Annotated in this window: 52 protein-coding genes (2 of these 52 cut by a window edge); 28 read left to right on the top strand and 24 right to left on the bottom strand. The window is 41.5% G+C overall.

Annotated elements, in window-relative coordinates; translation table 11 throughout:
• A protein-coding gene (locus LPTSP_RS07315) for an acyltransferase family protein (RefSeq protein WP_108928145.1) crosses the window boundary here: on the bottom strand, positions 1-43 show its 5' portion. Its footprint begins 1,154 nt before the window's first position; the window shows 43 of its 1,197 coding nt (coding positions 1-43); the start codon lies at positions 41-43; its stop codon lies beyond the left edge, outside the window.
• 3 nt (positions 44-46) lie between these two features.
• Entirely contained in the window at positions 47-679 is a 633-nt protein-coding gene (locus LPTSP_RS07310) for a Crp/Fnr family transcriptional regulator (RefSeq protein WP_108928144.1), read from the bottom strand.
• A 32-nt stretch (positions 680-711) separates the two neighbouring features.
• Between LPTSP_RS07310 and LPTSP_RS07305 the strand changes: the two genes are divergently transcribed.
• The 7 genes from LPTSP_RS07305 (at position 712) to LPTSP_RS07275 (ending at position 9,538) form a co-directional block, all read left to right on the top strand.
• The gene (locus tag LPTSP_RS07305) at positions 712-1,932 is read left to right on the top strand and encodes an SMP-30/gluconolactonase/LRE family protein (protein ID WP_108928143.1); all 1,221 of its coding nucleotides are present in this window, start codon (positions 712-714) and stop codon (positions 1,930-1,932) included.
• 21 nt (positions 1,933-1,953) lie between these two features.
• Positions 1,954-3,129 (top strand): acyl-CoA dehydrogenase family protein, encoded by a 1,176-nt coding sequence (locus LPTSP_RS07300; RefSeq protein ID WP_108928142.1) that lies wholly within the window; start codon positions 1,954-1,956, stop codon positions 3,127-3,129.
• A 2-nt stretch (positions 3,130-3,131) separates the two neighbouring features.
• Positions 3,132-4,175 carry a phosphotransferase family protein gene (locus LPTSP_RS07295; protein ID WP_108928141.1) on the top strand — a complete coding sequence of 348 codons (1,044 nt, stop codon included), beginning with the start codon at positions 3,132-3,134 and terminating at the stop codon, positions 4,173-4,175.
• 10 nt (positions 4,176-4,185) lie between these two features.
• Positions 4,186-4,581: a DUF6285 domain-containing protein gene (locus tag LPTSP_RS07290; RefSeq protein WP_108928140.1), complete on the top strand. Its 396-nt coding sequence runs from the start codon at positions 4,186-4,188 to the stop codon at positions 4,579-4,581.
• Between the two features lie 2 nt (positions 4,582-4,583).
• The gene (locus LPTSP_RS07285) at positions 4,584-5,312 is read left to right on the top strand and encodes a histidine phosphatase family protein (RefSeq protein ID WP_108928139.1); all 729 of its coding nucleotides are present in this window, start codon (positions 4,584-4,586) and stop codon (positions 5,310-5,312) included.
• Between the two features lie 149 nt (positions 5,313-5,461).
• A complete protein-coding gene (locus LPTSP_RS07280) occupies positions 5,462-7,573 on the top strand; it encodes an ATP-binding protein (protein ID WP_108928138.1) in 2,112 nt (703 codons plus the stop codon).
• Positions 7,574-7,642: 69 nt separating this feature from the next.
• Complete coding sequence (locus LPTSP_RS07275) at positions 7,643-9,538, top strand: sensor histidine kinase (protein ID WP_108928137.1); 1,896 nt, start codon at positions 7,643-7,645, stop codon at positions 9,536-9,538.
• A gap of 36 nt (positions 9,539-9,574) precedes the next feature.
• Here the strand turns inward: LPTSP_RS07275 and LPTSP_RS07270 are convergent, their stop codons facing one another.
• From LPTSP_RS07270 to LPTSP_RS07260, 3 genes are all read right to left on the bottom strand, one after another.
• Positions 9,575-10,192: a glutathione S-transferase family protein gene (locus LPTSP_RS07270; protein ID WP_108928136.1), complete on the bottom strand. Its 618-nt coding sequence runs from the start codon at positions 10,190-10,192 to the stop codon at positions 9,575-9,577.
• 118 nt (positions 10,193-10,310) lie between these two features.
• Positions 10,311-10,742 (bottom strand): MAPEG family protein, encoded by a 432-nt coding sequence (locus tag LPTSP_RS07265; RefSeq protein ID WP_108928135.1) that lies wholly within the window; start codon positions 10,740-10,742, stop codon positions 10,311-10,313.
• A gap of 76 nt (positions 10,743-10,818) precedes the next feature.
• Complete coding sequence (locus LPTSP_RS07260; protein WP_108928134.1) at positions 10,819-11,397, bottom strand: PaaI family thioesterase; 579 nt, start codon at positions 11,395-11,397, stop codon at positions 10,819-10,821.
• 195 nt (positions 11,398-11,592) lie between these two features.
• On the opposite strand from LPTSP_RS07260, the gene LPTSP_RS07255 reads away from it, so the two are divergent.
• On the top strand, positions 11,593-12,627 hold the full coding sequence (locus tag LPTSP_RS07255) for a zinc-binding dehydrogenase (protein WP_108928133.1): 1,035 nt from the start codon (positions 11,593-11,595) through the stop codon (positions 12,625-12,627).
• 66 nt (positions 12,628-12,693) lie between these two features.
• Positions 12,694-13,428, top strand: coding sequence for a hypothetical protein (locus LPTSP_RS07250; protein WP_108928132.1), 735 nt, complete (start codon positions 12,694-12,696; stop codon positions 13,426-13,428).
• On the opposite strand, the gene LPTSP_RS07245 is transcribed toward LPTSP_RS07250, so the two are convergent.
• Positions 13,425-15,137: a methyl-accepting chemotaxis protein gene (locus LPTSP_RS07245; protein WP_108928131.1), complete on the bottom strand. Its 1,713-nt coding sequence runs from the start codon at positions 15,135-15,137 to the stop codon at positions 13,425-13,427. The genes LPTSP_RS07250 and LPTSP_RS07245 overlap by 4 nt on opposite strands.
• Positions 15,138-15,466: 329 nt before the next feature.
• On the opposite strand from LPTSP_RS07245, the gene LPTSP_RS07240 reads away from it, so the two are divergent.
• Positions 15,467-16,966 carry a hypothetical protein gene (locus LPTSP_RS07240; protein WP_108928130.1) on the top strand — a complete coding sequence of 500 codons (1,500 nt, stop codon included), beginning with the start codon at positions 15,467-15,469 and terminating at the stop codon, positions 16,964-16,966.
• Positions 16,967-17,085: 119 nt separating this feature from the next.
• Here LPTSP_RS07240 and tmpT read toward each other — a convergent pair whose 3' ends face one another.
• The gene (tmpT, locus tag LPTSP_RS07235; RefSeq protein WP_108928129.1) at positions 17,086-17,715 is read right to left on the bottom strand and encodes a thiopurine S-methyltransferase; all 630 of its coding nucleotides are present in this window, start codon (positions 17,713-17,715) and stop codon (positions 17,086-17,088) included.
• Positions 17,716-18,169: 454 nt separating this feature from the next.
• Between tmpT and LPTSP_RS07230 the strand changes: the two genes are divergently transcribed.
• Positions 18,170-18,721, top strand: a complete 552-nt coding sequence (locus tag LPTSP_RS07230) for an O-acetyl-ADP-ribose deacetylase (RefSeq protein WP_245915493.1) — start codon at positions 18,170-18,172, stop codon at positions 18,719-18,721.
• 4 nt (positions 18,722-18,725) lie between these two features.
• Here the strand turns inward: LPTSP_RS07230 and LPTSP_RS07225 are convergent, their stop codons facing one another.
• Together LPTSP_RS07225 and LPTSP_RS07220 are read right to left on the bottom strand one after the other, a co-directional pair.
• Positions 18,726-20,243, bottom strand: coding sequence for a pectin acetylesterase-family hydrolase (locus LPTSP_RS07225; protein ID WP_108928127.1), 1,518 nt, complete (start codon positions 20,241-20,243; stop codon positions 18,726-18,728).
• 63 nt (positions 20,244-20,306) lie between these two features.
• Positions 20,307-21,737, bottom strand: a complete 1,431-nt coding sequence (locus tag LPTSP_RS07220; RefSeq protein ID WP_108928126.1) for a pectin acetylesterase-family hydrolase — start codon at positions 21,735-21,737, stop codon at positions 20,307-20,309.
• A gap of 178 nt (positions 21,738-21,915) precedes the next feature.
• Between LPTSP_RS07220 and lon the strand changes: the two genes are divergently transcribed.
• From lon to LPTSP_RS07195, 5 genes are all read left to right on the top strand, one after another.
• Entirely contained in the window at positions 21,916-24,375 is a 2,460-nt protein-coding gene (lon, locus tag LPTSP_RS07215; RefSeq protein WP_108928125.1) for an endopeptidase La, read from the top strand.
• 95 nt (positions 24,376-24,470) lie between these two features.
• Entirely contained in the window at positions 24,471-25,592 is a 1,122-nt protein-coding gene (locus tag LPTSP_RS07210; RefSeq protein ID WP_108928124.1) for a DegT/DnrJ/EryC1/StrS aminotransferase family protein, read from the top strand.
• A 166-nt stretch (positions 25,593-25,758) separates the two neighbouring features.
• Positions 25,759-26,151 carry a TIGR04452 family lipoprotein gene (locus LPTSP_RS07205; protein WP_108928123.1) on the top strand — a complete coding sequence of 131 codons (393 nt, stop codon included), beginning with the start codon at positions 25,759-25,761 and terminating at the stop codon, positions 26,149-26,151.
• Positions 26,152-26,412: 261 nt separating this feature from the next.
• A complete protein-coding gene (locus tag LPTSP_RS07200; protein WP_108928122.1) occupies positions 26,413-26,808 on the top strand; it encodes a TIGR04452 family lipoprotein in 396 nt (131 codons plus the stop codon).
• Between the two features lie 205 nt (positions 26,809-27,013).
• Positions 27,014-27,481 (top strand): Dps family protein, encoded by a 468-nt coding sequence (locus LPTSP_RS07195; protein ID WP_108928205.1) that lies wholly within the window; start codon positions 27,014-27,016, stop codon positions 27,479-27,481.
• 106 nt (positions 27,482-27,587) lie between these two features.
• Here LPTSP_RS07195 and LPTSP_RS07190 read toward each other — a convergent pair whose 3' ends face one another.
• Positions 27,588-29,891 (bottom strand): hypothetical protein, encoded by a 2,304-nt coding sequence (locus LPTSP_RS07190; protein ID WP_108928204.1) that lies wholly within the window; start codon positions 29,889-29,891, stop codon positions 27,588-27,590.
• A 280-nt stretch (positions 29,892-30,171) separates the two neighbouring features.
• Here LPTSP_RS07190 and LPTSP_RS07185 point away from each other — a divergent pair, with 280 nt between their 5' ends.
• Positions 30,172-31,434 (top strand): helix-turn-helix domain-containing protein, encoded by a 1,263-nt coding sequence (locus LPTSP_RS07185; protein ID WP_245915491.1) that lies wholly within the window; start codon positions 30,172-30,174, stop codon positions 31,432-31,434.
• Here LPTSP_RS07185 and LPTSP_RS07180 read toward each other — a convergent pair.
• Positions 31,415-32,749 carry a peptidoglycan recognition protein family protein gene (locus LPTSP_RS07180; RefSeq protein ID WP_108928120.1) on the bottom strand — a complete coding sequence of 445 codons (1,335 nt, stop codon included), beginning with the start codon at positions 32,747-32,749 and terminating at the stop codon, positions 31,415-31,417. The two genes, LPTSP_RS07185 and LPTSP_RS07180, sit on opposite strands and share 20 nt — an antisense overlap.
• Positions 32,743-33,321 carry a hypothetical protein gene (locus LPTSP_RS07175; RefSeq protein WP_108928119.1) on the bottom strand — a complete coding sequence of 193 codons (579 nt, stop codon included), beginning with the start codon at positions 33,319-33,321 and terminating at the stop codon, positions 32,743-32,745. The genes LPTSP_RS07180 and LPTSP_RS07175 overlap by 7 nt, the downstream gene beginning before the upstream one ends.
• A gap of 73 nt (positions 33,322-33,394) precedes the next feature.
• Between LPTSP_RS07175 and LPTSP_RS19085 the strand changes: the two genes are divergently transcribed.
• On the top strand, positions 33,395-33,565 hold the full coding sequence (locus tag LPTSP_RS19085; protein WP_157186931.1) for a hypothetical protein: 171 nt from the start codon (positions 33,395-33,397) through the stop codon (positions 33,563-33,565).
• Here LPTSP_RS19085 and LPTSP_RS07170 read toward each other — a convergent pair.
• Positions 33,562-34,365: a tetratricopeptide repeat protein gene (locus tag LPTSP_RS07170; RefSeq protein ID WP_108928118.1), complete on the bottom strand. Its 804-nt coding sequence runs from the start codon at positions 34,363-34,365 to the stop codon at positions 33,562-33,564. The genes LPTSP_RS19085 and LPTSP_RS07170 overlap by 4 nt on opposite strands.
• 47 nt (positions 34,366-34,412) lie before the next feature.
• Between LPTSP_RS07170 and ribH the strand changes: the two genes are divergently transcribed.
• From ribH to LPTSP_RS07145, 5 genes are all read left to right on the top strand, one after another.
• Positions 34,413-34,874: a 6,7-dimethyl-8-ribityllumazine synthase gene (gene ribH, locus LPTSP_RS07165; RefSeq protein ID WP_108928117.1), complete on the top strand. Its 462-nt coding sequence runs from the start codon at positions 34,413-34,415 to the stop codon at positions 34,872-34,874.
• 3 nt (positions 34,875-34,877) lie between these two features.
• The gene (nusB, locus tag LPTSP_RS07160) at positions 34,878-35,342 is read left to right on the top strand and encodes a transcription antitermination factor NusB (protein ID WP_108928116.1); all 465 of its coding nucleotides are present in this window, start codon (positions 34,878-34,880) and stop codon (positions 35,340-35,342) included.
• Positions 35,290-37,362: a tetratricopeptide repeat protein gene (locus LPTSP_RS07155; RefSeq protein WP_167396419.1), complete on the top strand. Its 2,073-nt coding sequence runs from the start codon at positions 35,290-35,292 to the stop codon at positions 37,360-37,362. Before nusB ends, LPTSP_RS07155 begins: the two co-directional genes overlap by 53 nt.
• Positions 37,363-37,400: 38 nt before the next feature.
• On the top strand, positions 37,401-38,699 hold the full coding sequence (locus tag LPTSP_RS07150) for a HEAT repeat domain-containing protein (RefSeq protein WP_174704443.1): 1,299 nt from the start codon (positions 37,401-37,403) through the stop codon (positions 38,697-38,699).
• A 68-nt stretch (positions 38,700-38,767) separates the two neighbouring features.
• On the top strand, positions 38,768-39,406 hold the full coding sequence (locus LPTSP_RS07145; protein ID WP_108928114.1) for a hypothetical protein: 639 nt from the start codon (positions 38,768-38,770) through the stop codon (positions 39,404-39,406).
• 163 nt (positions 39,407-39,569) lie between these two features.
• Here the strand turns inward: LPTSP_RS07145 and LPTSP_RS07140 are convergent, their stop codons facing one another.
• A complete protein-coding gene (locus LPTSP_RS07140; protein WP_108928113.1) occupies positions 39,570-40,211 on the bottom strand; it encodes a hypothetical protein in 642 nt (213 codons plus the stop codon).
• Entirely contained in the window at positions 40,183-40,827 is a 645-nt protein-coding gene (locus LPTSP_RS07135; protein ID WP_108928112.1) for a J domain-containing protein, read from the bottom strand. The genes LPTSP_RS07140 and LPTSP_RS07135 overlap by 29 nt, the downstream gene beginning before the upstream one ends.
• Positions 40,828-40,940: 113 nt before the next feature.
• Between LPTSP_RS07135 and miaB the strand changes: the two genes are divergently transcribed.
• From miaB to LPTSP_RS07120, 3 genes are all read left to right on the top strand, one after another.
• A complete protein-coding gene (gene miaB, locus LPTSP_RS07130) occupies positions 40,941-42,290 on the top strand; it encodes a tRNA (N6-isopentenyl adenosine(37)-C2)-methylthiotransferase MiaB (protein ID WP_108928111.1) in 1,350 nt (449 codons plus the stop codon).
• Positions 42,287-44,065 carry an LptF/LptG family permease gene (locus LPTSP_RS07125; RefSeq protein ID WP_108928110.1) on the top strand — a complete coding sequence of 593 codons (1,779 nt, stop codon included), beginning with the start codon at positions 42,287-42,289 and terminating at the stop codon, positions 44,063-44,065. Before miaB ends, LPTSP_RS07125 begins: the two co-directional genes overlap by 4 nt.
• A 74-nt stretch (positions 44,066-44,139) precedes the next feature.
• Positions 44,140-44,976 carry a hypothetical protein gene (locus tag LPTSP_RS07120; protein WP_108928109.1) on the top strand — a complete coding sequence of 279 codons (837 nt, stop codon included), beginning with the start codon at positions 44,140-44,142 and terminating at the stop codon, positions 44,974-44,976.
• Positions 44,977-45,161: 185 nt separating this feature from the next.
• On the opposite strand, the gene LPTSP_RS07115 is transcribed toward LPTSP_RS07120, so the two are convergent.
• Positions 45,162-45,968, bottom strand: coding sequence for an FcpA-related putative periplasmic flagellar protein (locus tag LPTSP_RS07115; protein ID WP_108928108.1), 807 nt, complete (start codon positions 45,966-45,968; stop codon positions 45,162-45,164).
• A gap of 94 nt (positions 45,969-46,062) precedes the next feature.
• On the opposite strand from LPTSP_RS07115, the gene LPTSP_RS07110 reads away from it, so the two are divergent.
• Positions 46,063-46,509, top strand: a complete 447-nt coding sequence (locus LPTSP_RS07110) for a methylglyoxal synthase (protein WP_108928107.1) — start codon at positions 46,063-46,065, stop codon at positions 46,507-46,509.
• Positions 46,510-46,516: 7 nt separating this feature from the next.
• Here LPTSP_RS07110 and LPTSP_RS07105 read toward each other — a convergent pair whose 3' ends face one another.
• The 7 genes from LPTSP_RS07105 to LPTSP_RS07070 form a co-directional block, all read right to left on the bottom strand.
• On the bottom strand, positions 46,517-46,906 hold the full coding sequence (locus LPTSP_RS07105; RefSeq protein WP_108928106.1) for a hypothetical protein: 390 nt from the start codon (positions 46,904-46,906) through the stop codon (positions 46,517-46,519).
• A 9-nt stretch (positions 46,907-46,915) separates the two neighbouring features.
• On the bottom strand, positions 46,916-49,324 hold the full coding sequence (locus LPTSP_RS07100; RefSeq protein ID WP_108928105.1) for a TonB-dependent receptor: 2,409 nt from the start codon (positions 49,322-49,324) through the stop codon (positions 46,916-46,918).
• Positions 49,325-50,100: 776 nt separating this feature from the next.
• Positions 50,101-50,592, bottom strand: a complete 492-nt coding sequence (locus LPTSP_RS07090) for an SRPBCC family protein (RefSeq protein ID WP_108928103.1) — start codon at positions 50,590-50,592, stop codon at positions 50,101-50,103.
• A gap of 35 nt (positions 50,593-50,627) precedes the next feature.
• Positions 50,628-52,649: a tetratricopeptide repeat protein gene (locus LPTSP_RS07085; RefSeq protein ID WP_108928102.1), complete on the bottom strand. Its 2,022-nt coding sequence runs from the start codon at positions 52,647-52,649 to the stop codon at positions 50,628-50,630.
• Positions 52,646-54,685: a tetratricopeptide repeat protein gene (locus LPTSP_RS07080; RefSeq protein WP_108928101.1), complete on the bottom strand. Its 2,040-nt coding sequence runs from the start codon at positions 54,683-54,685 to the stop codon at positions 52,646-52,648. Before LPTSP_RS07080 ends, LPTSP_RS07085 begins: the two co-directional genes overlap by 4 nt.
• A gap of 301 nt (positions 54,686-54,986) precedes the next feature.
• Positions 54,987-55,217 (bottom strand): hypothetical protein, encoded by a 231-nt coding sequence (locus LPTSP_RS07075; RefSeq protein ID WP_108928100.1) that lies wholly within the window; start codon positions 55,215-55,217, stop codon positions 54,987-54,989.
• Positions 55,218-55,299: 82 nt separating this feature from the next.
• Positions 55,300-56,226, bottom strand: a complete 927-nt coding sequence (locus tag LPTSP_RS07070) for a histone deacetylase family protein (RefSeq protein ID WP_108928099.1) — start codon at positions 56,224-56,226, stop codon at positions 55,300-55,302.
• A 92-nt stretch (positions 56,227-56,318) separates the two neighbouring features.
• On the opposite strand from LPTSP_RS07070, the gene LPTSP_RS07065 reads away from it, so the two are divergent.
• The gene (locus LPTSP_RS07065; RefSeq protein WP_108928098.1) at positions 56,319-57,455 is read left to right on the top strand and encodes a putative glycoside hydrolase; all 1,137 of its coding nucleotides are present in this window, start codon (positions 56,319-56,321) and stop codon (positions 57,453-57,455) included.
• Here the strand turns inward: LPTSP_RS07065 and LPTSP_RS07060 are convergent.
• Positions 57,452-57,671, bottom strand: partial view of a tetratricopeptide repeat protein gene (locus tag LPTSP_RS07060; RefSeq protein WP_108928097.1) — the 3' portion only. 1,061 nt of this gene lie beyond the right edge of the window; the window shows 220 of its 1,281 coding nt (coding positions 1,062-1,281); the start codon falls outside the window, past its right edge — the gene reads right to left on this strand; its stop codon occupies positions 57,452-57,454. The genes LPTSP_RS07065 and LPTSP_RS07060 overlap by 4 nt on opposite strands.

Genomic DNA, 57,671 nt, shown 5'->3' with positions numbered 1-57,671 from the left:
AATCCAGCCTGCTTTGTTTGGCCGGAGAGCTTTGTTCAACCAAGAATTACTGGTCCAATGTGTATTTAAAAAACGTTTCCCGTATCAATATATGGCTGGGATCGTTTTTGGGTTGTTCGATCAATTTGTCTTTTACCAAAAGATTGATCGCGGATACTAGATCCGTATGTTCCAATCCGACTCTTAAGATGGCCCATTTCATAAATGCTGCCAAATGCACCTTGTATTGTCCGTCCTCTTGTTCTCCTCTCGATTGTGCGAAAGTAATCAATGCGGAAGTTACAATATTCTTTCTGTCTCCTTTTAAAAGACTAGCTATGGTTTGATTAGTCTCTCTCAATCTGGAAGAAAGCATTTTTACCATTTTTAAGGAGAAAGAAGGGTTGGTCTGGATTAGGTTATAGAACACACTCTCGGTGATCGCGAATAATAATACATCGGTTTTTGCGATGGCTCTTGCACTTCTGGGTTTGCGATCCACCAGTGCCATCTCACCGAACATATCCCCTTCTTTCAGTTCTATAAGAAGTTTGAATGCTTCTTTTACTTTTTTATGGATCCCCACTTTTCCGGAAAGGATCAGATACATTTGATCTGCGGGTTCGTTCTCATCGAAAATAACAGCGGATTCCTTAAAGCGGAGGCCGTGTTTATTTACCATATCTTCGGAGATCTTCATGCCAAAACGGACTGGAAAAGTTTTTAGTCCTCATGTACGATATCGGCGATTGGTTGGGAGCCGCAATCAATTATTCTGGTAAGAAGGCGGGAACCTCAGAATTTTACGTTGACTGCCTAACCTTCGTAGGTAGCGTCTCATTCGTTTTCCCTAAGGAGGGAATCGTGAACACGAAAAAAATCCTCCTGCTCTCTGCAGCGTTTATTATCATTTTCATAATAGGTTTTGCACTCAAACCTTCTCCTATCCAACCCATTGCTTACCAACCTCCTATCGATACCGGTTTGATCGGCGCCTTCCAAGAAAACAAAGCTTTGGAATCCGCAGAACTGATTGCGCTCGGAAAGATACATGGCCCGGAAGATATCGAACCGGATGACGAAGGTAATATTTACTCAGCAAGTGAAGACGGCAAAGTGTATCTCATTTCTAAAGACGGAGAAATGAAGGCGCATGCATTCACTGGAGGTAGACCTCTTGGGATGAAATTATTAGGAGACGGTTCCATCGTAGTCGCGGATGCGATCAAGGGTCTCTTAAAGATCAGCAAAGATGGAAAAGTAGAAGTGCTGAGCACGGAATCTGAAGGCGTTCCTTTCAAATTCACCGACGATCTAGATGTTGCTAGAGACGGAACGATCTATTTTTCGGATGCAAGCGACAAGTACGGCTCTGCAGAATATTTGTATGATCTGATGGAATCCGTTCCTCACGGTCGTTTGCTAAAATATGATCCGCATACTAAAAAGACGACAACTCTAATGAAGGATCTTTTCTTTCCGAATGGAGTGGCTCTTTCTAAAAACGAGGATTTTCTAGTATTAAACGAAACTTATAAATACAGGATCCATCGATATTGGATCAAAGGACCTAAAGCAGGAACAAGCGAGATCTGGGCGGAAAATCTTCCGGGTTTTCCGGACAATATCTCTTCGGATAGAAAGGGCCATTTCTATCTAGCGTTATTCACAGTTCGTAATAATCTAGTGGATAAGGTTTTACATCCTCGTCCTTGGACAAAATCGATCGTGGCTAAACTCCCTAAATTCCTTTGGCCAAAGCCTCAGCCGTACGGTTTTGCAGTCATTCTGGACGAGAACGGAGTAGTAGAGGCCAGTTTCCAGGAGCCAAAGGGAAAACATCTGAAAGAGATTACTTCCGTAAAAAGAAAGGGGGAGTATATCTATCTAGGAAGTCTTCATAACGACAGGATAGGGAAATTCAAACTGCCTCCCGAATTAATAAAAGAATAAATAAGGAAAATTGAATATATCATGGATTTATCCATACCAAAGGAAGTCGAAGAAATTAGGGCAAAAGCCAAAGCATTCGTGGAGGAAGTCGCAATCCCCGCCGAAGATCATTATGATTATGATCATGGTAGAATGCCTGAACCAATCGTTCAAAAGTTAAGAGAAGAAGCAAAGAAAAGAGGATTATGGACCGCTCATCTTCCCAAGTCGGAAGGTGGTTTGGGACTGGACCTGGTCGGTACAGCACTTGTATTCAGTGAGTTAGGACGTTCTCCGATCGCTCCTTATCTTTGTAACTGTGATGCTCCGGACGAAGGGAATATGCACCTTCTTCACTTAGCAGCAAACGCAGAACAAAAGAAGAAGTATTATCATCCTCTTGTAGAAGGAAAGATCCGCTCCGGATTTGCAATGACTGAGCCTCCTCCTGGCGCGGGCTCAGATCCTACCACTCTTTCGACTAACGCGGAGAAGGACGGGGACCATTATATTCTGAACGGTCATAAGTGGTACTGTACGGGGGCGAATGGTGCTTCTTTCTTGATAGTGATGTCCAAGGTAAACGATAGTTTTCGACGCACTTCTATGTTCTTGGTACCGACAGATGCTCCTGGATATACTATGGTGCAGGAGATAGGAGTTTTAGGTTCACATGGCCCAGGAGGACATTGTGAGTTAAAATTCGAAAATGTAAAAGTGCATGAGTCCCAAGTATTAGGAAAAATTGGAGAAGGTTTTAGACTTTCCCAAGAAAGATTGGGACCTGCAAGACTTACTCATTGTATGAGATGGATCGGGCTTGCTAGAAGATCTATGGAGATCGCGAGAGAATATGCGATCAAAAGAGAATTATTCGGAGGAAAATTATCCGATCACCAAGGTATTCAGTGGATGTTTGCGGAATCGGCGCTGGAAATAGAATCTGGTTTTTTACTTACATTAAAAGCAGCTGACATTCTTCGCAAAAATGGAGACGCTAGACAAGCTGTGTCCTTGGCCAAATGGCAGGTGAGCGAAACATTGAACAAATGTATAGACAGAGCCATTCAAATCTGCGGTTCTCACGGTTTTAGCCGTTATCTTAAATTAGAATTATTTTATAGAGATGCGAGAGCCGCAAGGATCGCAGACGGTCCTACCGAAACCCATAAGATGGTAATCGGTAGGAATTTAATGTCCGGAAAGGAGAACTTCTGATCGTGAAAGATTCCGAATTGAAGGAAAGGCTGGAATCATATTTAGGAAAAAGGCTACAAGGAACAGTAGAAATCGCTAATATGGTTTCCCTCTCTGGAGGAGCCTGCCAGGAAAATTTTTCCGCAGACATCAAGGTGAATGGGGGTCCCGAATCGGGCCAATACCAAACGGTTTATCGAACCGATAAGGGAGCGTCTTTGCTTGCTTCCTTATCTAGGATAAACGAGTTCAAGGTCTGCAGAATGGCTTTTGAAGCCGGTGTCAAAACTCCCGAGCCATTTTGGTTGGAGTCTGACAATTCCGTCACCGGCAATCCATTCTATTTTATGAAAAGGATCCAAGGGAAAGCCACTGGAAGATTCGTAGTAAAAGATCCAAGTTTAAATAAGGTCCGTAAACAGATCACCCAGGAACTTGCGGAAAATCTTGCACGTATCCATTCTGTAACTCCTGAAAAATGTAAGGACGAAAAACTAAAAGAAGTTTTGAACCTTGGACAACATGTAAGCGGCAAAACGGTGGCCCAAGGTTCTGTCCAAGCATTACGTTTTCAATTGGAATCCATGGATGGAGCTTATCCTGCTATGGAAATCATATTGAATTGGTTAGAGAAGAATGCTCCTGAAAGCGATGCAGCAGTTCTGATCCATGGAGATTTTAGAACAGGGAACTTCATGGTGAATTCGGAAGGTCTGCAAGGAATTGTGGATTGGGAATTTGCGCATTGGGGAGATCGCCACGAAGATCTGACCTGGTTATGTATGAGAGATTGGAGATTCGGAAAACTGAATAAGGAAGCAGGCGGCTTTGCAGACCGTTCCGAGTTTTACGAGATCTATGAGAAGGCAGCCGGCGTAAAACTAGATCCTGTCAAGATCAGATATTGGGAAGTGATGGGAAATCTTCGTTGGGCAATCGGTTGTATCGGCCAGGCGGAACGTCATCTTTCCGGAAAGGATAAAGGAATAGAACTCGCGTCCATAGGAAGAAGGGCTTGCGAGATGGAATACGAGGCCATGAGACTCATCGAAGAGTCCATAAAATAAGGAAATCATCATGCAGGATAAACCAAGCGCCACGGAATTATTGGAAGCAATTCAGGATTTTCTAATGAAGGAAGTCTTGCCGGAGTTTAGGGACAAGGACCTTCTCGCATATAAAACATTAGTAAGTTGGAATATGCTCGGAGTAATCTCCAGGGAGATCCGTTCCGGAGAAGAATCTTTAGATAAGGAACTCTCCAGACTATCTTCATTACTCGGTAAAAAATCCGAGTTTCCTAAAACATGGAATGAAAAGAAGGATCTTACTTCTTCTTGGAACGAAGAATTAAGAGATATTATCCGAAAGGAAAAAAAATCCTTAGAAGATACGGAATACTGGAAACATATAAAAGAATCCGTAATCGAAAAAGTTGAGATCGTAAATCCAAGATTCACTACGGAATCCTAAACATGTCCGTGATATATCTGATTCGCCACGGACAGGCGAACTCTACAGGAGAAGATTACGATCTATTGACCGATAAGGGAAAAGAACAAGCCTTTGCCCTCGGTCAATATATGGCTTCGAATGGGGATTTTCCGGATAGGATCATCTCCGGAACAATGAGAAGGCATAAAGAGACCGCTGAATTTTTTATGAAAGGGATTCGTTCTCTGCATTCCGATCTAAATACAACCCCTGACTTTCATTCTTTCGATCCGAACTGGAATGAATTTCCTGCTGAGCTATGGAGAAAATACGCGGAACATCTTTCAGGGATCAGGCCCGAATTCCAAAGGTCCTTATTACAATTTTCTAAAGTTAGATTGAAAGGTGGAGTTAGATCTGCCGCCTTATTTTTCAAACTGACCGAGGAAATACTATCAGTTTGGAGAAAAGGAGACTTCACTCCGGAGGGGATCGAGACTTTTGCGAACTTTCAATCCAGAGTGGATCTGGCATGCGATACTTATTTCCAGCCTTCCGATGCAGAAAGGCTTTTTATTTTTACTTCAGGCACTCCTATCTCTTTAACTTTAAAGAAGATGCTCAAACAAGACGAAGATATTTTTACTTGGATGCCTTGGATCTGGAATAGTTCAGTGAGTATGTTCCGTTGGGTAAGAGGTAGATATATTCCTGTGAGTTTGAATTTCCTTCCTCATATTCCGGAGAAAAGTTCCAGAACATTGTACTAAACAGAAACTTGTTCTAATGTCGAGAACTTTGCTTTAATAGGCTTGTAGGAACTCCATCAAAGGAGATGTCACAAGTCCATTGACTTTTGGAAATAAAAAAGTGTGGACTTCGGTCATCTAAGGTGTAGGATTTTGCCCCGCTGATCCGCATGAGTTCCTTGGTTTCCACACTAGAAATTCGTTCCTCAAAGGATAGAAATCTTGGATTTATCTCTATCTATTTAGGTTCTATATTCGTTCTAGTACTATTTGTTCTCATATATTTCACGGATGAAACGGAATTATTACGGATTTACGATAATATACATTGGACTTCGTCTATCGCGATCGCTACGATCACTGCTTGGTTCGGTTATAAATCCGCAGAAGGAGAAATTAAAAGATTCAGGTTCTGGTTTTTCTTAGGACTTCTTTCTTATTTTTTGGGTCAGGTAGTTTGGGATATCCAAGCTATCATCAAATTCTATAGTTTTCCAGCGCCAAGCGATCTATTCTATCCATGGTTAGGACCGTTCTTTGCCATAGGGTTTGCTCGATTCTTAAAAGATAGAATTCCATCTAACAGAATGAAGGTAGCCGTAATGGACGCCTTGGGACTTGCGATCGCAGTCCTTGCGGTCACTCTAGTATTATATCTTTCTAAAAAAGAAGATAGGCCCTGGTTTCAGTTATTAACCTTGTCCGTTTATCCAGTGTTTACACTTTCCGCTGCTTGTATCGGTGTTTTGATGAAGCCATCTTTACGTTTAAAGGCGGACTTTTCCTTTTTATGTTTGGTGTTCGGACTTGCAGGGATGGGGATCAGTTGGTTGCAATGGAATTCCATTTTTCTGCTCGTTGTTCCGAAAGATGGAACATTAACGAACGCAGGATTTTCTGCCAGTATTCTTCTTTTAGGATACGGGACCTTGACCTGGGCTCCAAATTCTTCAGGAGAAATCGAAAAAGAATCCGGAACAGAAAGCGGGCTCTTAAGAATTCTTCCTCTATTAGAAGTAATTGTTTGTTCCGCAGCAATTGTTCTTTCCTTAACTCTGCCTGGTTTGCCTGAGATCATCCGGTTAGTGATCTGGTTTTCCGCAGGAGTTATGGTAGTGATCGCAAGTCTTAGGCAAAGTCTACTCGTGGCAGATTTAGCAACCGCAGAGTTTGTTATTCGAAACGCAAACAAAGAATTAGAGGTCACAGTCGCAGAGAGAACCGAAGAATTAAGATCGACTAATACGTATTTGGTGACTGCGAATGATAAACTCAGGTCAGCTATGGACGAACTCAAAAAAACCCAGGAGAATCTTGTTCGGTCCGAAAAAATGGCGGTCTTAGGAAGACTGATGGCTGGGATCGCTCACGAGCTAAATACTCCGTTAGGCGCAATTCGTTCTTCCACCGAGGGGATCCGTTCCATTCTAAGTGAACCTTGGGAAAAACTTTTAAAAGATTATTCTAGCTTTAACAAGGAAGAACGAGAATTTTGGGGGATCTTATTCAAAAAGGGCGGTACAGTCAATTCCGACTTCGATTCCAAAGAAGAGAGATCCAAGAGAAAAAGATCTGAGGTCATTTTAAAAGAATTAGGAATAGAAAATTCTCTAGTAATGGCGGATGCCTTGACTGACCTGGGAATTTCCCCCGATCAGATTTCCGAACTCGCGGAGAAGATACCGAAAGGAGAAAGAGGATGGATGATCGTAAGCAATGCATCTGCTCTTTCCAGTATTTCCAGGTCCAGCCAATTGATCTTGGATGCTTCTATCAAAGCTTCCAGAGTGATCCAAGCATTGAAAAGTTACGCATCCGGAGAAGGGGATTGGAAACCTCACTCGGAGTCCGTCTCTCCTAGGGAACAGATTGAGAACATTATCACATTATATTATTCTAAAATGAAAAACAGGGTGCTCGTGGATATCAATATACCTGAATCCGCAAGGGTATTGGGAGATCCGGAAAGATTGTATTTGATCTGGACTAATTTGATCACAAACGCATTACATGCCATGAATTATTCCGGAAGGATCTTTGTAGATGCGGAACGAAAAGGTGAGTCCTGGGAAATTTCCGTCCAGGACACCGGTAGTGGCGTTCCCTTAGAGATCAGAGATAGGATTTTTGATCCATTCTTCACCACTAAATCTCCTGGAGAAGGGACCGGACTTGGTCTAGATATCTGCAAAAATGTGGCAGAAGAACACGGAGGGGCCATCCGATTTGTGAGTTCGGAAGAAGGTTCCACATTCTACGTTACTCTACCTGCTGCGCCATAATTATTAGGTTGATCCGAAAAATTACTCGTACAGAGTTGTGCGAGCTTTCGAATTTTTTCCAGATCCTTTATGAACGGACCGAAGAGCGAAAACGTATATCGCGACCTATTCGAACAATCACCTATCGGACTCATGATCTTCGATAGGCAGGGCAAAATAATAGAAGCAAACGATTCTTCTCTGCGCTTCTTAAGAGCCGAAAGAGATAAGATCATTGGAATTTCTTATTCTAACCTGAAAGACAGAGCAGTCTCCGCACTTATCGGCAAGGGTTTACAGGGAGAAGCTTCCGATTACGAAGGACCTTATACCAGTACGATCAGCGGATTATTATTACAGGTCCGCATTAGAGTGAATCCTCTTTTTGATGACTCAGGTGTTTTCGGCGCGTCTTTGATCTTTGAGGATCTGACTGAAAGAAAAAAGACGGAAGAGAAATTAGCAGTAACACTCTCGGATATTCGTGCTACCCAAGAAGCATTGGAAGAGCACGAGGTCAAATTTAAGACATTATTCGAATCCGCCGGAGAGGCAATCTTTCTAATGGACAATCGGGTCTTTCTGGAATGTAATCCTAAGACGGAAGAAATGTTCGGTTGCAGAAGAGAAGATATAATCGGCGCCTCTCCTGTAGATTTTTCTCCTGAGATGCAGCCGGATGGAGTTCCTTCTTCTCAAAAAGCATTTCAAAAAATACAAGCAGCGTTTGCAGGAAAACCGCAAACTTTCGATTGGTTGCATTGTAAAAAGGATAGAACCAATTTTGATGCGGAAGTGACTTTGACTTCCGTTACTCTGAATGGAAAAGCTTTATTGCAGGCGATCGTAAGGGATATTTCTGGAAGAAAAAGAGCGGAAGAAGAGATCCGAAAACTGAACGAAGATCTGGAGCAAAAAGTAGTTCTCAGAACGGAAGAGTTAAAAGCGACAAATACCTTTTTAGAAAATACGAATAGAGATCTACTTTTAGCATTAGAAGAATTGAAATCTACCCAAGCGCAGCTAGTCCAATCCGAGAAGATGGCAGTGCTCGGACAATTGATCGCAGGTATCGCTCACGAGGTGAATACTCCTTTAGGTGCTATAATCTCTTCCAACGAGGGGATCCAAAGTGTATTCCGCCAAGATTGGGAGAAGTTACTTTGCGAATTTGCCGAATTGGAAACTAATGAAAGAGATACCTGGAAGAAAATTTTTATTAAAGGAAGTATTTTCCCGGACTTTTATGATTCTTCGGAAGAAAGAAAGAACAGAAAGATCATCCGAGATACGTTACAAAATCTTGGATTTCCATCTTCCGAGTTTTTGTCCGAAAACCTGGCTGAATTGGGAATACGAGTAGATGATATTCCGGATCTAGTCCAAGACATTCAAAAGGAAAAATTTCCTACATTAGTTTCGAACGCTTACAATCTCTCCGGTATTTTAAGATATAGTAATGTAGTTAGAGAGGCTGCTTCTAAAGCCGCCAGAGTGATACGCGCTTTGAAAACCTATGTATACCAGGATCACACAGGTATAAGCTTGATCGATATCCGGGAGCAGATGGATCTGGTTTTAACACTATATTATAATAAGGTAAAACAAGGAGTTGAGATTCACAGGAATTTTGCGGAAAATTCACTCGTCAAAGGGCAAGCGGATCACTTGACCCAGGTTTGGGCCAATCTGATCAATAATGCATTCCAGGCGATTTCATACCAAGGTAGATTGGATCTGGAATCCTATATCAAGGATAATTATCTGATTGTTTCCGTCACGGACGACGGCCCAGGGGTCCCGAAAGAGATCCAAGATAAAATTTTCGAGCCATTCTTCACCACAAAGGAAAAAGGAGAAGGAAGTGGCTTAGGCCTTGATATTTGCAAAAAGATCGTAGAAAGGCACCAAGGAAAAATAGACTTTGATTCTATTCCAGGAAGGACCACATTCAGAGTCTATCTGCCTTTGGCCGATAGGCTCTGATTTAGCCGCTCTCTTTGGAGAAGCGGCTTTACGGCTTTAGGATTTTTTAGGGATTTCGCTTCCTTTGATGAATGCGGGTCTTGCTCCCAGTTTTTCTTCCCATGCTTTGAGTTTCGGATAATCATCCAAGGAAAGATCGATATAAGTTCTCGCTTTCACCCAAGGCCAGGTAGCGATGTCAGCGATACTCAATTCGCTTCCTGCTAAATACTCGGATTCTTTGAGACGTCTTTCTAAAACGGAATATAAACGTTTTGTTTCGTCCACATATCGGTTTATTGCGTATGGAATTCTTTCCGGAGCAAATTTCACGAAATGATTTGCCTGTCCTTGCATAGGACCTACTCCGCCCATTTGGAACATGAGCCATTGGATAGCGACTGATCTTTCTTTGGGATCTTTAGATAAGAATTTCCCGTATTTTTCTGCGAGATAGATCAGAATGGCTCCCGATTCGAAAACAGGAAAGTCGCCGTTATCCTTATCTACAATGGCAGGGATCCTCCCATTCGGGTTGATCTTTAGATACCATTCTTCCTTTTGTTCTAATTTGCTAAAGTCGATTGGATGCACTGTATAAGGGATTCCTAATTCTTCCAGCATGATAGAAGCTTTTTTTCCGTTAGGCGTCCCAGCGGTATATAATTCGATCAAACGATTCTCCTTTGATTCGGCCGGAAAGATCCGGATATGATTTGGATTATATTTTTTAGACTCTTGGCGGAACTTTTTGGGGACAAATCCTTTTTATTTTTGCGAAGAACTTTGGCGATCAGGCAAAAAATACGGAATGGATAATATGTCCGGACAGAAGGAGCTTACTCAAAATTCCCAGGTTGTATGCGATATTTCTCCAAGGTTGTTTATGAAGAAAATAAAAGATCGCATGTAGTATTCGGGATACTATGAATATTCCAGAATATATGATGGTTCCCTCATGCCAACTATAAGTATGGATGTATCCGATCAGCAAGAATAAGAAAATTGGAATATTCTCCAAATCGTTCCGAAAAACCCCGTTTGCGGTAGCGACTATCGTATGATCGTCCGTAGCAGGAAATGAATTGGTGAAAAATTCTGCGTCTTCTTTCCAACGGAATGTTTTGGTTTTGATACGGACCAAACCCTGAACGATGGAAGTGGAAAGTAATTTTAAGAACAGAAGTACTGAAACGATCGCAAAGACCTGCCAAGAAGATTCCATTCTACACTCCTAAGCGCAAAGATTGACGGAGCATAGGATCGAACTTGAATCGGATTAATGCGAGCAAAAAATAAACTTACTCTGATCTCAGTTTCTCTTTTTTGAGTCGTTTCCTGATTTCTTTCCCTCGTTTTTGGTTCTCTTCTAAAACTTTCAGAATGGTATCCACAGGAAATGCGGTGCCTTGGAACATTCTGGAAAAGACTCGGTCGGGCATATCATACCAGCGAGCCTTGGAGGAAAGAAGAAGTTCTCCTGTCTTTTTCAGATGGACCGTTCCTTTTGTGTATAGCCTTCTGCGTCTGACCATGGTGACCCAACAGCGGACTTCTATTTCTTCTCCTAAAGGACAGGCTTTATAATAACGCATATACAATTGATCAGTCATCACAAAATGACCAAGGTGAAAACATAGAACTCCTTGAGCCTCATCCAATAGAGTTGCGAGCGCGCCTCCATGAGCGTAACCTGGAGCTCCTTCAAAATCGTTTTCTATAGTCCAATCGAAACGGACTTCTCCGCTTGGTTCATGAAAAGGAAAGCTGGCGTGTAAGCCCCTTTTATTTTCCGGTCCGCAACCGAAACAATTCTTATGATGCCAGTCTTGTCCATTTTGGCTGGCTTTGATATGTTTATAAATGTCTTCCGCAGTCATCAGTAGATATTATCTTTTTATCTACCATGGAAAAATCTGAAAGCACCCGAACAAGGACGAAATTCGAGATCTGACTATAACGAACAGCGTATTTGTTTTGTTTCCGAACTTAAAAGGAGAAGGCCCAAATTCTTCTTCAAATCCCTTGACCGATTCTTGGCAGTTTATAATCTCACTTACGTCGAGGAGAATACGATGAAGGCCGCAGTATTAGAATCCGGAAAAAGAAATTTGATCATCAAAGAGGTTCCAATCCCGAATCTCGGTCCAGACCAAGTGAAGGTAAGGATCAAAGCATGCGGCATCTGCGGTTCCGATCTGCATTTAGTATTACATGGAACCTTAAAGTGTAAACATTATCCTCAAATCCCTGGACATGAAGCTTCCGGCTTAGTCGAAGAAGTGGGAGAAAAAGTCACTCGTTTCAAAAAAGGGGATCGAGTAGTGATCGCTGCAGGAACAAGCTGCGGCGTATGTTCTCATTGTCTTGCAGGAAGAGAAAATCTTTGCAAAGAGATCGGTGTATTCGGTTTCGATAGAGAAGGCAGTTTCGCAGAATATAATATAGTCGAAGAACGTTATCTGTATCCTCTACCTGACTCGGTTCCTTTCGAACAAGGTGCGATCTTAGCTGATGCTGTTTCTACTCCTTATAATGCGATCAAGTTCAGAGGGAAGATACAAGACGGGGATACTGTCGCGGTTTTCGGATGCGGAGGACTCGGTATCCATGGAGTTGTGATCGCAAGAGCATTGACAAAGGGTAAAGTGATCGCTTTAGATGTGGATAGAGGAGCCCTCGAAAACGCAGCAGCTTATGGTGCGGATGAAATAGTAAATTTGAGAGAAGTAAAAAATCCAGGAAAGACCTTAAAAGAAATTTCTAAAGGTGGGGTAGACCTTCTCGCTGATTTTTCCGGAAGAATGACAAATATCGAAGAGTCACTTCGCGCCATGAACCCTGGAGGAAGAATGGTACTTGTAGGGATAGGAAGAGAACCCTTAAAGTTTTCGATCCCGTTTTCCATCATTGAAAAACAGATCACTATTGCAGGTTCTTACGGTTCGGACCGAAGAGCCATTCCTGAATTGATAGATCTTTATGTGCAGGGAAAATTGAACCTTAGCAGATCGATTACGGATGTGCGAAAATTAGAAGACATCAACGAAAGTCTCCAAGATCTGGAGGACAGAAAAGGAAATCCGATCCGATTTGTGATCTCGCCTTAATTATCCCAAAGACGAACTTTGCTTGCTATAGTATCCGCTTCTTAAATCCTAACAGATAGATAGCTGATGTTCAAAGAATATTTACAATACGTACTTTCCAGAGGACAGATCCGATTCATAGTACTCGTTAGATCCGTTTTATTTTTATTGGTATTCAGTGCAATTCCTGCAATGCAAGCAGGAGGCGTGGTCGCGTTGGGTGGAGTCCTGATCATCTTAGGATTACTCGGAACGTATGTAGTGAACGGGTTCGTGATCCGATCAGGAATGGATCCGGATAAGCCTATAGTATTTTCCAAATACTTTATATTCTTACTTACCTTAGCTTTGTTCTTGATCTTTTTCTTTTTGATCGTTGCTCGATTAATAGAACCGTTTTTAGGAACACAATTACAAGACTTCTTAAAAAAGCAAAGTACTGAACCGAACACTCCGCTTCCTGCTGAATTCGTTCGATTCTATCTGATATTTGCTTTTGTAATAGGTCTTATTCTGCATTTGGTCCTGCCTGTACTTTTTTCGAAACTGAGTTTGATCCAAGGATTGAAAGAATTACCAAACTGTATCAAACGATCCGACTATATAGTCGCGGCTTGGACCCCTTTCGTGATCATGTTTGTTCCGGATCTTTTGGTTTCTCTCATTTCCAATTCGGAAGAAATGATGGTTTCTATTTTCGGTCAGATTTTACTGATAGTGATCTTCTTCTTTATGCTTACCTCGGATATTTTTCTACAATATCCGACTTATTATTTGGTTCGCACAGAGAAGAAGGCCGCAGAAGGTTCTGAGAACTCTTAAGCTTTTAAGAAACTCATAGAATCTCTTAGACTTTTAGCGATATTCAAAAGTCCTGTTGCACTTCCTGCAATCTCCTCCGAGTTTGCAGCACTATTCTGAACAGTGACGGAAATATTTGAAACAGCGTTTGCAGTCTCGGAGATTGCCACTTTTTGTTCTTTGACCGAGGTGCGGATCTCTTCCGATTTAGAATCCACTTCGTTTACAGCGGTGATGATCGTCGTCTTCTTCTCTTGTTGGACTTTCATTGTGGACACAATATTGTCCGAAGCAAATTTAATAAACGAAAGGCCTTCCAGAATTTCCGCATATACTTTCACGCAACTATCTACGAAGTTTTTGCCGGATTCAATTTCCTGATTACTTGTGCGGATCAGGCTTTCGATCGTTTTGGTGCTTTGATCGGTTTGTTCTGCAAGTCTTGTGATCTCTGTTGCGACTACTGCGAATCCTTTCCCGTGTTCTCCTGCTCTTGCCGCTTCTATAGCTGCGTTTAATGCGAGAAGGTTCACTTTTTCGGAAATCTCTTGGATTATCGCCGTAATGGATCTCATCTCTCCCGAGCTGGATTCAATTTTTATCATACTCTCGGAGAGGCTACCCATCGTTTTTTTTCCTGCTTCCGTTTTAGTATACATGTCTGAAATTTTTCCCAACGAATCAGAAACTGAATCTCCTACCTTAGTGATCAATGTATCTAACTCTTTCATTTCTCCAGAGAAGGAGAGAATGAGCTTATACTGACCTTCTGCGTTCGATGTGACTTGTTCCATACCGGCACTAATCTCTTCTACGGAGGCCGAAATTTCTTCCACAGAAGCAGATTCACTTTGCGCATTTTCCGAAAGATATTCGCTGGATTTAGAAAGTTGTTCCGCAGCAGCTAAGATGGATTCGGAAAAAGAAAGGATAGAAGAAAGCATCTCCTTCACTTTGGCTTGAAAATTCCGGAACACTAAAGATAGAAGGTAAAGTTCGTCCAGATTTAGATCGTCTTCGTCCACTTCTATCGGATTACTAAAATCCGCGTCTCGGATAGAAACTCTAACTTGGTTCAGACCATGTACAAGTCGGATCGAAAATTTGATGGAAGCATACAGAATATAGGCGAGTGTAATTGCGGAAAGTGAAAGAAAAACTGTAAGACTAAATGCGTATTCGGTCTCCGCTCTTTGGTAGATCCTTTCAGAGATAAGGAGCTGGACAGAGATTAGCTTTTCTATATTCCCCGCCACCGGATCTATCATAGAATACATCTTATGATCCGCAAAATTTCCCAATCCTTCCTTGTCCTTTGCAACCATAAGCGCCCTTGCTTCTTCTACGCTCTTGTCCGCATCTTCAAAAAGAGGTTCTAGTTTTTCGATAAGGACTGTTTCTTCTTCCACCAAATGGGTTTGGAGATAAGTATTCCATTCCGACTTGATCTCTTTCACCGCCTTATCCAGGTTTTCGATCCCTTCTTCGTATGTGAACGCTCCACTTCTCACTTTGTGAACGCAGTCAACGATGGAAATCGCGTAATGATCCGAGATCGTTTTTAACTGTTTTAATGGAATTAATCTGTCGTTACGGATCGTTTCTATATCGTTGATCCTAGACGCCGAATTGATGAGAGAAAGAGCCAATATGATTAAAAAAGGAATTAATACGGAAGAGAACAAGATCGCTAGTTTAGATTTTAAGCTTAGTCGTAAATACCATTTCATGAAAACACTCCGGGCGGGGAGTATACCATAGAACGGAATATTAATCGAGCAAATTAGAACGCTTCCACTAAGTAAATCTGCAAAATGATTTCGAATGTGAAGAATTTATTTCCTAGGGGATAGTTATCTCTTCATTTAGAGACAAAATCGATTTAAGTATACGAAATAGAATTTACTGCAGTGAAACAGCTGTTAGTTATCTGATTTACCCCGGTTTAGATTATTGTAGCGTTTGCTATAGACTTGACAGTACCGGATTAACGACTAATGTCGGAGATCAAGCCCCCTGGCTTTATATAATACGAACGTTATAAAATGGAGAGGCGGTAATGAGCCTTCAGAAACAAAGAATAGAAAGAGAAAAAAAATCCGGGAAACTGCTACTCCGTTCGCTGATCTTAGTATTTGCGCTCAGCGTATCCGCACTGTCCTTATCCGCAGCGTTTTCTTTAAAACAAATTCCGGATTCTATCGGCCCGGATGGGAGAAATATCTCCAGACAGTTCTTCCAATTTTTGAAAACCGCAATCATCAAGAATAAATACGATGGAAGAGCCGAAGGTTTTCATAAATACCTGGATCGTTCCTTGGAAAGATTCGAATTAAAAAATCTGTTTAATTCGGAATACATGTCAAAGGACGATAACGGGCAACATTATGTTACCTATAGGGGAAGATTTGCTAATGATGGATATAAGGTAAGTCTAGAAACTATACGGATGAAGGAAGTTCCTATTCCTAATTTCGGGGACTTTACCGCTGAGTTTGCATTGAAACATAACCCGAATCCTACTTACGGTGGGAATTCTTACTCAGGGAATCTAGACGTTCTGACTCATCTAGGACCATTCACTCATAAACACGGATTGAGTGCGATGGATTCTGGATTACATTTTTTAGATGCGAATAATCTAAAATCTATCAGCGCTCCGGAAACTACTTCTTTTAAAAAAATTAAGGACCCAGAAGCAAGAAAGGCAATTAACGATTTTACTGAATCATTCCCTGCTCTAGCAAAGTTCATGGGATATTATTTCGGTTTGGATTCATTGTTGAAGGTCCAACAAGACGGAAAACTCTCAGGGGTTACTGCTTTCACTTTTGAGGGAAATATAGAACAAACCTTGATGAGAGATTATCCGGATCTAGGCGATTATCTGGATGATATCAAATATTTAGGTTTTATTAAATTAAGAATTACGAATGTTTCCGGAAGATCTTTGGCAGAATTTGCGATCGAATCTAAGACCAGGGAGATCCGTTTTAAGTTTTTCACACTAAACGGCAAGGTAATCCCTTACGATACAAAAGGGAATTTTTATCCTCAGGAAGCATTCACACTTAATTCTCTTTCCGAATTTCCTTTCGTAGTAAAAGCAAGTTTGGAAGCGAACCTTTACGGTTTGGTTCTCGAGAACAACGACGTTCAATTGCTTGGTAGATTCTCCAATACCGCAACCTCCGGGATCCTGAACCTAAAATTAACTAAGATAGAAGAATTTGACGTAAGCGGTGCTTTCGGATATTTTGCGCCTTCTTGGGCCATCAATATATTCATTCCGGGAAATCTTCAGTCCATTATCTATGAGTTCACCGAAACTTTAGTAAAAGCGAATAATGGAAAAGGGACCAGCATCGTTTTACGATGGGACAGAGATTCGGCTAGAACGACTATGAGGACCCATATCGAAACTGAGTTTTTAGATAATTTTTTCATCAGATTCGGGTTAAAGATCTGGAATCATAAGGTCCTTCCGGATGAAGACGCTAAGGACGATATCAGAGCGGTACTTTCCAAAACTATTGATCTATTGTTGAAAGGAATTTGACCCCGGAGATATTAATTCCTATCATTCTTGCAGTCGCGCAATCAAAAAGAAAGAAGTCCAGGAAGGATAAGCTTTCGTCCGCGCTCGCATGTATTCACATGCGAGCTGATTCTCTTAACTTAATATAATTTCCAAACATTCTCTTTTGCGGAATGTCCCTTTAATCCCCCCACCATTTCTTGGCTTAAGAGATTCTCCAGAGTATAAGTGTTTTTATAATGTAGTTTCACTTCTTCCGTCGAAATAGAAAAAGGTGGGCCTGCAAGTTTCGTTTGGTCATACTCATACGTGATCAGAAGTTGAGGCGCCTTGTTTGTGATTTGAGTTAAATGTGCCGAATAACGAAGTCTAGTCTCCTGGGGAAGGGCGACTAAGGCCGCTCTATCATATATTGCGTCTACAGGGCCTAAAACTTCTTTAGATAAATCGAATATATCTCCTACAAATATATCGAGACCTTCTGTGCTATATAGAATGAGTTTGCCTACTTGGGAAATTTTAGGTTCTGCTCCTAATTCTTGGAATAACTGTTGGATTGCCATCTCGGCAAGTTCTGCGCCTGCAACTCTATATCCGTTGGAAAGAAACCAGGATATGTCCAAAGTTTTACCGCATAATGGAATAAAGATACGGCTCTCTTTAGCCAAAGAAAGTTCTTTGAAGTATTTAAGTAGAAGCGGGTTTGTTTCACTTTCGTGGAATGCAATGCTGTTTTCTTTCCATTTGCTTAGCCAAAAGTCTCTTTCCATTTTTTGATCCCTCTAATTCGAACTCTGTAAATTTGCAGGAGCTCCAATCCATTGTATTTGTTTTGGGAAGCCTGGCAACAATTTAGAAGGAGGGGAGCGAGGTCGGCAAAAGAAGTGTCGAAGGGAAGAGTATAGATGTTGTCAAGTAAGATGGGGCAATGGGATGGATGTGCGAGCTAGCGGAAATCCACCATAATCCGGGCGTATTTGCGAACTTTCGCCCATTCACTTAATGCTGCCTGCTACCTGATTTCGTTTCCATTTTATAACAGCTCACCTTCTTCTTCCTTTATAAAATACCCATTATTTTATTCTAAACTTCTCTGGAGTCCCAGCGATAGCCTGTACTTCCCACCAAACAATCGCTATAGTTCTTTCTCATTATTAAACGAATTATAAAAATAAAATGGAATTTTTCTTGCAAGAGATCCGTTTTTGGTCTCTTTAAATGACGATGGAAATTTTTGTTTGGAAAGGCGATATCACGTCCATTCAAACGGATGTGGTGGTAAATGCGGCCAATTCTTCCCTATCGGGAGGAGGCGGAGTGGATGGGGCCATTCATAGAGTGGGTGGACCAAAGATCATGGAAGAATGCAGGATATTAAAGATCAAAAAATATCCGAATGGTCTTCCTACTGGTCAATGTATTCTTACTTCCGGAGGACAACTACCTACCAAGTATGTGATCCATGCAGTGGGGCCGGTTTGGAAGGGAGGAGATTATCAGGAAGCTTCTCTATTAGAAACCTGCTACACAAATATTCTGCAATTGTCTTCGGATCGCGGATTTGAGTCGATTGCGGTCCCAAGTATTAGCACAGGGATTTATGCTTATCCAAAAGAATTAGCGGCTCCAATTGCGATCCGAACTGTCTTGGAGCATAAGGAGCAGTTCCCCAGGAAATTGATCTTTGTTTGTTTCGATCAAGAGACAAAAGATCTATATGAGAAAATCCTAAATGAATCAGGGGTGAATTTTAAAGAAGGAATTTCTTCCTTCTAATATTTTACAGACCGATACCTGCCGCTTCCCCACAGGTAGTATACATATCCTGTTTTGGGCTTAACCCATACGACTCGTCGGAGGTTGCCTTCCCCAGATTTCCGTTGATCGTACTGTCGAACAAATTTGTATTCACACAAGATCCGGCAGAATCATTACATTGAACATTTGCCGGAGGACTTGCTCCATTTGCCAAAGTGTTTAACCAAGTGGAAAATTTGACTCCTCCACTTTTCAAAGAATACATATCATTATATGTGGTGATTGTATGAATATCTCCCGGACCTATATAATATCTATAGTTTGTCTTGGAACTTGCGTCCTTCATTTTGGAAACAGCCTGCTTGGACCAATCGCAAGTAGTATAATCATTGGAGCTGGAAGAACTTCCGTCAGGAACGGAGCTTCCATCGCTGTCCCCGTAAATGATAGAATATGATTTTCCTGCTTGGTATGGATCCGGAGTTGTTGCAGTCGAATAGGTCAAAGTAGCATTATTGATCTTATTGACCTGTCCCATCACATGATAAAAGAACCTTTGGTTCCCGTCGAATAATGCAGTGTATTGTCCGAGCACGTCTCCCGGATATTCAGTCGCGACCTTCTTGAAGAAATCGTTAATGGAAGGAGATCCAGTGGTTGTGTAATTTGTTCCTATACCATTCACCCAAATAGGAAGATTGGAAGAAGAAAAACCGGTCCCACTTCCGATCCCATTTGTTTCAACACCCCAGGAGCTTTCTAATAATGGAAAAAAGGCAGGACCGATTGTATAAGCTCCAGTAGGCACCACTGCATTGGAAGCATCAGATAACATTCTTACTTGTGCGCCTGAGTCTATTGTGGTAATAGTTTCTCGAATAATCGGATAATTTAATATAGCTCCATAACCTCCCGCACTTTGGCCTGTCACAAAAACTCGGTCCAGTTGCGAGTAGGAATTTTGGACAAATTTTAGAACGGAGATCACATTATCATAACCATGATGTTTGATAGTTCCGCTAGCATACGTTTTGTCCTTACTTCCTATATGAAGATCTCCGCTGCAATACGGGACAAATATAATATCATAATCTCTGAATGGATTCTCCGCGACTGTTTGGTCTATGACACCTTTGAATAATAGATCTAATGCAAAATCCGGAACTGTGTTCAGCTGATTGAAATAAGTGACGGTATTATTTCCGAAACAGTTTGCATTGTCCCAACAAGCTCCTCCTCCCATAAAATTGATCAGAAGTTTTTTGTTATTCGCAGCTACTGTTTTTCTGAAAAAATAGAAGTCCACATTTCCTTCCGTACCGCTGCATTTCGGATCAAAAGTAGCTGTATATGTGTAAGGTGTGGCTCCGTGATCTACCTGGGTAGTGAATGTGCCAGGCTGGGGAGTGATCCTGGTAAACGGGCTTGTGACCAGATCTACGATGAATGCAGTAGCAAGAAGTTCCTGGGTATTGTCTTTATCTTTTGTACAGTATATTTGAGAGAATAATAGGAAGATCGTAATCAGTCGGATTTTCATAAAAACCTGATACCGCCGTCAGATGGCGATATCAGCTATACTTTATTCCTAGTTTGTAGAATGTCAAGGACCGAAGCAGGTCTCGTACAGATCTTTATTATTGTCGAAGGAGTCCTGAGAGGTGGCTCTTCCTAGGCTATCGTTCAAAGGATTTGCCCCGAAATTTTTATCCGTGCAAGGATAGGAGCCTGAACCTAAAGAACAATCCACGTCTGCAGGAGTCCCTACATTCGATACGATGGATTTTAACCAGGTATTAAAGTTCACTCCGTTACTTACAAGTCCATACATTGTATCACTCGTAGTGATTGTATGAATATCTCCCGGAGCTCTATAAAAATAATACTTAGAGCCTGTTGTACCGGCCATCGCATTATTTGCGTTGATCGCCCAGTTACAATTGGAAGGGGTATTGGAACCATCCTTAGGAAGATCCGCAACATCTCGCGCATCCCCCGGTCCGAAATAAGAACTAGAATCCGAGTAAGAAGGAGAGCCTGAGTTTATAATCCCCATCACATTAAAGAACCATCTCTGGGTAGAATCGAATGCTGCAGTGTACTGACCCACAACATCGTTCGGATATTCCGTAGTAATCTTGCTGAGATAATCTTCGATAGAAGGAGCGCCGTCTAGATAATTGGAACCTACAACCCAGTCCGGAATATTGGATGCACTTCCCCATTGATTTTTTACGATGTTGGAGAAAAATCCATTGATCACTGCTCCGTTGGAAGCATCCGCCACTAAGCTGATCTTATTAAAGCTTGGGAATCTTGCGCTCTCGGAGAATACTTGGCGAATATGAGGATAGTTTAATATAGCTCCGTATCCTCCGGCACTTTGTCCTGCAACCACTACGTCGGTCACCTGGGTATAATTCGATTGGATATATTTTAAGACCGAGAGAACATTATCATGTCCTCTATGGCTATAGACAGAAGGATCCGAGGATACATAAGGATCATCATAAGTAGCCACATCACTGGAACCTATATGAAGATCTCCAGTGCAATAAGGAATAAAAAGAACATCATAATCTTTAAATGGATTAGAAGAATTTCCGGCATCCAAAATCCCTTGGAAGGCCACCTTGACAAAAAGATCAGGCACATCATTTAGGAAATTGAAGAATGTCGTGGTACTCTTTCCGAAGCAGTTATTATTACTCCAGCAAGCTCCTCCTCCCATAAAGTTGATGAGCAATTTTTTATTATTAGCAGAAGTAGTTTTTCGAAAGAAATAAAACTTAGTGTTTCCTGCATTTCCAAAACATTTCGGAAAATACTGCCTTCCGTTTTGGTAGCTAGTATTAGTGTTCGGGATCAGGATAGTGTCGTCTGCGGGAGGAGTGATCCTTTCGTAAGGATTATAAAGAACTTCGGCTAAGACTGCTCCTGTAAGAGCTTTTGTATTATCCGGTTCGTCTTTTTTACATCCGATCAAAAGTAGCATCGAAATCAAAAAGATAATAGATAGGTTTTTAGCCTGCATTCGTTTCATCCCCGTTCTAGAAAACAGTCGAAATGTTTATATATTTCCCATTTAGACTGACGCATATCCCCAAAGATTCAAGTTCTTTTCATTATCGAAGAAAAAGAAAGATTTGAGTACTAGGAGCGAACCCAGAAACTGGAATTGGTCCGATTATTTTTTAAACCGAAGGTGAAACGTGGATCTTTTTGATGATATAGGCGAAGTTGAAGGAAGTATCGTACCGGTAGATTCCATTCTTCCTCCCGAATTATTTCTGGTGCCGATCAAGACCAGGCCGGTATTTCCCGGGATCATCACTCCTCTGATCGTTCCGGGGGGAAAATTTGCAAAGGCTGTGGATGAGGTCTTAAAAGGGAATTCTTTCATTGGGCTTGTTCTTCTCAAGGATGAGGAGAATGAAAAGAAAACAGAAGAGAATATTTACGATTTCGGTGTAGTAGCCAAGATCTTGAAGAAGGTGAATCTTCCTGATGGCGCTGTAAATATTTTGATCAATACAGTTCGCAGATTTAAGGTGGAATCTTTTGCTTCCACGGAACCTTTGTTGATCGCAAAGGTAAGCTATCCGGAAGAAGAACCCGGCGCTTCTAAAAATACTATCAAAGCCATGATGAGAACCTTGCTTATCATGACAAGGGAACTCGCACAAAATAATCCTCTTTTTACGGAAGAGATGAAACTTACCATGCTGAATGTGAACGAGCCAGGTAAGATGGCGGATTTTGTATGCAGTATTTTGAATATTGAAAAAGAAGATTATCAATCCGTAATAGAATCCGTGAATTTAAAGGACAGGATCGAAAAGGTTCTGCTCTATCTGAAAAAGGAGATAGATCTTGTTAGTCTCCAAAGAGAGATCCAGGAGAATATCCAGGACAAAATTGATAAACAACAGAGACAGTTTTTCCTAAGAGAACAATTGAAGGCGATCCAAGCGGAGCTCGGTCAGAAAGAAGGAAAGTACGAGAAGAAGTATGAAAAATTCTTAGAAAGACTGAAAGCCATCCCTGCAGATCCGGAAGTAATAGAAGAAGTAGAGCGGGAAATGGATAAGTTCTTCTACACGGATCAGAATACCGCGGATTATAACGTTGTTCGAAATTACTTGGATATTATGGAAAGTCTTCCTTGGGAAGCTGCTCCTTCTCGAGAAATTGATTTAGATAAAGCCAAAAAGACCTTAGATAAAGATCATTATAAACTGGATGATGTAAAAGAAAGGATCCTGGAATTTTTAGCAGTGAAGAAGTTAAAACCTACAGAGAAAGGTTCCATTCTTCTTTTAGTAGGACCTCCCGGGGTCGGGAAAACTTCTATTGCTAAGTCTATCGCAGAAGCCATGGGCAGAAAGTTTTTTAGATTCTCTGTGGGCGGAATGAGAGACGAGGCGGAGATCAAAGGCCATCGTAGGACCTATATTGGTGCGATGCCTGGAAAGATCATCACAGCATTAAGAATTACTAAAGAAAAAGATTCTGTTATTCTTTTGGACGAAATAGACAAGCTTGGGCTTGGAATGCAGGGAGATCCTGCTGCAGCTCTACTGGAGGTTTTGGATCCGGAGCAGAATAAAACATTCAGAGATCATTATTTGGATCTTCCATTTGATCTTTCCTCTGTGTTCTTTATCGCTACGGCAAATACGTTAGATTCCATTAGTAGGATACTTTTGGATCGTATGGAAGTTATCAATCTTTCCGGTTATATCACGGACGAGAAAGTCCAGATCTTTAACAAACATCTTTGGAAAAAGGTGCTGGAGAAAAACGGGATAGAGCCGTACGGGATACAGATAGATAAAAAATCTGTGGTCACTCTGATAGATCATTATTCTAGAGAGTCAGGGGTGAGAGGTTTAGAAAAACAGTCCGATAAACTGGCTAGAAAACTCGCACTCCAGATCGTAAAGGGAGAAACTTATCCGAAACATATCCAACCTAAGGATGTGGAAAAACTTTTAGGAGTTCCTAAATACACGGATGATAGGATGACCAAGCCTACCGTTCCAGGAACCGCTTTGGGACTTGCTTGGACTTCTGTAGGAGGTGCGACATTACTTATAGAGGCGGTCTTCATAAAAGGAAAGGGCGGGATACTTCTTACTGGGATGATCGGAAAATCTATGGAGGAATCTTCCAGTATCGCTCTCAGCTATATTAAGAATTTCTTAGGTAGTGAGGAATTATTCACCGAAAAAACGATCCATCTTCATGTTCCTGACGGTGCCACTCCAAAAGATGGGCCGAGCGCCGGGATCACAATGGCAGCCGCCATTCTTTCCTTGGTATTGAATAAAAGGATCAAACTTGGATTCGGTATGACTGGAGAATTAACACTGACCGGCGAAGTTTTAGCCATCGGCGGATTAAGAGAAAAGGTCGTGGCTGCCAAACGGGTTGGTGTTCATAAGATCATTTTTCCTTCGGACAATCGACCTCAGTTAGACGAAATACCTGATTATGTGAAGAAGGGAATGGAATTCTTTCCGGTTTCTAAATTCGAAGAAGTAGCTAAAATTCTATTCGAGCCCAAGGTAATCGATGGAGTTTTGAAACCTAAAACGGAACAGGTGGTAGTCTCTAAGAAGACGAAACCTTCTCCTAAAAAGAAGATAGCGCCTCGTAAGAAGAAGTAAATCTACTATCTTCGCCCTTTACGCCGGGTCTTAAACCAGCTCAAAATAATTTGCTTTTTAGGACCCGTTTCCGACGCTGTTCGGAGGAGACCATAATGGGCGTACCTTTCATAGATATCAAAAGATTCGAGCCGGGATTACTAGAAGCTTGGGAAGATAAAGTAAAAACTCTCAGCAAGAACGCCTCCTTTATCGGAGGAGAAGAAGTCGCATTATTAGAAAAAAATCTGGCAACAACCGCTGGAACTAAATATTCGATCGCATGTGCAAACGGAACAGATGCACTTCAATTGGCACTGAGAGCCTTGGGCGTGGGAAAGGGAGATAAGGTATTAGTTCCTGACTCTACCTTCTGGGCGACATTTGAATCTGTAGTAAACGTAGGCGCCGATCCTGCCACAGTAGATACGAATCCAGACGATCTACAAATGGATTTCGAAGAGTTCAAAAAGGCACTCGAAGAAGTAAAACCGAAGGCAGCGATCATCGTTCACCTGTATGGTTGGGGAAGCTCAAAGTTAGAAGACTACCGCAAACTTTGTAAGGAAAAAGGAGTTTTCTTATTAGAAGACGGAGCCCAATCCTTCGGTGTTTTATATAAGGGAAAACCTATCTACCAAGACGCATTGATCACTACTACTTCTTTCTATCCTGCAAAAGTTTTAGGCGGGGCTGGAGATGGGGGAGCGGTTTTCACAAACGACGAAGAACTAGCAAATAAAGTAAGAATGCTTGGAAACCATGGAAGAACTTCTCACTACGGTTACGGAGATGTAGGTTGGAATTCCAGAATGGATACCTTGCAAGCTGCATTCTTAAATTTGAATCTTCCTCATTTAGAAGCAAGACTCGTTTCCCGCAGAAAGGCTGCAGAGAAATATTACCAGGCTCTTCCTGGCTTAGGAGTGAACGTGATCCATCCTCCAAAAGACTTTCAAGAAAATGGATATTGCAACGTTACTCTTTTTGATCCTGCCGAAAGACCTAAGATCCAAGAAGTCCTAAAAGCAAAAGGGATCGGTTTTGGAGTGATCTATCCGGGAGCAATGAGCGATCAACCTGGAGCAAAACCTTATATTGTAGGTAAATTCGGAAAAGAGCATAGAACAGGAAGGATCTGCGATTCAGTATTAAATTTTCCTTTATTTCCATATATGACTGATTCCGAGCTGGAAGAAGTTTTTGCTGCGATCAAGGAATATAAGAGCCTATCCTAAAGACGGCTCTTGAGGCCCGCGACTAATACAGATTTTTATAAATTTCTGCTGGTAAGCGGAGCGTAAAAAGTAGTTTTTTTTAGTAAGGGGGACATCGCCTTTTTGTTTTATGAATTATCTTGGTAATACTAGGTTAAGATAAAGGGCAAGGAATGGGCGCCAAATTATGAAAAAAATTATTAGTATATTATTTCTTCTCAGTGCCTTTACGACAAATTGTAATATTGTAGAGTCAACTAATTTGGTAAACGACGCATATAGTGGTGGCGAAGCAAGAGAGAAAATTCGAAATGCTGCATTCAATGCAGATGGGATCTACTATGAAAAAAAGTATGGAGGTTATAACGGTTTAGTCACTAATTTGTCTTTTACAAATTCGCTCACTGTCTCTTTCTTATTAGATTTGGACGACTCAAAATACTATAAAAAAAACAAAGTGAATGATTGTGCTTCCGATATGGAAAAGTTTGCTTATCTAAATCGTCTTGATTCTATCGGAACTTTCACGTTAAGTGAGAATTGTCGTAACTTTGAAGAAATCGGGCTTCTTCCGAAATAAATAGAAGTCGCACAAAATATCTAATAAAAAAGCCGCTTGACTGAGCGGCTTTTTTATTTTGCGAGGATATTCGCGGAATCTACATTCCGGGAGAACTTTGAATCTATCTCATTTGATATATTTCGTATATTCTAAATAGGTTTATTATATAATTCGTATGTTTTTTTATTGGAATATTCATTCCGGGAGGTTAAATTTAAAAATCAATAGCGAATTCCTGATGAAAAATAAAGTTAGGCGAAATTTTGGAGGTTTTGCCTTATGAAAAAAAGTTTTCTGGTCCCGGGATTTGTATTCGCCTGTTGGATTTTCAATTGCTCATTGATCGACTCGACAGGTCTGGTGGACACTGTATATAAAGGCTCGGAAGCCAAGGAGAAGATTAGAAATGCCGCCTATGTAGCCGACCTTTCCTTCTATACAGCGGCTTATGGAGATTCGGCTGTTGCAGCTTCAGTAGCGCTTTATGGTTCGATAATCGATTCTTTTGTTGTGAAGATAGACGATTCGAAATATTATAAAAAGGATGATGTTAATGCGTGTACCACCGATATCCGAAGATTTGGTGCTTCGTTCATCGCGGACTCTCTTGGAACTTTAATACTTAGCAGCAATTGTAATAATATGAAGCCGGATGGATTGCTTACTACCGATTAAGAGTGGTTTGACTATTCGTTTTTAAATAATCGGTGATTTATCACTTTGGTAAATTACCGATTAAGAGAATTTGCTCTCTTTATTAGTTTTTCTTTTTGTAAAAATCTGGAAAAAATCATCATTATTCTAAAAGAAATTAGATTGCCACTGTCTAACACTTAGATTTAGAATGATTCTAAATTTTCTAAACGGAAAGGAGATAAGTATGAAACCGAATATAGGGATCCCGGAGAAGGATAGAGAAGCCATCAACCAAGGCCTGCAAAAACTTTTAGCAGATACGTATTTTTTATATTTAAAGACTCATAACTATCATTGGAACGTAACCGGACCATTATTTAATACCTTACATTTGATGTTCATGACCCAATACACGGAGCTTTGGAACGCATTGGATCTTGTGGCGGAAAGAATTCGTTCTCTCGGTTATCCAGCACCTGGAACTTACAAAGCGTTCTCTTCTTTAACTTCATTAAAAGAAGAAGATGGAGTTCCTAAAGCGGAAGAAATGCTGAAAAACCTTGTAGATGGACACGAAGCAGTGATCCGAACTGCAAGAGCGATCCTTCCTTCTGCGGATTCGGGAGGGGATGAGGTGACTACAGACCTTCTTACCCAAAGATTGGAGATCCATGAAAAGACAGCTTGGATGCTTAGGAGTATGCTCGAGTAGAATTTTAGTATATTCGAAAAAACAAATATTTCGGAGAGAATTCCCCGAAATAAAAACCCGGAGAGATCGACCTGGTATTCGATCTTTCTCCCCGGGCCGTAGAGAGTTAGAGAGTGAGGATATACTCCACTAGATCATCCACCTCCGTAGCAGTGGAGGAACACCAAGGGTGAGGGGCTGCAGGCATTCCGATCGGTTGAGCAGTACCCAACTCTTGCGGACCATATTCCCTTCTCATCTTCTGGTAATCCCAATAGTAATAGTTCGGATCCCAAGAAACAGTTACGAAATATTTATGTCTTTCGATGAATCTGTTTCTTTTCGTCCCTGTATCGTTAGCTGCAGATTTGACTACTCTGAATACATCCGATTTTCTGTTTTGAGCCGGATACGGTTCAGGAAAATCAGGTCCACCTAAAGCAGGAGACGCAGGAGCATGTAAAGTGTAGTACTGGTTGTATAGAGGAGATCCTTCCGTACAACGGGCAGGATTCACTAAGTCTTCCAAGTTTCTGACGTGTCCGTCGCTTAACAGACCTCTATGTTGTACCCAGTACATATCTCGTAGAAAAGTCGCACGAATCGATTGCAGTGCTTTTTGGTAAATAGTAGGAGCGAAGAATCTTCCCACTTCATTTAGTTTGAACATTTTTTCGTTTGAGTTCAAGCCTACCTTATCATTATGACAAGATCCACAATCTCTCTGGAAAGTTGCCTTTCCTCTTGCAACTGCTGCAGTGATACCAGGTTGATTTTCCCATCCAGCTTGAACGAAAGCACCTTCTCCAGAGTCTGATCCGACTTGAGCGATCAGTTTACCTTTGGATTTTAGCCAACGATACATTCCAACTTGTCTGAGAGCCTTATCGTTTTGGTCTAACTTGGTCATATAAGCGGTAAGAGCTTGAAGTTCTTTCGCATACATTGAACCTGTAGCACCGTCAGGTTCTTCCGAATGAATATAAGAACCTTCGAATCCTACGTAAGATTCGGAATGGGATAGGGATCTTCTAACTCCCATATAGTTGGTTACGTTCGGAATCGCGATCGGAGAGAACTCGTAATCGTTGTCCGTCTCGCTGCCTTCTCCTTTGATTCGGATTAGCGCATGTTCTCCTGCTCCTTGAGGCATAGCGTAGATCAACATTGTTTTATCTACATCTTTCGAAGCAGAATCGAAACTTGGTCCCGGTTCGTTTTCCTTAATTCCTTTAAAATCCCCTAATATAGACCATTTCATGGACCATTTAGGATTTGGAAGTCCTGGGATCACTTTGGTTACGGTGTTACCTGGAGAAGCCTCGTAAGTGATCTTGTATCCGTGACAAGAAGCACAGTTGAATCCGATCCATTCCCCATCACCTGTATATGGATGAGATGCTTCCGCATATCTATATCCAGCCCAACCGCTATTCTTAGTATTCCCTTTAAATTTTTGATCCGCTCCCAGAAACCCTGGAATTGGAGTAGGTTGAGGATAACGATCAAAGTAAACATTATCGATCGCCGCAGAAGGAACTTGGCCTGCGACTGTTTGGTAAGCGCCGAACAGAAGAAGTGGATCTGCAGTGTATCCAGTCACAGGATCTTTTGCTTGGTATGCAAAAATTTTCTTCCAATCCAGATTTCGGATCGCGTGAGCCACTCCGATATTGAAATCGTAAGACCAGAAGATCTTTTCACCCAGTGCGATGATGGAGGAGAATCCAGGGTTGTTCACGTTTACTTGTAAAGGAACAGTCCCTTTCGCATCGCTTAAGATAGAAACAACGTCGCATTTATGTTTAAAGTCTTCGTCGGTAACTCTTCGAGTTTGGGCATCAATCACGTTATGTGGTTGTCCCGGATGAAGTAGGGAATCGTTATATCCTACTCTTTTTTGGATCTGAACGACCAAAGGCCCCGAGGTTGTGTGTTCCGGAACTTTGAATTGGATCTGATTATCCGTCCAAGCAAGAATGTACTTGCTCCAACTATCCAAAGGTTCGTCCACTTCGAAGTTCACCTGTTTGGTGATGTCCAATCTCTGTTCGAACATTCTCAGATCGGTTTCCAGAATTCTGGTATTACCGATCATAATTTTAGAAAAGTCGATTTCTGGTCCAGCTCCGAAACCTGTTCCCTTAAGTGTGATGGTTTGGCCGGGGCTGAAAGTAGGAGTAGGGTACGCTGGCCCATCCGTTACTGTCTGCCATACTAGATTTCCATTTACCAACACTGATTGTAGTACCGGCTCCGGGAAAGAAGATGCGGACACCGCGCGAATTCCCTCTCGGATCGGATCAAATTTACATACTTCTTCCTGGTTGGGGAATTCCGTAAAAATTCCTACGGGGCAACCCGCAGCTAACACAGCCATCCCTAACAAGGCGTACCGCAGATAACGTTTTGCAGCACGTATTCTTTGCATTTCCATTTTTCCGCTCCTTAGTCCGGAATTGTTAAATCCCGGATCAAGTTCTGGCGGAGAAGAATACTCCATAATGAAAATCAGGTCGTCCGAGCCACGGAATTCGAACGTTCGAGTTTCATTATTCGAACAGTTGTGCAAAAATCAAAACTTATAAAATAAGTAAGATATAAGAGTAGGGTGAATTAGATTTCTGAAATTTAAGAAGAATGCAAGTGTTCGAAATAAAAATTTTTCACTTATTTTATTGGATCTCAAATCGTTCTGAGATTCGTTTCAGATGAGAACACTTGACAAGCCTTGGTATTTTCTTAATATACCGCCTATGTTAAATCCCGAAGTGGTAACTCCTTTATTCTACTTCGGAAGTGGCCTTTCCTTTTTATTGGTGGTTCAAAAGTTAATTCCGCCTATAAAACGCAGAGAAGACAGGATTGGAGCACTTCTGTTTCTTTCGTTGGGGATCATACTATTCACAGTTGCGAATGTAGTCTTGGAAATTGACAGGACTTATCCGCATGCAATCTTCTTATTACTCACTTCTTTTTCGGCTATCGGGCCCTTATCTTTGCTATATACACATTCTTTGATATACCCGAATCAGACTTTGTATAGGGACATCCGTCTTCATTTTCTTGTACCTGGTCTTTTTTTATTGGGCGAGATATTTTTTTTTGGAAGGCCTTGGGACTCTATCATCTCCGACCTGGGAGACTTTAGAAATATCAGATATAAACATTATCTTTCTTGGGGTTTTTTTATAACAACTGCGCTCACTACTGCTTACTTCGGATTTAGATATAGAATGTTGTTAACCGTGAACTCTATTCCGGAATTAAAATCTCAGATAAGATTCATTTTTATTTTGGCAACCATCACGGTGTTTGCAATGTATTCTTTAGTTTTCGGATTCATGTTCGGTCTGGATATTTTGTTTAGAGTGGGCGGACTTCTTGTAACAGGGATCGTAACACTTCTGTTCTTGGCTCCCTCGAGATACCCGGACTTTTTTGCTCCGTTGACTCGAGAAGTACGAAAGAAGAAGTATGAAAAATCTCTTCTGATTGGTTTGGATCTGAATTTGTTAGAGCTTAGGATCCAAGAATTGATGAGAGAAGATAAACTGTATCGAGATCCGGAGCTGACTCTTCATTCTTTATCGGAAGATCTGGGAATTAAACCTTATCAGTTGACCGAATTTTTAAATGAACATCTGCAAACTGGATTTCATAATTATATCAACGGTTTTAGGATAGAAGAAGCGGTCAAACTTCTGGAAGAAAAGTTAGATCAGGATATTCTTTCCATTTGCTATTTTGTAGGATTCAATTCCAAATCCTCCTTTAACGACGCATTTCGAAAAGTGACAGGCAAAACTCCTACACAACTTCGTCAAAAAAAAGTAGAAGCCCCTGAAAAGCAAAGATTGCATACAACTCGCTCGGGAATTCCTTTGGGAAAAGGATTGGGTGGTATGGTGGAATTGGGCGATTCAGATCGAATCTCTGTGAAAAATCGCCCGATCAAGGCTGAAAATCGGTAAAGAGAAGGATCCATTCTTCTCCATTTCGATCATACCAATCTTTTTCCGAATAATAAGTCCCGCCCAAGGTCTCTATTACTTTTTTCATATATGGTTCTCCAGGATCGAAGTCCTGAGCATCTAAAAAGATAGAGCCTCCCCATTTTTTCTTAGCCTGGGTATGGGAGAATACGCCCTTTAGAGATTCTATCCTCTGGTTGTTCAAAGGGATCTCGTATTTTTGGCAAAGCTCGTATACGAGTTTTGAGACCGCAGCAGTTTGTGCAGGATTTGCAAGTAACATCTCTGTGTCCTTACCCACGATCTCTATTTGGAAACAATTTCGATTTGTTCCAGTGGCGGCGGCAGCCATATGAAGCGGAGAATCCAGTAATTGGTAGACTTTTCCGTCTTTATCTGCGAGGAAGGTGGCGGCTAAATTCCGTTTTTCTAATACTCTGAGGGTTCCTTCGTAATCGTTGATTGCAGTGAAGTGTAATACTACACAATCAGCTGTGATTGCGCCTCTATAATTGTATTTGAGTCTTTTTTCTTCCGGAAGAAGTCCGTCAGTTGTTTTCTCGATATTTTCCAGTTCTGCCTTGGGAGTAGGAGTGACTCCTCTTCCTTTATCGTAACTGGGCTCTTTGACCTCTCCGTTTTGTCCTACAAAAGGTTTTTCTTTACGGAGAACCCATTCTCCGTATCTATCCTTCCATTCCATTTCGGAAAAGTAGGAACCTTTTAGTTCTTCTAAGAGAGCCTTTAGTACATTCTCATTTCCACAATCGCTTCCGTTCAAGAAACCGCCGAATTTCTTTTTTGCCTGGCTATGTGTAAATATTCCGGAGCGTGAACCTACGTCAAAGTTTGTAACCGGGATCCCGAATTCTTGGGAGGTTTTTGCGATCGTATAAAGCAAAGATTTTTTCTGGGCAGGACGTTTGAGTATATCTTCCTTATCTCCTTCCCAGGAAATATGGATCATGCTTGCGTCCATCTTTGGTGCAGCCTTGAAGAGTGAGCTTCCTGGATCTTCTACACCGTAGATCTTACCTTTCTTATCTACTATATAATGCACCAACCATCCTGAATTTGCACTTTTTATAATGTATTCTTCGCTAGAGAGTCCCCTGGTATGATGGAGTAATATCCCGCTTACTTTCGTTTTTTTGCGAAGAACGGAGAGAGAAGGGACACTCTTTTCCTTTGGCAATAGCTGAGAGAGTGGATGGATAGGAGAAGCCAACTCCGTGATAGAAAAGTTTGTCTCCGGAAGGGAAGTGCAAGTGGATATGATACAGGCGATAGGTATTAGAAGGGCAGTTCTCAACATCCTTTCTCCGTTAGTTTTTCTTTTAATAGAGAAAGGTCGGATCTGACTCTTTCTAAAATGGATTTTGCTTTGGTATGTTTGTTCAGAAGATCTTTATATTCCGGAACTGCTCGATTTTTTTCTTCTCCGAAATCCGGCTCTAAAGGAAGCGTTTCCAGATCTCTGAGTGTAGCTTCTGCATCCGTTCTGATCCTGGTCCAATTGGAAGTGTAAGAAGAATAGATTTCTTTAGGAAGTTTGTCTTTGGAAATTTTAATACGTTCTTCCATTTGAGGAAGGTCTATCTTTAGGAATTCGCTCAATGCTTGGGAGTCCTGGACCAATTCTTCTAAAATTCCGCTTAAATGTTTTTCGAGAGCCTGTCTTTGGATGCGTATTGCCTTTTTGGCCCTTCTGAAAATCCGAAGCATTGCTAAGGCAGAAAGTATCAGAACCGACAGAAAGACCCAAAAGGAAAACTTGGAAATGACCCAGCGGAATCCGGGGGAATCAAACCATTCCTGTAAATAAAAGGCGGAGATCCCCAAAGCCAATAGGATTATAAATAATACGAGAGCAAGAATTCGCCTCATCTCTTTCTCATTTAGTAAAAGGTTTTCTTTCTGTCAAGGTCAAGACGGACCTTCTTGGAGCCGAAACTAAATAGTGATGGATGCTTCTGCGAATCGTTTCCCTTCTTCTTCCCGCAAATCCGACCCTCCTAAAGTCGTGAACCTTGGCTTTTATCGGATCAAAAAAACTCTTAGGGAAGAAGGTTTTGAAGTAGTGGAAAAAGCAGACGGCAAGATCACATTAGTTCTTAGAGTGAAAGACTAAGGCGCAGATTCTTCTAACGTAGGCAATTCATCAGAAAACTCTTTCGGTTCCGGTTTTTTAGGGAACAAAGTATCTCCGCAGCTTTTTTTGAGCAGTGAATCTATTTTGGATTTTTCCGGTGAGTGGGGAAGGATCCGGAGATAGATCCTATAATTGCGGACCGCCCCAGGACAATATCCGTTCTTTAGATACAGACTTCCTAATAATCTTCTTGCTCCAGGATGAGCAGGCTCATGTTCTATGATCTTGGTGGCTAGCCTCATAGATTTATCAGGATTTGTTTTTACATTCTTCTTGGATTCGTCCCAGGTTTTGATCAATTCTTCTTCGTACAAATAATAGAGTTGGTTGTTTCCCATCTCTAATACTCGGAACACGATTGCGTCTTGGGCCCCGCTCTTGCATGCTCCGAACCAGATATCTTCTCCGCTATCCGTCATTTTGTTTCCGCGAACTTTCACGAGATCGCTTCCGTCCAAACATCCTGCCATCTCGTATATGTCTCTCATGGCTGCGGGTGAAACTGCGAGTAATACTCTGAGTTGATTTGCGTAAGCTGCAATATCGTCTTCGGGCATTGCGTCTTCTGGATTGATTACATTGGGAGAATCATTGAATATTCTCAACTTGATGGAGGATTCTAGGACCCAATCGGGTAGATCTAAACTTTTTATAAATGCGTCTTTGGGTTTCCAAAAAGATCGGATGGTCTCGCAGGAAGAAAGGGTGAAAACCTGGACTCCTAGCAGGATCAGGAATATGCAGAATTTGGATTTAGAAGCTTCTTTTCCGGTTGCCACTCAGGGTAACTTGTGTTTTCTCGATATAAGAAGCAACCAGGAAACAGATGCCTCAAGAATTGAAAGCCAAGCTGGACGGAAAGGGACAGAAACATTGTATCATTGTCTCCCGTTTTAACGAATTCATAGTCGAAAGCCTTTTGAAAGGTTCACTCGAAGGACTCCGCATGACAGGAGTCGAAGATAAAGATATCACTGTGGTACGGATCCCGGGAGCATACGAACTTCCGATCGTAGTTTCCAAAGCCGCAGGAAGTAAAAAATACGATTCTATCATTTGTCTCGGAGCAGTGATCCGAGGAGCTACCGCTCATTTTGATTTTGTTGCCGGAGAATCCGCGAAAGTTGGTTCCATTGGTGTGCAGCATTCCGTGCCAGTGATTTTCGGAGTTTTAACTACGGATACAATTGAGCAAGCAATCGAAAGAGCCGGTACCAAGGCAGGTAATAAGGGCTACGAGGCGGCTCTGACTGCGGTGGAAATGACAAATCTACTGAAACTTCTCTAATCTATGTCCTCTTCCAGAAGGAAGTCCCGAGAGATTGCGTTAATGGCATTATACCAGTTAGAACTGGTGGATCCTGCCTTGTCGGAGGTCCTAAAGTTCCGTTGGTACGACAAAAAGATAGAAACGGAAGAAAGGGATTTTGCCGTTTCTATTATAAATGGTGTTGTGAAAAACGCGGAAACAATCGATACTCTCATCAAGAAATACTCGAGGAATTGGGATTTTGCTAGAATTTCCCCGGTGAACAAATGTATTCTGCGTTTGTCCATTTATGGGTTATTGCATTCCAAAGAAATTCCGCCCAGGGTCACCATCGACGAAGCAGTCGAGTTGACTAAGGAATTTGAAAGCGAGAATTCGGTCCCATTTATTAACGGGATCTTGGATTCCATCCTTCAGTATGAGACAAACCGATATGGAAAACCCGATCCGCAAGAACCGAATCTTCCTGGAGACGGAAGAACCTAAACCTTCCTACTATTATGGGGACGAGCCGGAAGAGTTTCGTCCTAAGCGTCATTATAATCCGACCGCATTTGCTTGGGGGGCTTTAGCTGCGTCCCTTCTTCTTTTGATCGGTCTTGCGATTTGGTACTCATTTTTCAGAGAGGGTAGACCTGGTTTCGGCGTGAACGGAGTTGCAGACGGCAAGTCTCCTCTCATGCCTAAAGGAAGTCTGGCCCAAGAATTACAAAGACCTTATCTTCCCGACGGTACGAACAACCCGCTTTTGACTAAATGTGTTACTTTATATAAACAGAATTATAGAAAGCAGTCATTTGATTATTGTACTGAGTTTTTGACCGGCCCTGCTACAAGCCAGGAGAAGTCCTTGGCTCTGACTGTTCTCGGAGTGATCTACGACGAGGACGGAAGATTTCCTCAAGCAATCGATTCTTTGCAGAAGGCGATCACTCTGGATGGGAATAATGTATACGCATATTATAATTTAACTTTGGCTTACGCTCATAGCGGCCAAAACTCTGCTGCGAGAAGTACCGCTTTAAAAGCGAGAGAGATTGCGCCTAACGATCCAAGGATCGCCCTCATGGCAGGAAATCTTTTTAACGAGATCAATGATCCCGATGCTGCAATAGATGCGTATAAGCAGGGACTTTCTTCTTCTCCAGACGATCCTTATCTGACTTATAACCTTGCATTAAGTTATTTTAAAAAGGGAGAAATCCCACAAGCGGAAGAACATTTCAAACTTGTGGTGATGAGAGCAAGAAGTGGAAAACTTGCTGCTCTTTCCAATTCTTATCTGGGAAATATTTCCTATAATAGGGGAGATTATGTTTCCTCGGAACATTATTTTAGAGAAGCGGCTACTATCACTCCGAATGATGCAAAGGCATTGTACAATCTTTCTATCGTTTTGAAGAAGAACGGTAAGTTGGAAGAATCTGTAAAATATCTGGAACTTGCCAACCAAGCTGGTTCCAACGATCCTGAATTATTCCGTTCTATTGCGGAAGGTTTTGAGCAATTGAACCAAGGGGAGCAATCTATCAATGCACTCCAAAAAGGTTTGAAGTACAATCCAAATAATCTGGATCTATTATTCCAACTCGCAGAAACATATTATAATAAAGGGGACCTTCTCGCCGCGGAAGAAACGTACAGAAGGATTGTGGACTCCACTCCGGGAGATAGTTTTACCGAGACTGCATTATTAAACTTAGGCGTAGTCTTGGACCAAATGGAAAGATATGGAGAAGCGATTACCTATCTGAACCGAGTCCTGGATCTGAATCCTAAAAATGCAAAAGCATATTATAATTTAGGCCTTGTTTATAAACATACAGGCAATGGCACCCAAGCGATCGAGAATTTCCGGAAATCATCTTATCTGGATCCGGATGATATAAAACCTAAGGAAGCCTTGGGGGATTATTATCTTGAAAATAAATTTTATAGAGAAGCGATAGAAGAATACTCGGCACTCTTCAAACAAAAAGAAGATTACTACAAAGTAGCCTTAAAACTTGCGGAAGCATATATGGGTACCGGAGAATCTTCCAGTGCGGAGAAGATCCTACTGCAAGTGTTGAACAGATCTAAGAACGCAGGTGAGATCAAGCAAGCTCATAAAAAATTGGCACTTCTTTACAATAAGTCCAAAGATCCGGATATGAAAAATAGAGCAAAGGATGAAGCATATCGTTCAGCTCATATGGATCCGGAAGATTATGAAGGTCGCTTAGTTCTTTCTAAAATCCTATTGGATTCCAATTCCGTTTTAGATCGAGAGAAAGCGATCGAAGAATTGACTGCGATCGTACGATCCGAAGTAAAACCTAAGACTGCATCTACCGCATATAATTATCTGGGAGTCGCATTTTACAAGAACGGAGAATATAAAAAGGCGGTTCGGTCCTTCCAAAATGCAATAGACTTAGATCCGTCCAATACGGAAGCTTACGATAATAAGCGTGCCGCGACGGCTGCATTGGAGGATTCCTCCAAGAGGGACGGTCTTTTCTGAAAAGAATTCCATTCTTTTGTCTGGTTCTATTCTTCACTATAAATTTCGGCGGAAGTATTTTTGCCGAAGAACAAAAGGATCCATTTAAGGAATCCGTTCTTTCCAAAGGAAGATCCCAGGCCAGAGCAATTTCCGAGATCAAATCCAAGAATCGTTTGGATCTGGTTAAAGAACTTCCCAAGATAATTTCAGAGCCGGACGCAAGAGAAGATAGTATCTTCGCTTCTTTAGCGCTATTTTCCGAGTTAGAAGAATTGGATACTCTTGCTCCAAGCTGGGCAAACGAACTCGATACTGTTTTTAAAGTTACTCGAAATACCGAGATCCAAACTAGGATACTAGAACTCGCAGATCGAAAAAAAGAAAAAAGACTGATCTATGCGGTGATTGCAGGGCTTAATCATACTGATTTTGAGGTGAGACAGTCTTCTTACAGATATGTGCAAGGTATCAAGGACGACAGGGCAATGCCTCATGTTTTGGATCTAGCAGTTTCCAATAATCCGGTATATAGGGAATATTTTTTAGAGTCTGCCATCTGGATCAAAGACGAAAGGGTCCAGAACCTGATCAATAAATTCGCGACGGACGATATTCCTGCTCTTCGCAGAAGATTTTTCACAGTATTAAATAAGAATAATATACCTGATAACCGAGGAAATATTCCGCGTATGGCCGCCTCCGACCCGGATGAAGATGTTCGGCTCCACGGTTTGGAGATCCTCAAGAATAGAAAAAGCAGGCAGTATATTTCTTTGTTCTATAAAGGGATCACAGAACCGAATCCGGATCTGAGAAAGATTTGCACCGAAGCATTGTTTTATCTGAACGATAAGCAAGGTGCTAAATCGGTTTCGGAACAACTGGTAAAGGAAACTGTTCCTGGACTCAAAGCCCGATTGATCGATCTACTTTTGGATCTTGGAGCTCATGGAGGCGGACAGGGTTTATTAACTGTTTTAGACAGTGATAAGGATTCAGGTTTACGTTCTCGTGCTGCAGAAGTGATGGGGAAGTTGGGATTCAATCCTGGAACGAACGAACTCAAACGTATCTTTGAAAAAGAAAAAGTAAACGAAGTCAAACTTTCTTTATTAAAGGCCTTAGGAGAATTGAAGGATAAAACTTCCGTTCCTGCATTGATCTCTTTTTCTTCCAACAATAAAAAAGAATATCTCCCACTTCGTTTGCAAGCGATAGATACTGTCCGGAACATTGGTGATCCTGAATGTTTGCCTGCACTGTTCGATGCTTATGTGATAGAAAAAACTCCGGAAGTAAAATCCGAAATGGAAAAAGCTGTAAGAGAGATCATTTCTATTAAGGTCTCTAAGTAAGAGCTGAGAAGTTAGTGAGATCCAAAATTTTCTCACGTACGAGGTGCAATTCCGCGGAGCCTTTTGAAATGCGAGTTATACTTCTTCTCTTTATATTATTGGTAGCCTCCTGCAAAACCACATTAGAACGTAAATACTTAGTTAATGATTCTTGGGATAAGAAAGAAGGAAGACCGGAACGTTCCGAAAGAGAAAGGGCCGCATATGATGTCCGGGCTTGGGAAGTCCGAGGTGAAATTTTAAAGAAGATATTAGAAGATCCTAATAACAACACCACTGCATCTAAATCTAAAGATAGTGTTTTGGGATCTGATCTCGGTTGGGACCCGAAAGGAAAGCGGGTATTTATGATAGATATTCGTTCCAATACGATCTATCTTCCCGTCGACATTTTGGGAGAGATCGGAGTCCGTTTGGGAGACTGTGAAGGAAAAGATAAGATAGAATTTCCTTATACTTACTATTTTTTTCCTGTAGAGAAAGGTGGAGGAAGAGATGGTAAGAATCAGATCACTAAATACAAATTCGAAAATTCAAAACCTTCTTCTTCTGCTACAAAATTGAGATCAAAAAATTCTTATGAAGAGGAAACCAAAAAGGTTTTAGCCGCGTTTCCGGAATCCTGTTTTCAAAAAGGTATGAATCCGTTTGAAGTTCAGATCTTGGGATATGAACTCTTTACTTTTAGATTTTTGTTTGAGTATTAGAGCTATGTGTTGGAATTCCAACGTGCGATGAGTTTGCCCCCACCCTGCATTGGGATTGGGGGGAGTGGCCCGTGGGAGAGCTGATTCCCCACTATCATATTTTCCTATAATTTACAACAAAATTTCCTGCTACAACCTTTGTTGGAGTTCCTACAAAGGTACTCTAAATATATTGTTTCAAGTATTCTTTTCCTTTTAGATGACTCGGATATAAAATAGGGAATTCCACGCCTGTACGTTTGCGTTTTCTTCGATAGGCCTTACTGGATTCTGTATATACTTCGTATTCCGATTCGACTCTGAAAAGAAGTTTTTCCCAAAATAGGAAATGATTGTCTATGAATTCTTGTCGTACGTCTTTCGCTCTCGAAGTTAAAGGACATTTGGTTTGGAATTCTTGCATGAATACTAAACCTACCAAAACTCCTCTTGTATCCAAGTATGGCTCTAATGGGAAAGTCCTGCAGCTGATGGAGCGGTTCTCTCTTTCGCAATGAGCCACTCCTTTACATTCACAAAACGTAATTTTCCTATGGTCGTATACTGCGAATTCTTTTTTCTCTTCTCTTGTCATCGGAACATATGCTTTCCATAAGTCTGTTCTTTTGGATAACATTTCGTATTCCGCTTTGTACAATGCAGGGAGGGCATTGTCCGCCTGGCAACACACAGGGATGCCACCGTTAGAAGGTGCACATAAACTTCCGCAGTTATATTCAGTTACTTCTTCTTGAAGAAGCGAATAATAGTATTGTATTTCGTCTTCTGTTAAGGCTTTAGGATCCGATGTCCGAGACTTCTTCATTCTGCTCTATTTCTCTTTTTTTCTCTCTTAGTGTGATCACTCTTTCCAAATAGAATACTCGGAATAGCATATATGCTGTCCCCATAAACGTGCAGGAAAATAAGAGTCCCCATTTACGATAGAAAAGATCGGCGCTTGTGGAGAGCCAGCCGTTTTTCTGGAATACTACAAAAACGAGAGAAGAAAGTACAAGTGCGGAGAAACAGGTCAGTATAAAATATACTGTGGCCCTGAAGATCCAGAGTTTATCTTCTCTTTCATATTTTAACATTAGGAATTGTTTGTACAGTCTCTCGTATTCCTTAGGCGTGGAAATTTTTTGGACTTCAAAATACCTTTCGAATTCTTCAGGCACTCCTTCCGGATCCGGAAGCACCAATTCGTAATCTAAGGAAGAATCATAACGTTTTCGTCTGGCAGGATCTGATAGATGGTAATATGCTTCTGCACCTTCTCGTAATTCCGCATCTTTCCAAGGTACCCAGGAATGTTCTTTTAGATCCTGTACATATTGTTGAAAAGCTTCTTCCACCGCTCGTGGAGAGGCGTCCCTGGAAAGACCAAATAATACATAATAGTCTGTTTTACGGCTGAGTCCTGTTCCCGATCGATTCATTTGATTCGTCTTAAGTAGAATTCTGATTATGATCCGATTTCGGCAGGAAAGGAAACTTTTTTTTAAGGTTTCGAGCGGGTTGACAGGCTCTTTACTTCTCCAAAACTGGACCTATGAGCGTTCTAGAAGTAGAAAAAAAGGCCGGTAAGGTTTATATAGAGACCTATGGCTGCCAGATGAACGAATACGATTCGGGTATCGTGTCCAGTTTAATGCAAGGCGCTCAGTTCGAGACTGTTTCGGACCCCGAACTTTCCGACGTTATCTTCTTAAATACTTGTGCGATCCGTGAAAACGCTCATGCAAAAATTTATAGTAGGCTCCAAAGCCTTGGGTATCTGAAAAAAAGAAATCCTGACCTAGTCATCGGAGTCCTTGGATGTATGGCCCAAAACCTGGGAGATGATCTATTTCACCAGGAATTACCTTTGGATTTGGTGGTTGGTCCCGACAATTATAGAACTCTTCCCGAACTCATTCAAACCATTCGCTCTGATAAACAACCTGTTTCTTTGACCCGTCTTTCTAAGATCGAAACATATGATGAGATAGAGCCAAGAGTGGTCAACGGCATCCAGGCGTTCGTTACGATCATGAGAGGTTGCAATAATTTTTGCACATTCTGCGTGGTTCCTTATACAAGAGGAAGAGAAAGAAGTAGAGATCCTCATTCTATTGTAAGAGAAACCCGGGACCTTGTTGCCCAAGGCGTAAAGCAGCTTACTTTGCTCGGGCAGAATGTTAACTCTTATAAGTCGGAAGGCACTGATTTTGCTGGGCTTGTTCGCCTTCTATTAGAAGAAACTGATATAGAAAGAATTCGTTTTACCTCTCCTCACCCGAAAGATTTTCCGATGCATCTTTTGGAACTTATGGCGGAAAATCCAAGATTCTGTCCTAATATTCATCTTCCATTACAGTCTGGAAATACGGATGTATTGGAGAATATGAAAAGAACTTATTCCAAAGAAGAATTTTTGGAAGTAGTAGATCAGATCAAAACAATTGTTCCGAATGTTGGACTTACAACAGATATTATCGTAGGTTTCCCTGGAGAGACCGAAGAACAATTCGAAGATACATTGGACATGGTCCGCAAAGTCGGCTTCGACATGGCATTCATGTTCAAGTATTCGGAGAGAGAAGGTACCATCGCCCAAAAAAGATATCCGGACGATGTGCCTGAAGAAGTAAAAGGAGATCGTCTGACCAAATTAGTAGATCTTCAAACCTCAATCTCTTTGGAGCAGAATAAAGCAAGGATCGGAAAAACTTTCCCAATCTTGGTAGAAGGCGCTTCTAAAAAGTCTTCTAAGGAAGCTTGCGGTCGTACTCCTTGCGGAAGAATGACAGTTTTCAAATTACCGGAAAATGTTAACGTTGATTCTCTGATCGGAAAAACCGTCTCAGTAAAGATCAATTTCGCCACTAGTGCAACTCTCAAAGGAGAGGTGATAGAGTGAAGAAGATCTCCCGTGCTTCGGGAGGCGATTCCTCTCCTAAGAAAAAAAAGTCCGCAGTACATCGGACTGACACCACTAGTTTCGGAACAGAAGCTGCCGGAAAAGTAGCAGAAGGAAAAGATCTACGTTCCGTAAGAGTGCATAGTGTTGCGGACCTTCCCCCCGGTTTTTTTGTTCATACGGATAGAGAGAAGTTTTGGAGATGGCTCCCTATCTTGGATCGGTACATTCTCTCCGAAATTTTTCCTTCTTTCTTAGTCGCACTTTTATTTTTCACAAGCATCTACATGGCCATCGCACTCAAAAGTATGATCGGTCTTTTTGTGGGGAAGGGCGTTGACCCTTTCCGACTTCTGGATTATTTCGGATATCTGTTGGGGAATATTCTTCCTACAACCGCACCTCTTGCTTGTTTGATGAGTGGTGTTATGGCGGCGGGAAGACTTTCTGGGGATTCGGAGATCACCGCTATACGTTCTGCGGGAATTGGATTCTCCCGGATCTACGTAGTGTTTGTCGGCTTTGGTGTATTCTTAGCTGCTATCGTTGCCTACTTGTGCTTCTATCTTTCTCCCATCAATACTCGAAAAATGACAGAGTTCAATAAATGGGTTTTGGCTTATAATCCACTTCTTGCCCTAACTCCCGGGCAGTTTGCAGGAGACCAAGTGCAGAATGCAGGCTCCGAGAAAGCGATTGCGATGTATACGGAAGGTGTGAACGCAAAAACAGGAGAACTTTCCGGAGTTCAGATCCGTGAGTGGACAGTTTTTATTCCGCAAAACCAAGATCCATTCCTACTTTCTATGGGCGCCGCGAGCCGTCCTGTTCAATTAGGAGAATCTTATATTACTCAGATTATTTCCGCTAAAAAAGGGACATTAGTGGAGAAGAAGGGGCCTGACGGAGAGTTCGAAAAATCCATCCGATTGAAAGACGCTTGGATCTTGGAATGGGACAGAGCCAAGCACCAGTTTTCGGTGGGAGATCTTCGAAAAGGAGAGATGGATTATAATATTCCGAAAACTGAAGAGAAAAAAAGCCTAGTCATCAATGTGGATCCAGGTTCGTTCACTCTTTGGACCTTGATCGATATCAGAAATAATATTAAAGCAGGAAGATTGGAAAGGATCCCGGGACTCGAAATCTTGCAAGAGATGGGGATTCCGTCCGACGGATCTGAGAATTTGAAAGATAGAGTTCTACGTCTACAATTGGAATTGCCGAATATCATGAATGATCCTACGATCTCGGATGCTCAGAAATCTCAGAGTGTTACGATAGTTCTTCAGCTGACTACTTTGTTGAAAGAGGCTAAAAAAAGGGTCGCTCAATTCGACGTGGAGATCCAGAGAAGATACGCGATCCCCGTTTCTTGTATTATTTTTTCCTTAGTGTCTTTACCATTAGGTCTCGTAGTAAAACGTTCCGGAAAAGGGATGAGTTTTACAATGGCAGTAGTTTTGATCATTGTATATTGGGCACTTTTTACATTTGGATCGAATATTTCTGAAAATTCCAAGTTCCCGGTTTGGTTGGGACCTTGGAGCGGAAACATTGCGATCGCGATCATTGGTTCAGTTGTTATGTTAAAACGAACCGATATGCGTTTTCCGCCCGCTGTAGTAAATTTCTTTCAGATCCTAGCTAAGTTCTTTTCCCCCGTTGCCCGCGTTTACGCCCGGATAGAAGAACCCCTTTCTTTCCTAAAAACAAAATTGACAGAGGGACTCAAAAAATTATCCTTATGGAGAAATCGAGAAAATCGATACTGATTCCTGTTTTTTAGAAGGACGGGATCGGCTTTCGACGTCTCATTTATGGCGTCGAGTAAGGGGGAGAGTCGGCTTTGAAAACCGCGAATATTTGGCACATAACTTCCGGAGCTGAATTCCCCGTACATATATGGAAACATCCGAGAATTAATATCGAGCTGCGCAAGGTTCAGTTAAAGGACTACAGATCGATCGAATTGGATGCTCAGGATATCAATGTATTTTATGTGAATACTAACCTGAAAGAATGGTCGGAGATTAAGGATGATTTCCTAAAACGTTTTGAACTTCATCCATTCGTTGCACTTACCATTATCGCTTCTCCCGAAGCGGAAGAAATTTATAATAAACTTTCTCCTAAAGGTAAAACAGAAGTTTTAGAAAATCCGGTCCAGCCCAGATCTTTAAGGATCATCTTAGACAGAGTGATCCAAACAGAATTTTTCAAGATGGTGGCTAACGAGATCGGGAACAGTTGTCTCGCAAACGTAGGATTTTTCGAAGGGGTCTTCGAACTGGCTAACAAAGAATACAAGGACGCCCATAAGGCAAATGCAGCTCTTCATGCGATCCTTGAATTCGAAGCAAAGATCAAGAAGAACAACGAAGATATCAATAAGGCAATCGAAAGAGTGAACGAACTCAAGAATCAAGAGCTTCTTACTCTGCATGAAAGACTAAAAGTATCCGAGATCATAGATAATCTCAAAACAATGGAATTAAAACACGCGCTTGAGCTCAAGAAAGCTACCGAAAGAGCATTAGAATATTCTAGCATTGAAGAGATCGAAATGAAAAATATCCTCGAGGCTCATACTAAATTATTCGAATACACTGAGCAGGAAATTAAAGAGCTAGTTGAGGAAAACAAACGCCTTAGAAAAGAACTAGGACTTCCTGAAAACAATTAGAACTGAATGTTGGAATTCCTACGCGGGTTAACCGCCCCCACCCTGCATTGGGAGGGGGGAGTGGCCCGTGGGAAAGCAAATCCTCCTTACCACATTTCCGCTAAACTTACAACAGAATTTTCTACTCCTAAACTTTGTTGGAACTCCAACAAACACGGACCTTCTTCCCGTGCCCAATCACCGTCTTACTCTCGTGCAAATAATTCCAAAACTTTTTTGAATTCGTAGGAGTTCCTACCATACGCTTTTTCAGCGTATAAGATCCCGTGCTTCTTTCTTCTATCTTTATAATAATCCATACCATCCGGATGGCCGGACTTCTTGGCCGAAAGATAGAGTCTTTCGTAACAATGGGATAGAATGCGATGAGGTTCAGACTCGTCGTTAAATTTAGGATCTAATGAGATATACTTCTCCAAAAACTCGGCAGACTGGTTAAAGTTTTTCAAAGCATACTGGTGTTTGATAAATTCTCGATAAACTCCGGCCTGCAATTCCAGGAAAGATTCAGATTTTCTAATATTAGGATTTGCGATCTTATCCAGATTTTTCATCGCTAGAGAAAGATTTTTGACTGAATCTAATCTAGCTCTGGTGAGCTCTCTATTCCAAACTCTTTCTGCGTTTTCTAGTCTGGTCTTTCTCTGCCAAGGGAATCTTTCAGAATCAAGAACCTTACCTTCTTCTTTTTCCCTTTTGGATTTGATATTATCCGAAACTTTTCTGAAACCGTCCATAGCAACGGAGAAGTATTCTTCTGTTCTTTCCAAAGCTTGTTTGGAATTTCCTTCTGAAAAATCCCCTAAGAAGTCTATGTCCTTGAATTCGTTCGGATCGTCGCTCCAGGGACCTTCTTTTGTGGATTCAGGGATCAAGATCTCCAATTTTTTGGGGCGATCATGAGGATCTTCTTGGGAAAATAGATAAGAAGAAGAGGCGATCAAGGTGAATAAGAGCAAAGATCTTAAGTATGAAAGCTTCACGAGTTTCATTTAGCACTAGGATCGGGAAACCTCTTCGAGAGATAAACCATAAAAATGGTTTCATTCGGAAAGCCTTCCGATGAATTTGATTTAGGAGCAGAATATGCAAAGCCCCGAAGTCCCGAAAACGAAACGTATCGTGCTCATCGCTCACGATAATAAGAAAGAAGATCTAGTGGAATGGGTGCAACTTCATAAGGACACTCTTTCCAAACATCATCTGTATGCCACGGGGACCACAGGAAAGATCGTCCACGAAAGAACGGATCTGCCGGTTCATAGATTTTTATCCGGGCCACTCGGTGGGGACCAACAGATCGGAGCAAAGATCGTAGATGGAGAGATAGATGTTGTCATCTTCTTCTGGGATCCATTGACCGCTCAGCCTCATGATCCTGACGTTAAGGCCCTTTTGAGAATTGCAGTACTTTATAATATTCCAATTGCGAATAATAGAAGGTCCGCTGATTATTTGATCTCTTCCGACCTTCTCGCCAGCTCGTATAAAAAAACTACAATCGATTACAGTACTGGACTTCCGATTTACTGAGCTGAGACTATTTACCTTCTTCCGTAAAGGCTGCCCTGTACGCTTCGGGAGGGCAGGTTAGATAACTACAGGAATAAGAATCAGAAGAAACCTGAGCCCAAGTCCCTAATCCTACTAACTCATCACAAGAAATCTTATAAGAATTAGATTTGCCCTTTCCGGAAGGAATGCCTGCGCAGGAAAAAACTGGGATCTGTTTATAACAGGAACAATTTCCCTCGAAAGCTCTAGTATCGGAGCAATATACACAATCGGATCTTTGATTTCCGTTCAAGGCTGCGGAGACCAAGGATTGATTTTGGTAGTCCACTTTCTCCTTTTCAGTTTGTGGATCGGAAGAGCAGGAGAAGATCAATAATATTATAAAAATATAAAGTATAGAATATTTAAAATTCATAAAAGTTCCTCATTCAGAGATCAAAGTAAATGGGATCGTTGTTTTGAAAGTGATATTGGTTCCCGGATTCAAGGCATATTCCTTGTAGCGGCTAAGATGGTTCACGTATTCTTTGTCGAAAATGTTTAGAATAGCCACGTCGAAGGTCGCGGATTCGGTTCCGTTGGTTAAACCTGGAATTTCTCCGCCGAAACCAAGATCGTATAAATTATATCCCTGAGTCGGAGTTTCCAGTTTATCCACCTTATACTGAGATTGAACAAAAGTGCCATTCAAGGAAATATATGGTTTTGAAATCCCGAAAAGTTTATCGGTAGTGAATCTAAGGCCTAAGCGAGCCCGGTTAGGGGTAATCCTAGGAAGATACTTATTTCTAATATCAGAATATACTGAATTAGGATCTGTGCCTGCAGGATTCAGAAGGATTTCCGGAGGAACATTCTTTTGGATGGTGGCTCTTAGAATATCTATACCGCCGGTGAATACTAGCCAAGAAGTTGCTTGGGCCTGGAAACTGAACTCTCCACCTTCTAATTTCGCAGCATCCTGTCTGTATCTGTAAACCGGCAAACCGGAATCAGAATCGATAGCGCCTGCACTTACGGAATAAATGTAATTATCTATCTTATTTCTAAAAACGCTAAGCTCAGCTTGGAACTTATCGTTAGCAAAACGAAGAGAAGTATCATAGTTCAAAGAGGTTTCCGGTCTTAAACTATCCTTACCGATCTCGAATCTGCCACTTCCTTCATGAACGCCATTTGCAAATAATTCGAAGGGGGTCGGGGCCCTAAAGCCTCTACCTGCATTCAGAGCCAAAGAAAAATCTTTTGCAAATCTCCAGACTGTTCCGAGAGTCCCAGTGCTTGCGGAATAATTTCTGGTTTGTTCCATATTCCCCAGGTCTGCATTCGCCCTGATGTCCATACTTCTTTTATCAGTTCTAGCTCCTGCTGAGAAACTGAAATTCCCTAGTTTCCATTCTTCAAATATGAAAAATCCGATATTGCTTAAGCCATAGCCTGGGATCAAAGGTTCAGTTCCGATCGTGTTACTTCTTTGCTGCATACCGGAAATACCGGCAGTGCCCTTTAGGCCCTTCCATTCTTTATGGTGCACTTTTGCATCTGCAGTCGTTGTATCTAAAGATAGATTTAAACCTTGTTTATAATCATACTTGTTCACTTGGTATGCTGAAGCAGTCTTGGTGAAAGAATCGATAGAAGGATCTAACAAAGTATCCGTGATGGGCATGTATCTATTCTTATCTTCAATTTCTCTACGATTGTTCCTCTGATATGCCGCATCTAATTCCACATTTACAAGAGGAAGAATAAAGAAAGCATGCATATGGGTCTTTTGATGAAGGACTGTTTGGTAGGCAGTCGCCCCAGGAGACTCATTCGGGTTATCGAATAAGTCTTGTTCTTGGTATCGCTGGAAAGAATCCACATAGAAATTTCCCCAAGACCCATCCGTACCCAAAGAAGCATTTACGTTTCTTTCATGAAAACCGGTATTCGGAAGAGTTCCTTTTGGAGTAGTGATCCTACCTGCCTTTCTTGTATCTGTTTGAACTCTATAACCGAAGTTGGTATCTTTATGATAACCAAATAACGAGATTGCACCAGCATCCTGTTTATTGTTCGAAAAACTATTTGTGGAGATTGCTCCTCCTAAAAGAGGAGCGCCATCCTTTGCGGTAGGCGCCTTGGAACGGATTACATTAACTACACCGCCTAACGCATCAGAACCGTAGAGAACAGACCCGGGACCCCTAACGATCTCCATCTTATCCACGTTAAATGCATCTAAGTCGACTGTATGGTCATCTCCGAATTGTTGCTCTTCTTGTCTTACACCGTCTGTCATAACCAAAACTCTTTGGCCTGTCAAACCGCGGATTACCGGTTTAGAGGTCCCTGCACCTGTGGTCAAGGTCGCAGTTCCTGGGGTATTTTCAAGGGCCGACATAACGTTTTGCCCTCTTAGTCTTTGCAATTGTCTGCCTTCCAAAACCGTTGTGGGCTGTGGGGTGGATAAGAAATCGGAAGCTATGGTCTTGGCAGTAACATTGATCGCCACTCCTTCCAACAGAGAAGGTTTCAAAACGATATCTAAAACTTTATCCAAGTCCTTTACTTCGAATCTTTCCGTTTTTAATTCGTAGTTCGGAGCCGAAACGACTAACGTGTAATTTCCTGGAGAAACGTGTTGAAATTCGAAACCACCATCTTTCCCTGATCTGGAGACGAACTTGTTCTCCGTTAGGAACAATTTTGCGCCTGAAATGGGACGACCTTCCGAATCTTTAAGAGTTCCTTTTACGTTCACATCAAGAGAAAAAATTTCAGAGAAAGGCAGAAATACGCCAATAAAAACGGCTAATAGATTAAATTTATATAAGATACTTTTCATTTTCCCTAAGCTCCAGACCTGTTAGGCCGGATTCTTCATATACAAAATAAAATTCAAAGCGAATCGCAAGTAGCGAATCCGCTGAAAACAGTAGATGCAGATAGATTAGGAAAAATAAGGAGGGGCTCGTCCTCTCAAGATCCCAGACTGGGAAATTTGAACTGACGTAAAATTGGGAATTATAAAATCATTATATTCCAGAACGGGTTGTTCTGATTTCGGACCTTGAACGAAATCCACTCCAGAATTGATTTGAGTGTGAATACAAACAAAACAGGATTCAGAAGAAATTTTTAGAGAATGTTTGGAAAATATCCCCTTTTCGGATATATCTATATGGGAGTGGGCGCTAGTAAGCAAAAGTCCGCCACAAAGCGCGAACAACGCAAAGAAGGAACTAAGTCCGTTTTTCCGCCTTCTCATCAAAAGTCCCATTTTTTCAATAATGATAAATCGTTATTAATAAGCAAGTGATTTTTTACCGTCTCCTGCAGCGCAAGGGCCGGGAGGATTTTGAGCGAGGGATTCGGTTGTTGTACAGGGCTTTTGTTCAGGAAGGAAGAAGTCCCCACCCGCATTGGGTGGGGGCCGGTGCGGTGGTACCAAGTGGCAGCAAGAAATCCGCAGTAGCACGGCTGAGAACTTAGCACAAGAAATATTATTCGGGAATTTTGTAGGAGCTCCTACAGATTTTTCTAATATAACTTACTTGAAGAAAATCGAATTTTCAGATATTGCGGATTTAGCTTTCCCACAAACCCACCCCCCACCCGAACTCAGGGTGGGGACCCTTTTGCTTCTCCACAGAACTGGGTCCTATAATTACAGCCGATCTTCCTCGCAGTAATTTTATGCCTAACATGGAATTCATTCTTCATGATTTTCTCGAGTAGGAGTTCAAACAAAAAATGATTCGCATACCAAGGAGGGATACAAGTGATCCTATCTTCTAAGATTGAAGAATTTTCACCGGTTTTGATAAAGATATGTTCATGTTTGAATTTCGCAAAAGGTCCGGATTCTTGGATATCGACAAAACGTTTGTCTGGATCTAATTCAGTATGGAGGGCTTCCCAATGGAAAGAAATTCCAGGAAAGATTCTTACTTTAACGACAGCTTTAGAGCCGGGCTCCAAGGAAAGTGGAGGAGAAATGACCTTCGCTTTTTTGGAGGAACCTACCAGAGCGAAGAAGCCTTCCGGACCGGCATGAAATCCGAATAATTCGGAAACCTTACAATCAAATTCGGAACGGTAAATGAATATCAAGAGACTTCCTCGAATATTAAAAAATTAAAATATATTTAGTTGGGGGAAGGGTTTTCTGTCTTTTTCCAGTAAGCTTTATTTCCTACTGCAATATTTCTTAAGACAGCATCCTGGTTTTTGGGGACCACTTTTGCGGTGTAAAGATCCGCTTCCGTTACGGTGCCTTCTCCAAGTAAAGTTGCCGAGTTGAAGAAGTAAACAGTAGTTCCTTTTTTAAGTCCATCTATGATCCCGGCATTTACGATGAGTGAATCTTCTTTCACTCTATGAACTTTTCCGCTGGCAGGAATTAAAGCCAGGATTTTGTCTCTTGCTCTTAATGTCGCTTCTGCAAGAGCATCTCTACCTTTAGCATAGGTCCTGAATTTCCCTAAAATTTTCTCTTCTTTATGATCTCTAAGGCTCCACTCAATGCGTAAATTCTCGTCTTTGAAGGAAATTTTTCCACTCACAACGAAACGAACATTTTCTCCTCTGGAATTCTTGACAGAAGAATAGTTTCTTTCCGTTTTATGAATGGCCCCGGAATAAGGCTCCGATTCCAAACTTTCCGATTTTCTAATATTATCCAAATCGATATTCCGGATTCTCGGATCCGAATTCAAGAAATGCCTTAAGACTTTTCCTGCCAAGGCGGGAAGGTCCGTATGTTTTGCTAAAAAATCTTCTCCATCTGGGTCGAATACTAGGACTTCAGGAGGGGTCCGACCATAATCTTCCTGGATCCCGAATTCTCCGATCTTAACGAGGCCTTCTCGATAACTTAAGGAAGTTTTAAAACCTTCCAAGTTATTCTCCACAGAATATCCGTATTTTTTATTGTCCGGGAATTTATCTCTCAAAAGTAGAAGTAGGTTAAAGTAGCTTGGAAAAAACCCTCTTCTTTTATATTCTTCTAATGTTAATACTAGAATTTCGGGACGGTTTGGGAGAAGTTCCTTAGCTCGGATCAAATGATACCAAGCCAAATCGTATAAGAATGCGTTTTTATTCGCTCTGTATCTTTGGAGTCTATATTCTCCCAAGGTCCTTCTTAATGAATTTCCTTCTGGTAGGTTTTCTAAAGCATATAATTCCGAACGGTTTCTTGCGATCGGATCCAGATCGTCCAAGGAAATCAATTTTTCAAGATCGGTTTTAGCTTCTTTAGAAGCAGGATCTTTTTTCAACCTTGCATAAGAACGTAAATACAAATATTCCGTGGAGCTCGGGAATAAACTTAATAAGCGGTTTAGATATTCTTCTGCTTCCTGGTATCTTCCGAAATAGATCCTGGTTTTTGCTAAAAGTTTGAGTGCTTCTTCTTCATTCGGATGTAAGGAAACTGATCTTTCGAATTTTTCGGCGGCTTCGGTAATTTTAGAATCACGTTTGCTTCCTTGGGACTTTTCCGCCCAAATCAATAGGAATTTTCCTGACTCTAAGAAGATAGTAGGATCGTCGGAGACTTCTGCCTCCAATTGGTTTCTGAGAGAAGCGGCTTTTGTGAAGTTGCCGTCGAACGCTTCTACCTTCGCTTCTAATGTTTTTACTTCTTTACTTTTAGGGATTCTGGAATAAGCAGAATGAAATTCAAAACTTGCTTTTTGAGTTTTTCCGGAAGCAAGTTGCACTTCTATATAGATCGGAAATAGATCGGAATCGTATCTATCTTCTTCCAAGAATGGTCTTAGGATCAAAAATGCTTCTTCATAACGTCCTAATTTTGCGAGAGTGATCGCTTTTTCGCGGACGGCCTTTTTGTTTTTAGGCTCTAACTCGAGGACCTTATCTAAAGATTGTAACGCTTCTTTTTCTTTATGAAGTTTTAATGCCGCGTCTGCAAGTCCTAATCTAGAACGAACAGAAAGTGGATTTAAATTCACTGCTTCTCGAAAGGAATCGTAAGCGGCGGAATAGTTTCTGGATGCTAACGCACCTTCTCCTTCTTTGATCCAATCGATGGTTTGTTTTGAAAAAATAGAGAAGGCAGATGATAAAAGAGCAAGAACCGCAAAATTCCTGAAAAGAAATTTTAAGTTCAACTGTTTGTTTGAGATTTTAGATCCGAATATCATGGTGTAAAAAATCCCGTCTCCGCTTTTCCATTGGAATTTCTGAAAATGGCTTCTACAACCACAGGGACATAGACGTCCATTCCGTCCGGATTGATCCTGCTTTTGAAGGATAGAAGATACCTTCTATCTTTTTTGGAATCTATCCAGCTTCGTAGATTCTTCTCCGTTCCGCCGGAAGGGATCATTAAGAATTTTCCTCCCGTTTTTTCTGCTATCTCCTTATATACGGAAACTGATTCTCCATTTTCTCCTAAGCATAAAAAGTAGATTGGGATATCATGAGATACCGCAAAGCGGATGATCTTTGTCGGAGAGAATTGAGTGAACGCTGCTTTGGAATCCTTGCCGGAAACGATTGCGATGATTGCTCTTGGACCTAAGCTATCCAATAAATCAGTGATTCCTTTTTGGAGAGACTTGCCGATTTGAGAATCTTCTTCCGGTGCAAAGGAGCGTAACGCTTTTAAGATATCATACATACTCTTCCCAAATGGGTAGGCAGTTTGAGTGTCTCTTCCGGAACGTAGAAGTTGGATCTTGTCTTCCGCCCTGATCTCGGATAAGAACGGACGAATTGCTTTCTCAATCGTAGCATATGAATTGGATACGATCTGAGAATTTTCAGCAACGATGGATACGCTTACTCTATTATTATATTTTTTCATGTCGGTCAAACCGATCAAAGGAGAAAGATTGTCCATCTCATAGATGCGGAAAGAATCGCGAGGGATTGCTTTAACAGGAACGCCATGTCTATCTTTTGCATGTAAAACTAAAGAGATATCAGGATAATCTGAACTAATGGTTCTTTCGACGATCAGATCCAGGTTGGAAGAAAGTTGTCCTTTGGGAGAAAAGGATTCGATCCTATGTCTGTTAAAATCAGCAACAAACATGGAGCCTGTATAATCGAAAGTCACGGAGAATGCTTGGTCGAAATTTCGGACCGTATTTTTAGAATCTTTAAAGTTCTCGAAAGCTGACCAAGTTTTGGAAATAGAATCGTAGATAAAAAGTCCTGCAGTCTCATCCGCAACTACTACTCTATTGTCTTTTATCGAAAGATTTCTAGGTTTTTTGAAAGAAGGGTTGTTTATCTCTTTCAAAAAATTTCCCTCATGATCGAAGACGACGAGTCTTTTATTTCCTCGATCCGCAACGAAAATTTCCCCACGATTATTGACCTTGATCCCAGCTGGTTGTTTTAAGATCCCTACGCCGATCTCTTGGAGAGGTTCTCCCGTTCTAGAAAGTTTTTGGATCCGATTATTTCCCATATCGGAAACATAGAGAAATCCTTCTTTCGTAAAATAAAGACCAGCGGGTCCGTGAAAACTTCCGGGATCTTTTCCTGTAGAGCCAAAACGGTTTACATAAGAACCTCTGGTATCGAATTCATAAATTTTATCTCCTGCATAGTCTGCAACGAAGATGGATTTGCCTCGAATGGAGATCCCAACTGGTCCTTCTAAATTTCTACCGAAAGAGCCTTTGAAATTTTCAACAGCAAAGCCGTTAGCATCGAATTTGACCACGTTAGCTGTATCGAAACTGACTACGTAAAGATATCCTTCTTCGTCTACTGCTAAGTCTGCTGGATTCCTGAAACGGAATCTTCGCAGATCGTCTCCGAAAATAGATTTATAATATTCTAAATTATCTTTTCTATTTCCGCCACCGAGTCTGTATCTTAATGCGTCTAAACGATTTTTACTGATCAGATCGAGTTTATTAGAAGATTCTAATTGTTCTAATTCGGAAAGACTTTCTTGCCAATCTCCGCTGAGATAATATGCTTCCGACAGAAAGAACTTGGGATGAACAAAATCAGGTTTGATGGATAGAGCACGGATGAAATTCTCTCTGGCCGCAGCGAATTCTCCCTTGTTGTAATAGGCAAGGCCTCGTTTGAAGAATGTCTTAGCTTCTTTTTCTTTTAGTCCGAAATTGGGTAAGGGCTCGGACCATCCGGATTGGGTGAGAATTCCAAAGAGTAGGACTAAAACGAAAAGTTTTGTTTGCGTACGTCTCCCCATTCTAATCCTCTCAGTCGATAGAACAGTTTAAGAGACATAATTTCAACCTATTTTTCAGGCCTTATGTATGGGTTTTACCGCTCTTGCAAGCGATTTAATGCAATGGATTTGTTGGAGCTCCTACAAGCTTTGTGGCTATAAATCAGTTTGTTAAAACGGGGGTTTTGTGAAAATGTCCGTTTTTCTCCACCGCTACGCTCCGGCCCCCACCCAAATCGGGCGGGGCCCGATTTCAACATACGTTGGAGTTCCCACATCGAGAAAATTTAGGTCCCAGCCGAGCGAGAAGCCGCCCTAAAAGTTATCCGAGTCTTCTTTTTACTGAAAATCTTTCTTTAAGATGGGAGGAAGGGGAGTTGCCCGTGGGAGAGAGCCAGGCGTTTTTCCAATTAGAATGCCATTCGGACCATTCGTTTCGGACAGATTGATTTTGTTGGAGTTCCTCTTCGACTTCTCTCATTAGTCGGTCCAATAGGATTACGTAGTTTCTGAATCGCAGGGCCAGGTCGGTATTTGAGGAAAATTCCTGCATGATTCTCCTATCGGCCTAAGCTGTTAGGAAGAAGCATTTTTTATCGAAATTTTCGATTGGAAATAAAAGAGAAATTGGCTAGCTATCCGGCGAGGACTGCTATATGCGCTTCCACACTTTCGGCCAAGGCGTCCAAGTCATAACCTCCTTCTAAAAAGGATACTGTTTTGGCGCCGATTTGTTTTGTTGCGGATAATACTAATCTTGTGAATTCCGCGAACGCGTTTGTGCTTAGATTCATACCTGCTAATGGATCTCTTTTATGTCCATCAAAGCCCGCGGAGATTAATACATACTCCGGTTGGAATTCCAACATAGAAGGTACCACTGTTTCTTGGAAATAATGCAGGTATTCTTTATCTCCTGATCCCATTGCTAATGGGATGTTCAATGTATAATTTTGGCCTTTTCCTTCTCCTCTTTCATGGACTGAACCTGTTCCCGGATAATATGGATATTGGTGGAGCGATGTGAAGAATACTTTGTCCGAGTCGTAAAATATTTCCTGGGTTCCATTTCCATGATGTACATCCCAATCAAGTATATAAACTTTTTCTACTCCTTGGGTTAGTAGATAACCTGCGGTGATCGCTATATTATTCAATAAACAAAAGCCCATGGACCTGCCTGTTTCTGCATGATGTCCCGGTGGTCTGACGAGCGCGATCCCAGATTCTATTTCGTTTGATCTGATCTTATTCACTAGGTCCACTCCGCTTCCTGCTGCCAAGAGCGCTGCGTCAAAACTAGATTCGGAATATGGTGTATCCCCGTCGAAACTTCCTCTTTTGCCTTGGATAACGGAGAATCTTTCTCTATGTCGATGATTATGTACTGACTCGATCAGCTCTAACGGCAGTTTATTTGGTTTTATCCAATGCATATCCTTAAAATAAGAGGTCTTATGCAGTCGATTGAGTATAGATTCCAATCTTTGAGGGGATTCAGGATGGAACGTCCCGGTATCATGCAATAAGAACGTATCGTCATAGGCGTAGCCGAGTTTCATTTTCTGCTCCCGTTTTTTGTTGGAAGTCCCACAAAGAGGACAAGTACCGAGGTCCACGGTTCGATATTATAATATAGACTCGGAGTAAATTTGTGCGCAAACCGTTTTCACTTTTTCCTATCCTCGTTCTTACCGCTTTTCCGGTCTGTGCAGAGTTCACTATCCCATACCCTGACAATTCTAAGAAGAAAGAAATTCCTGTTTTAGAATCCACTCCGGACGTTAAAACCAAACCCCAATCTTTTTCCAAAGAAAAGGAGAAGAAAGGTGAGATACGACTTTCTTCCAGAAACGTTCCCGAGGAAAGCGAAAAGGAAGCTCCGAAAGAGAAACTTAAAAAGTTTTTTACAAGGCCAGCGAACAAGGGTGCTTATGCGGATCGTCCTAAATTCTATCGCGGTCTTTATGTGAATAATTCTTTAGTTTCGGATAAGTCCCGTAAGAATGAATGGGAGTCCTTATTAAAGGACGCTTCCGATTATGGTGTGAATGTTTTAGTGATCGATCTTCAACCTAAAACTCCTTCTCCCGAAGAGATCTCTCGTATCAAGGATTTGGGATTTTATCCGGTGGGAAGGCTTGTAAATTTCGACGGGGGGCTTAAGACTAAGTATCCAAGTCCGGAAAGATTGAATTCTATTTTAGGATATGTGAGAAAGGCTTGTCTTTCCGGATTTCCGGAAGTGCAATTGGATTATATACGTTATGCTGATGTTACCGATATCGATCTTTCCTTGAAGGAAAAATATAATAATATCAATCAGATAGTGAATCGGATCCGCGGAGAAGCCAATCAATGTGAGAAACTTCCTTATTTAGGTGCCGATATTTTCGGTAGAATTCCGTTCAACCGTGATGATCAGATCGGGCAAAAGGTGGAGAATTTCGCTCAGCTAGTGGATGTAATCTATCCTATGTTATATCCTTCTCATTTTTACGGCCAACCTGGTCGTATCGCAAATCCTTACCAAACTGTTTATGATGGTTTGAAGAATACTAGAAAAAGATCCTTATCGACTACAAAGGTGGTCGGATGGATCCAAGGTTTCGGAATGAGCCTTGGGCCCTCCGGTAAGTCTTTGAAGGATTATATCAAGGCTCAGATTGAAGCAAGCGTAGACAGTGATAGTGACGGTTTTATAGTTTGGAATATTGTGGGAAAATATGGAGATACTTTTCGAGCGATCGAGGAAAGTATTCAGAGTGGAAAACTGAAGATAGAAGACTAAATCCCAAGATCTTTTTCTAATATTAGAAGATCCTTATCTCCCGGAACATTCTTAGGTCTATGCAGTTTATATGCTTGGATAGACTCGATCGCCTTCGTTCTCAAAAAGTTTGCTTCTTCGCTGATCGTTGTAGACTTTGCTCCACCTGAAAGTTCCAGATATCTCTTGCCATATAATAGTGAAGTCAATCGATGAAGTCTATAGTCTGTGATATTA

This window comes from Leptospira johnsonii (genome assembly GCF_003112675.1).
GTDB lineage: Bacteria > Spirochaetota > Leptospiria > Leptospirales > Leptospiraceae > Leptospira_B > Leptospira_B johnsonii.
Note: the sequence above shows the minus strand (reverse complement) of the source record. Positions and strands in the feature narration are given on the sequence as shown.

Bases quoted from the DNA above. Each gene is read 5' to 3' on its own strand.
- LPTSP_RS07210 (WP_108928124.1), top strand. From the start codon at position 24,471: ATGGGCGTACCTTTCATAGATATCAAAAGATTCGAGCCGGGATTACTA.
- LPTSP_RS07140 (WP_108928113.1), bottom strand. From the start codon at position 40,211: ATGAAGAAGTCTCGGACATCGGATCCTAAAGCCTTAACAGAAGACGAA.
- LPTSP_RS07075 (WP_108928100.1), bottom strand. From the start codon at position 55,217: ATGCAGGAATTTTCCTCAAATACCGACCTGGCCCTGCGATTCAGAAAC.
- LPTSP_RS07280 (WP_108928138.1), top strand. From the start codon at position 5,462: ATGAGTTCCTTGGTTTCCACACTAGAAATTCGTTCCTCAAAGGATAGA.
- tmpT (WP_108928129.1), bottom strand. From the start codon at position 17,715: ATGGAAAGAGACTTTTGGCTAAGCAAATGGAAAGAAAACAGCATTGCA.
- LPTSP_RS07080 (WP_108928101.1), bottom strand. From the start codon at position 54,685: ATGGGGAGACGTACGCAAACAAAACTTTTCGTTTTAGTCCTACTCTTT.
- LPTSP_RS07175 (WP_108928119.1), bottom strand. From the start codon at position 33,321: ATGAGGCGAATTCTTGCTCTCGTATTATTTATAATCCTATTGGCTTTG.
- LPTSP_RS07180 (WP_108928120.1), bottom strand. From the start codon at position 32,749: ATGTTGAGAACTGCCCTTCTAATACCTATCGCCTGTATCATATCCACT.
- LPTSP_RS07220 (WP_108928126.1), bottom strand. From the start codon at position 21,737: ATGCAGGCTAAAAACCTATCTATTATCTTTTTGATTTCGATGCTACTT.
- LPTSP_RS07105 (WP_108928106.1), bottom strand. From the start codon at position 46,906: ATGAATTTTAAATATTCTATACTTTATATTTTTATAATATTATTGATC.
- LPTSP_RS07100 (WP_108928105.1), bottom strand. From the start codon at position 49,324: ATGAAAAGTATCTTATATAAATTTAATCTATTAGCCGTTTTTATTGGC.
- LPTSP_RS07155 (WP_167396419.1), top strand. From the start codon at position 35,290: ATGGAAAACCCGATCCGCAAGAACCGAATCTTCCTGGAGACGGAAGAA.
- LPTSP_RS07250 (WP_108928132.1), top strand. From the start codon at position 12,694: ATGTTCAAAGAATATTTACAATACGTACTTTCCAGAGGACAGATCCGA.
- nusB (WP_108928116.1), top strand. From the start codon at position 34,878: ATGTCCTCTTCCAGAAGGAAGTCCCGAGAGATTGCGTTAATGGCATTA.
- LPTSP_RS07300 (WP_108928142.1), top strand. From the start codon at position 1,954: ATGGATTTATCCATACCAAAGGAAGTCGAAGAAATTAGGGCAAAAGCC.
- LPTSP_RS07145 (WP_108928114.1), top strand. From the start codon at position 38,768: ATGCGAGTTATACTTCTTCTCTTTATATTATTGGTAGCCTCCTGCAAA.
- LPTSP_RS07255 (WP_108928133.1), top strand. From the start codon at position 11,593: ATGAAGGCCGCAGTATTAGAATCCGGAAAAAGAAATTTGATCATCAAA.
- LPTSP_RS07190 (WP_108928204.1), bottom strand. From the start codon at position 29,891: ATGCAAAGAATACGTGCTGCAAAACGTTATCTGCGGTACGCCTTGTTA.
- LPTSP_RS07290 (WP_108928140.1), top strand. From the start codon at position 4,186: ATGCAGGATAAACCAAGCGCCACGGAATTATTGGAAGCAATTCAGGAT.
- LPTSP_RS07070 (WP_108928099.1), bottom strand. From the start codon at position 56,226: ATGAAACTCGGCTACGCCTATGACGATACGTTCTTATTGCATGATACC.
- LPTSP_RS07195 (WP_108928205.1), top strand. From the start codon at position 27,014: ATGAAACCGAATATAGGGATCCCGGAGAAGGATAGAGAAGCCATCAAC.
- LPTSP_RS07185 (WP_245915491.1), top strand. From the start codon at position 30,172: ATGAGAACACTTGACAAGCCTTGGTATTTTCTTAATATACCGCCTATG.
- LPTSP_RS07265 (WP_108928135.1), bottom strand. From the start codon at position 10,742: ATGGAATCTTCTTGGCAGGTCTTTGCGATCGTTTCAGTACTTCTGTTC.
- LPTSP_RS07110 (WP_108928107.1), top strand. From the start codon at position 46,063: ATGCAAAGCCCCGAAGTCCCGAAAACGAAACGTATCGTGCTCATCGCT.
- LPTSP_RS07115 (WP_108928108.1), bottom strand. From the start codon at position 45,968: ATGAAACTCGTGAAGCTTTCATACTTAAGATCTTTGCTCTTATTCACC.
- LPTSP_RS07085 (WP_108928102.1), bottom strand. From the start codon at position 52,649: ATGATATTCGGATCTAAAATCTCAAACAAACAGTTGAACTTAAAATTT.
- LPTSP_RS07310 (WP_108928144.1), bottom strand. From the start codon at position 679: ATGAAGATCTCCGAAGATATGGTAAATAAACACGGCCTCCGCTTTAAG.
- LPTSP_RS07285 (WP_108928139.1), top strand. From the start codon at position 4,584: ATGTCCGTGATATATCTGATTCGCCACGGACAGGCGAACTCTACAGGA.
- LPTSP_RS07225 (WP_108928127.1), bottom strand. From the start codon at position 20,243: ATGAAAATCCGACTGATTACGATCTTCCTATTATTCTCTCAAATATAC.
- LPTSP_RS07275 (WP_108928137.1), top strand. From the start codon at position 7,643: ATGAACGGACCGAAGAGCGAAAACGTATATCGCGACCTATTCGAACAA.
- LPTSP_RS07245 (WP_108928131.1), bottom strand. From the start codon at position 15,137: ATGAAATGGTATTTACGACTAAGCTTAAAATCTAAACTAGCGATCTTG.
- LPTSP_RS07305 (WP_108928143.1), top strand. From the start codon at position 712: ATGTACGATATCGGCGATTGGTTGGGAGCCGCAATCAATTATTCTGGT.
- LPTSP_RS07135 (WP_108928112.1), bottom strand. From the start codon at position 40,827: ATGAATCGATCGGGAACAGGACTCAGCCGTAAAACAGACTATTATGTA.
- LPTSP_RS07260 (WP_108928134.1), bottom strand. From the start codon at position 11,397: ATGACTGCGGAAGACATTTATAAACATATCAAAGCCAGCCAAAATGGA.
- LPTSP_RS07230 (WP_245915493.1), top strand. From the start codon at position 18,170: ATGGAAATTTTTGTTTGGAAAGGCGATATCACGTCCATTCAAACGGAT.
- LPTSP_RS07200 (WP_108928122.1), top strand. From the start codon at position 26,413: ATGAAAAAAAGTTTTCTGGTCCCGGGATTTGTATTCGCCTGTTGGATT.
- LPTSP_RS07205 (WP_108928123.1), top strand. From the start codon at position 25,759: ATGAAAAAAATTATTAGTATATTATTTCTTCTCAGTGCCTTTACGACA.
- miaB (WP_108928111.1), top strand. From the start codon at position 40,941: ATGAGCGTTCTAGAAGTAGAAAAAAAGGCCGGTAAGGTTTATATAGAG.
- LPTSP_RS07240 (WP_108928130.1), top strand. From the start codon at position 15,467: ATGAGCCTTCAGAAACAAAGAATAGAAAGAGAAAAAAAATCCGGGAAA.
- ribH (WP_108928117.1), top strand. From the start codon at position 34,413: ATGCCTCAAGAATTGAAAGCCAAGCTGGACGGAAAGGGACAGAAACAT.